The organism is Pseudarthrobacter sp. fls2-241-R2A-127, assembly GCF_030209355.1.
In the GTDB taxonomy this organism is placed as follows: domain Bacteria; phylum Actinomycetota; class Actinomycetes; order Actinomycetales; family Micrococcaceae; genus Arthrobacter.
In genome coordinates this window covers 1-56,086 of the sequence record NZ_JARVSF010000022.1, presented here as the reverse complement: position 1 = coordinate 56,086, position 56,086 = coordinate 1, and the positions used below count along the sequence as shown (strand labels likewise).

The 56,086-nt window shown below is 67.9% G+C and carries 58 protein-coding genes and 2 pseudogenes (1 of these 60 cut by a window edge); 43 read left to right on the top strand and 17 right to left on the bottom strand.

Features of this window, described 5'->3' with window-relative positions; all coding sequences use genetic code 11:
* The 4 genes from QRN53_RS15040 to QRN53_RS15025 form a co-directional block, all read left to right on the top strand.
* Positions 1-576: the 3' portion of an ABC transporter permease gene (locus tag QRN53_RS15040; protein ID WP_285244642.1), read on the top strand. Its footprint begins 171 nt before the window's first position; 576 of the gene's 747 nt are visible here — the last part of the coding sequence; the start codon falls outside the window, past its left edge; it ends in the stop codon at positions 574-576.
* 108 nt (positions 577-684) lie between these two features.
* The gene (locus tag QRN53_RS15035; protein ID WP_285244676.1) at positions 685-1,278 is read left to right on the top strand and encodes a hypothetical protein; all 594 of its coding nucleotides are present in this window, start codon (positions 685-687) and stop codon (positions 1,276-1,278) included.
* Positions 1,279-1,420: 142 nt separating this feature from the next.
* Positions 1,421-2,164 (top strand): YcnI family copper-binding membrane protein, encoded by a 744-nt coding sequence (locus QRN53_RS15030; protein ID WP_285244641.1) that lies wholly within the window; start codon positions 1,421-1,423, stop codon positions 2,162-2,164.
* A 10-nt stretch (positions 2,165-2,174) separates the two neighbouring features.
* Positions 2,175-2,723 (top strand): copper resistance CopC family protein, encoded by a 549-nt coding sequence (locus QRN53_RS15025; protein ID WP_285244640.1) that lies wholly within the window; start codon positions 2,175-2,177, stop codon positions 2,721-2,723.
* A gap of 97 nt (positions 2,724-2,820) precedes the next feature.
* On the opposite strand, the gene QRN53_RS15020 is transcribed toward QRN53_RS15025, so the two are convergent.
* Entirely contained in the window at positions 2,821-3,366 is a 546-nt protein-coding gene (locus tag QRN53_RS15020) for a YceI family protein (protein ID WP_285244639.1), read from the bottom strand.
* Positions 3,367-3,525: 159 nt separating this feature from the next.
* Between QRN53_RS15020 and QRN53_RS15015 the strand changes: the two genes are divergently transcribed.
* Together QRN53_RS15015 and QRN53_RS15010 are read left to right on the top strand one after the other, a co-directional pair.
* Positions 3,526-3,936 (top strand): hypothetical protein, encoded by a 411-nt coding sequence (locus QRN53_RS15015; protein WP_285244638.1) that lies wholly within the window; start codon positions 3,526-3,528, stop codon positions 3,934-3,936.
* The gene (locus QRN53_RS15010) at positions 3,933-4,718 is read left to right on the top strand and encodes a CDP-alcohol phosphatidyltransferase family protein (RefSeq protein WP_285244637.1); all 786 of its coding nucleotides are present in this window, start codon (positions 3,933-3,935) and stop codon (positions 4,716-4,718) included. Before QRN53_RS15015 ends, QRN53_RS15010 begins: the two co-directional genes overlap by 4 nt.
* Positions 4,719-4,721: 3 nt before the next feature.
* On the opposite strand, the gene QRN53_RS15005 is transcribed toward QRN53_RS15010, so the two are convergent.
* Both QRN53_RS15005 and QRN53_RS15000 read right to left on the bottom strand, forming a co-directional pair.
* The gene (locus QRN53_RS15005; RefSeq protein WP_285244636.1) at positions 4,722-5,138 is read right to left on the bottom strand and encodes a DUF302 domain-containing protein; all 417 of its coding nucleotides are present in this window, start codon (positions 5,136-5,138) and stop codon (positions 4,722-4,724) included.
* A gap of 56 nt (positions 5,139-5,194) precedes the next feature.
* Positions 5,195-5,452: a metal-sensitive transcriptional regulator gene (locus QRN53_RS15000; RefSeq protein WP_043452296.1), complete on the bottom strand. Its 258-nt coding sequence runs from the start codon at positions 5,450-5,452 to the stop codon at positions 5,195-5,197.
* Positions 5,453-5,575: 123 nt separating this feature from the next.
* Between QRN53_RS15000 and QRN53_RS14995 the strand changes: the two genes are divergently transcribed.
* The 5 genes and pseudogenes from QRN53_RS14995 (at position 5,576) to QRN53_RS14975 (ending at position 8,815) form a co-directional block, all read left to right on the top strand.
* A complete protein-coding gene (locus QRN53_RS14995) occupies positions 5,576-6,193 on the top strand; it encodes a rhodanese-like domain-containing protein (RefSeq protein WP_285244635.1) in 618 nt (205 codons plus the stop codon).
* On the top strand, positions 6,190-6,948 hold the full coding sequence (locus QRN53_RS14990; protein WP_285244634.1) for a sulfite exporter TauE/SafE family protein: 759 nt from the start codon (positions 6,190-6,192) through the stop codon (positions 6,946-6,948). The genes QRN53_RS14995 and QRN53_RS14990 overlap by 4 nt, the downstream gene beginning before the upstream one ends.
* 22 nt (positions 6,949-6,970) lie before the next feature.
* On the top strand, positions 6,971-7,312 hold the full coding sequence (locus tag QRN53_RS14985; protein WP_285244633.1) for a rhodanese-like domain-containing protein: 342 nt from the start codon (positions 6,971-6,973) through the stop codon (positions 7,310-7,312).
* Between the two features lie 44 nt (positions 7,313-7,356).
* Positions 7,357-7,479: pseudogene (locus QRN53_RS14980) on the top strand (rhodanese-like domain-containing protein); the annotation flags it as partial.
* A 274-nt stretch (positions 7,480-7,753) separates the two neighbouring features.
* Positions 7,754-8,815 carry an IS110 family RNA-guided transposase gene (locus QRN53_RS14975; protein WP_285244632.1) on the top strand — a complete coding sequence of 354 codons (1,062 nt, stop codon included), beginning with the start codon at positions 7,754-7,756 and terminating at the stop codon, positions 8,813-8,815.
* A 9-nt stretch (positions 8,816-8,824) separates the two neighbouring features.
* Here QRN53_RS14975 and QRN53_RS14970 read toward each other — a convergent pair whose 3' ends face one another.
* The gene (locus QRN53_RS14970; protein ID WP_285244631.1) at positions 8,825-9,388 is read right to left on the bottom strand and encodes a hypothetical protein; all 564 of its coding nucleotides are present in this window, start codon (positions 9,386-9,388) and stop codon (positions 8,825-8,827) included.
* Positions 9,389-9,879: 491 nt separating this feature from the next.
* On the opposite strand from QRN53_RS14970, the pseudogene QRN53_RS14965 reads away from it, so the two are divergent.
* The 4 genes and pseudogenes from QRN53_RS14965 to QRN53_RS14950 all read left to right on the top strand — a co-directional run.
* A pseudogene (locus tag QRN53_RS14965) lies at positions 9,880-10,053 on the top strand (rhodanese-like domain-containing protein); the annotation flags it as partial.
* 71 nt (positions 10,054-10,124) lie between these two features.
* Positions 10,125-10,487 carry a thioredoxin gene (gene trxA / locus QRN53_RS14960; RefSeq protein ID WP_285244630.1) on the top strand — a complete coding sequence of 121 codons (363 nt, stop codon included), beginning with the start codon at positions 10,125-10,127 and terminating at the stop codon, positions 10,485-10,487.
* Positions 10,488-10,597: 110 nt separating this feature from the next.
* On the top strand, positions 10,598-11,998 hold the full coding sequence (locus QRN53_RS14955) for an MBL fold metallo-hydrolase (protein WP_285244629.1): 1,401 nt from the start codon (positions 10,598-10,600) through the stop codon (positions 11,996-11,998).
* 111 nt (positions 11,999-12,109) lie between these two features.
* Positions 12,110-13,393 (top strand): MFS transporter, encoded by a 1,284-nt coding sequence (locus tag QRN53_RS14950; RefSeq protein WP_285244628.1) that lies wholly within the window; start codon positions 12,110-12,112, stop codon positions 13,391-13,393.
* Here the strand turns inward: QRN53_RS14950 and QRN53_RS14945 are convergent.
* The 7 genes from QRN53_RS14945 to QRN53_RS14915 form a co-directional block, all read right to left on the bottom strand.
* Positions 13,390-13,632 (bottom strand): acyl carrier protein, encoded by a 243-nt coding sequence (locus QRN53_RS14945; RefSeq protein ID WP_285244627.1) that lies wholly within the window; start codon positions 13,630-13,632, stop codon positions 13,390-13,392. The two genes, QRN53_RS14950 and QRN53_RS14945, sit on opposite strands and share 4 nt — an antisense overlap.
* Positions 13,633-13,651: 19 nt before the next feature.
* Positions 13,652-15,112, bottom strand: a complete 1,461-nt coding sequence (locus QRN53_RS14940; RefSeq protein ID WP_285244626.1) for a dihydrolipoamide acetyltransferase family protein — start codon at positions 15,110-15,112, stop codon at positions 13,652-13,654.
* The gene (locus QRN53_RS14935) at positions 15,105-16,085 is read right to left on the bottom strand and encodes an alpha-ketoacid dehydrogenase subunit beta (RefSeq protein ID WP_285244625.1); all 981 of its coding nucleotides are present in this window, start codon (positions 16,083-16,085) and stop codon (positions 15,105-15,107) included. The genes QRN53_RS14940 and QRN53_RS14935 overlap by 8 nt, the downstream gene beginning before the upstream one ends.
* Positions 16,082-17,128, bottom strand: a complete 1,047-nt coding sequence (gene pdhA, locus QRN53_RS14930) for a pyruvate dehydrogenase (acetyl-transferring) E1 component subunit alpha (RefSeq protein ID WP_285244624.1) — start codon at positions 17,126-17,128, stop codon at positions 16,082-16,084. The genes QRN53_RS14935 and pdhA overlap by 4 nt, the downstream gene beginning before the upstream one ends.
* On the bottom strand, positions 17,125-18,960 hold the full coding sequence (gene acsA, locus QRN53_RS14925) for an acetate--CoA ligase (protein WP_285244623.1): 1,836 nt from the start codon (positions 18,958-18,960) through the stop codon (positions 17,125-17,127). The genes pdhA and acsA overlap by 4 nt, the downstream gene beginning before the upstream one ends.
* Entirely contained in the window at positions 18,957-20,297 is a 1,341-nt protein-coding gene (locus tag QRN53_RS14920) for a phosphoribosyltransferase family protein (protein ID WP_285244622.1), read from the bottom strand. The genes acsA and QRN53_RS14920 overlap by 4 nt, the downstream gene beginning before the upstream one ends.
* A gap of 109 nt (positions 20,298-20,406) precedes the next feature.
* Entirely contained in the window at positions 20,407-20,763 is a 357-nt protein-coding gene (locus QRN53_RS14915) for an SPW repeat domain-containing protein (RefSeq protein WP_285244621.1), read from the bottom strand.
* A 193-nt stretch (positions 20,764-20,956) separates the two neighbouring features.
* Between QRN53_RS14915 and QRN53_RS14910 the strand changes: the two genes are divergently transcribed.
* The 11 genes from QRN53_RS14910 to QRN53_RS14860 all read left to right on the top strand — a co-directional run bounded on the left by QRN53_RS14910 (position 20,957) and on the right by QRN53_RS14860 (position 31,510).
* Complete coding sequence (locus tag QRN53_RS14910; RefSeq protein WP_285244620.1) at positions 20,957-21,304, top strand: PadR family transcriptional regulator; 348 nt, start codon at positions 20,957-20,959, stop codon at positions 21,302-21,304.
* 2 nt (positions 21,305-21,306) lie between these two features.
* On the top strand, positions 21,307-21,672 hold the full coding sequence (locus QRN53_RS14905) for a DUF1048 domain-containing protein (protein ID WP_285244675.1): 366 nt from the start codon (positions 21,307-21,309) through the stop codon (positions 21,670-21,672).
* Positions 21,673-21,699: 27 nt separating this feature from the next.
* A complete protein-coding gene (locus QRN53_RS14900; RefSeq protein ID WP_285244619.1) occupies positions 21,700-22,521 on the top strand; it encodes an ABC transporter ATP-binding protein in 822 nt (273 codons plus the stop codon).
* Positions 22,521-23,285 carry an ABC transporter permease gene (locus tag QRN53_RS14895; protein WP_285244618.1) on the top strand — a complete coding sequence of 255 codons (765 nt, stop codon included), beginning with the start codon at positions 22,521-22,523 and terminating at the stop codon, positions 23,283-23,285. The genes QRN53_RS14900 and QRN53_RS14895 overlap by 1 nt, the downstream gene beginning before the upstream one ends.
* A 166-nt stretch (positions 23,286-23,451) precedes the next feature.
* Positions 23,452-24,639, top strand: a complete 1,188-nt coding sequence (locus tag QRN53_RS14890; RefSeq protein WP_285244617.1) for an alkaline phosphatase family protein — start codon at positions 23,452-23,454, stop codon at positions 24,637-24,639.
* Between the two features lies 1 nt (position 24,640).
* Positions 24,641-26,350 (top strand): alkaline phosphatase family protein, encoded by a 1,710-nt coding sequence (locus QRN53_RS14885; RefSeq protein ID WP_285244616.1) that lies wholly within the window; start codon positions 24,641-24,643, stop codon positions 26,348-26,350.
* Between the two features lie 77 nt (positions 26,351-26,427).
* Entirely contained in the window at positions 26,428-27,150 is a 723-nt protein-coding gene (locus QRN53_RS14880; protein ID WP_285244615.1) for a VIT1/CCC1 transporter family protein, read from the top strand.
* Positions 27,151-27,353: 203 nt separating this feature from the next.
* Positions 27,354-28,403 carry an iron ABC transporter substrate-binding protein gene (locus QRN53_RS14875; protein ID WP_285244614.1) on the top strand — a complete coding sequence of 350 codons (1,050 nt, stop codon included), beginning with the start codon at positions 27,354-27,356 and terminating at the stop codon, positions 28,401-28,403.
* Between the two features lie 4 nt (positions 28,404-28,407).
* On the top strand, positions 28,408-29,997 hold the full coding sequence (locus QRN53_RS14870; protein WP_285244613.1) for an ABC transporter permease: 1,590 nt from the start codon (positions 28,408-28,410) through the stop codon (positions 29,995-29,997).
* On the top strand, positions 29,994-31,151 hold the full coding sequence (locus QRN53_RS14865) for an ABC transporter ATP-binding protein (protein WP_285244612.1): 1,158 nt from the start codon (positions 29,994-29,996) through the stop codon (positions 31,149-31,151). Before QRN53_RS14870 ends, QRN53_RS14865 begins: the two co-directional genes overlap by 4 nt.
* A gap of 116 nt (positions 31,152-31,267) precedes the next feature.
* Positions 31,268-31,510 carry a hypothetical protein gene (locus QRN53_RS14860; protein WP_285244611.1) on the top strand — a complete coding sequence of 81 codons (243 nt, stop codon included), beginning with the start codon at positions 31,268-31,270 and terminating at the stop codon, positions 31,508-31,510.
* 39 nt (positions 31,511-31,549) lie between these two features.
* On the opposite strand, the gene nhaA is transcribed toward QRN53_RS14860, so the two are convergent.
* Both nhaA and QRN53_RS14850 read right to left on the bottom strand, forming a co-directional pair.
* Entirely contained in the window at positions 31,550-32,902 is a 1,353-nt protein-coding gene (gene nhaA, locus QRN53_RS14855) for a Na+/H+ antiporter NhaA (RefSeq protein ID WP_285244610.1), read from the bottom strand.
* 86 nt (positions 32,903-32,988) lie between these two features.
* The gene (locus QRN53_RS14850) at positions 32,989-33,663 is read right to left on the bottom strand and encodes a PAS and ANTAR domain-containing protein (RefSeq protein WP_285244609.1); all 675 of its coding nucleotides are present in this window, start codon (positions 33,661-33,663) and stop codon (positions 32,989-32,991) included.
* A 270-nt stretch (positions 33,664-33,933) separates the two neighbouring features.
* On the opposite strand from QRN53_RS14850, the gene QRN53_RS14845 reads away from it, so the two are divergent.
* From QRN53_RS14845 to QRN53_RS14790, 12 genes are all read left to right on the top strand, one after another.
* Complete coding sequence (locus QRN53_RS14845; protein ID WP_285244608.1) at positions 33,934-34,290, top strand: heavy-metal-associated domain-containing protein; 357 nt, start codon at positions 33,934-33,936, stop codon at positions 34,288-34,290.
* An 81-nt stretch (positions 34,291-34,371) separates the two neighbouring features.
* Positions 34,372-36,516 carry a heavy metal translocating P-type ATPase gene (locus tag QRN53_RS14840; protein ID WP_285244607.1) on the top strand — a complete coding sequence of 715 codons (2,145 nt, stop codon included), beginning with the start codon at positions 34,372-34,374 and terminating at the stop codon, positions 36,514-36,516.
* Between the two features lie 5 nt (positions 36,517-36,521).
* Positions 36,522-36,974 carry a hypothetical protein gene (locus QRN53_RS14835; protein ID WP_285244606.1) on the top strand — a complete coding sequence of 151 codons (453 nt, stop codon included), beginning with the start codon at positions 36,522-36,524 and terminating at the stop codon, positions 36,972-36,974.
* Positions 36,975-37,029: 55 nt separating this feature from the next.
* A complete protein-coding gene (locus tag QRN53_RS14830; RefSeq protein ID WP_285244605.1) occupies positions 37,030-37,665 on the top strand; it encodes a DUF305 domain-containing protein in 636 nt (211 codons plus the stop codon).
* A 140-nt stretch (positions 37,666-37,805) separates the two neighbouring features.
* Complete coding sequence (locus QRN53_RS14825; protein ID WP_285244604.1) at positions 37,806-38,459, top strand: arsenate reductase/protein-tyrosine-phosphatase family protein; 654 nt, start codon at positions 37,806-37,808, stop codon at positions 38,457-38,459.
* A 123-nt stretch (positions 38,460-38,582) separates the two neighbouring features.
* On the top strand, positions 38,583-39,701 hold the full coding sequence (locus QRN53_RS14820) for an LCP family protein (protein ID WP_285244603.1): 1,119 nt from the start codon (positions 38,583-38,585) through the stop codon (positions 39,699-39,701).
* Between the two features lie 123 nt (positions 39,702-39,824).
* Complete coding sequence (locus QRN53_RS14815; protein WP_285244602.1) at positions 39,825-41,519, top strand: alkaline phosphatase D family protein; 1,695 nt, start codon at positions 39,825-39,827, stop codon at positions 41,517-41,519.
* Positions 41,520-41,668: 149 nt separating this feature from the next.
* Positions 41,669-42,478, top strand: coding sequence for a histidine phosphatase family protein (locus QRN53_RS14810; RefSeq protein WP_285244601.1), 810 nt, complete (start codon positions 41,669-41,671; stop codon positions 42,476-42,478).
* Positions 42,462-43,400, top strand: coding sequence for an ADP-dependent NAD(P)H-hydrate dehydratase (locus tag QRN53_RS14805; protein ID WP_285244600.1), 939 nt, complete (start codon positions 42,462-42,464; stop codon positions 43,398-43,400). The genes QRN53_RS14810 and QRN53_RS14805 overlap by 17 nt, the downstream gene beginning before the upstream one ends.
* A gap of 588 nt (positions 43,401-43,988) precedes the next feature.
* Entirely contained in the window at positions 43,989-46,205 is a 2,217-nt protein-coding gene (locus QRN53_RS14800) for a S9 family peptidase (RefSeq protein WP_285244599.1), read from the top strand.
* 148 nt (positions 46,206-46,353) lie between these two features.
* A complete protein-coding gene (locus QRN53_RS14795; RefSeq protein ID WP_285244598.1) occupies positions 46,354-46,560 on the top strand; it encodes a hypervirulence associated TUDOR domain-containing protein in 207 nt (68 codons plus the stop codon).
* Between the two features lie 4 nt (positions 46,561-46,564).
* Positions 46,565-47,761, top strand: coding sequence for an NAD(P)/FAD-dependent oxidoreductase (locus QRN53_RS14790; protein ID WP_285244597.1), 1,197 nt, complete (start codon positions 46,565-46,567; stop codon positions 47,759-47,761).
* On the opposite strand, the gene QRN53_RS14785 is transcribed toward QRN53_RS14790, so the two are convergent.
* Positions 47,745-48,317 carry a GNAT family N-acetyltransferase gene (locus QRN53_RS14785; RefSeq protein ID WP_285244596.1) on the bottom strand — a complete coding sequence of 191 codons (573 nt, stop codon included), beginning with the start codon at positions 48,315-48,317 and terminating at the stop codon, positions 47,745-47,747. The two genes, QRN53_RS14790 and QRN53_RS14785, sit on opposite strands and share 17 nt — an antisense overlap.
* 5 nt (positions 48,318-48,322) lie before the next feature.
* On the bottom strand, positions 48,323-49,483 hold the full coding sequence (locus QRN53_RS14780) for an acetate kinase (protein WP_285244595.1): 1,161 nt from the start codon (positions 49,481-49,483) through the stop codon (positions 48,323-48,325).
* Between the two features lie 169 nt (positions 49,484-49,652).
* On the opposite strand from QRN53_RS14780, the gene QRN53_RS14775 reads away from it, so the two are divergent.
* Entirely contained in the window at positions 49,653-49,919 is a 267-nt protein-coding gene (locus QRN53_RS14775) for a hypothetical protein (RefSeq protein ID WP_285244594.1), read from the top strand.
* 70 nt (positions 49,920-49,989) lie between these two features.
* On the opposite strand, the gene pta is transcribed toward QRN53_RS14775, so the two are convergent.
* A complete protein-coding gene (gene pta / locus QRN53_RS14770; protein WP_285244593.1) occupies positions 49,990-52,086 on the bottom strand; it encodes a phosphate acetyltransferase in 2,097 nt (698 codons plus the stop codon).
* A 282-nt stretch (positions 52,087-52,368) separates the two neighbouring features.
* Here pta and QRN53_RS14765 point away from each other — a divergent pair, with 282 nt between their 5' ends.
* From QRN53_RS14765 to QRN53_RS14750, 4 genes are all read left to right on the top strand, one after another.
* The gene (locus tag QRN53_RS14765) at positions 52,369-52,839 is read left to right on the top strand and encodes a hotdog fold thioesterase (RefSeq protein WP_285244592.1); all 471 of its coding nucleotides are present in this window, start codon (positions 52,369-52,371) and stop codon (positions 52,837-52,839) included.
* 7 nt (positions 52,840-52,846) lie between these two features.
* A complete protein-coding gene (gene paaK, locus QRN53_RS14760) occupies positions 52,847-54,220 on the top strand; it encodes a phenylacetate--CoA ligase PaaK (protein WP_285244591.1) in 1,374 nt (457 codons plus the stop codon).
* A 60-nt stretch (positions 54,221-54,280) separates the two neighbouring features.
* Positions 54,281-54,937: a TetR/AcrR family transcriptional regulator gene (locus tag QRN53_RS14755; RefSeq protein WP_285244590.1), complete on the top strand. Its 657-nt coding sequence runs from the start codon at positions 54,281-54,283 to the stop codon at positions 54,935-54,937.
* Positions 54,938-55,043: 106 nt separating this feature from the next.
* A complete protein-coding gene (locus tag QRN53_RS14750) occupies positions 55,044-55,349 on the top strand; it encodes a hypothetical protein (protein WP_285244589.1) in 306 nt (101 codons plus the stop codon).
* 198 nt (positions 55,350-55,547) lie between these two features.
* Here QRN53_RS14750 and QRN53_RS14745 read toward each other — a convergent pair whose 3' ends face one another.
* Entirely contained in the window at positions 55,548-55,943 is a 396-nt protein-coding gene (locus QRN53_RS14745; protein ID WP_285244588.1) for a VOC family protein, read from the bottom strand.
* Positions 55,944-56,086 lie beyond the last annotated feature (143 nt).

Below are 56,086 nucleotides of genomic sequence, written 5' to 3'. Positions count from 1 at the left end.
ATCACCAGCCCGCTATGGGTGGGCCTGGCTCTTCTGGTGATGTTCACCGTGGCGTCCGTGACGGCCGCGCGGCGGCTCACCTGGTCCTGGCGGCGGTTCGCCGTGGTGGCCGCGACCATGGCAGCCGGCATCCTGGTGACGGTGGCCATCGTGTTCGGTACCGGCGCCATCGAATTTTCACCGCGGTACGCGCTGGCCGTCGGCGGGATCGTGATCGGCAACTCCATGACCATCGCCACGCTGGCCGGCCGCCGGTTCGTCGAGGCCGTCCTGGAGCAGTGGGACCAGGTGGAGGGCTGGCTGGCGCTCGGCGCGACGCCCCGCCAGGCCACCCTCATCCAAGCCCGGCAGGCAGTGCATTCGGCACTGATCCCCTCAACCGACCAAACCAAGACCACCGGCCTGGTGACGCTCCCCGGCGCGTTCGTGGGCGCCATCTTCGGCGGCGCCTCGCCCCTGGAAGCCGGGCGGTTCCAGGTAGTGGTGCTGGCGTCCATCATGGCGGCCGGGTCCATTACCGCCGTGACGTTGATCCGGTCACTCGGCAACGTCACAGTGCGGCCCGACCCGCTCTAGGGCCGGGGCGCCGCCACGGCGCCGACAGCTGGGGGCGCTCCGATTACGCGCCACGGCGCCGCCTTCCCTAGAGTGGTACCCGGTAGAACATTGGAAGAAGGGGTGGCGATGGGTACGAGCGCGCCGTTCCGCTTCCCCCGCGCCTTCGCGTTCACGGTGGCAATGTTCGCCCTCGCCGCCGGAGCCCACGTGCTGGCCCGCGGCGTGATGCCCCAGCCGGCCATCGTGGCCGGGCTCTTTGCCCTGGTCCTGCTGCCCGTCATGGCGCTCGCCAAAACCCGGGTCAACTCCCCCGTGATGGCGGGCCTGCTCATCGGCGGCCAGCTCCTCCTCCATGAGGCTTTCACCACCCTCTCGGCGTCATCCGGCTTCACGCCGGTTCCGGGAACCCACCTCCACCCGGGTGGACCGCTTGGCGCCGAAGCAGTGGCCGCGGCACCGGAACACCTCCACGCAACGGACCCGCTGATGCTGGTCCTGCACGCCGTGGCAACCGTGGCCACCGCCCTGGTGCTGGCCCGCGGCGAAGCGGCCGTCTGGGCTTTTGCGGCATGGCTGCGGCCACTGATCCGCATCCTGACGCTGGTGCTCCTGCCTGACTGGCCGCAACTTCCAGCACCGCGCCGCCTCAATGTGGTGCTGCGCGCCGCTTTCCTCCGGCTCCCCGACCTGCGCGGTCCGCCGCGCGCTGCCGCCTCCTGAGCGGCACCTGACCCAACCCTGCTGATCCGGGCCCAAGGCGTTGCCCTTGGACAGCCGCCTTTGCGCCCCGGTCAGCCATGCCCCCGCGCCCGGCCGCATCCGCGGCTGCCCCGGCGCACCCACATCTTGTGAAAGCGACACCATGAACACCAAAATCCGCCACACCGCCAAGGCCTTCGCCGCCCTCACCGCAGCAGCCGGAATGCTCGCCGCCGGCGCCGCCGCCGCTTCCGCCCACGTCTCTGTGGACCCGGACGATACCGGTGCCAACGGCTACTCGCACCTGACCTTCAACGTCCCCAACGAGTCCCCCACCGCCAAGACGAACCGGCTAGAGGTCAAGCTGCCCACGGACACGCCCTTCACGTCCGTGTCCGTCAAGCCGGTGGAAGGCTGGACCGCGCAAGTGGTCACCGGAGATCTGCCCAAGCCCGTCACGGTGGCCGGCGCAACGGTCACCAAGGCGCCCACGTCGGTGGTCTGGACCGCCGACGAGGCACACCAGCTGGGCCAGAACCAGTACCAGGCGTTTTCGCTGTCAGTGGGCCGGCTGCCCGCCGCCGGGACCACGGTGGTGCTGGAGGCCGCCCAGAGCTACACCGACGGGACGGTGGTGAACTGGAACGAGCGGGCTGCCGACGGCCAGCCCGAGCCCAAGCACCCGGCCCCCTCCTTCACCACCACTGCCGAGGACGGCACGGCGGCAAACACCACCACCGCCTCGGCTGCGGCTTCTCCTGCTCCCGCCGCCTCCGAGGGCATGGAACGCACCTCCGATGCGGCTTCGATCTGGGGCGTGGTCCTGGGCGCGGCAGGCTTTGTCCTTGGCGCGACAGCCTTGGCCCTGGTGGTGGCCGGCCGCCGTGCCCGGTCCGCAGGATACTAGGAGACCTCACGTGCAGTCAACAATTCCGCGCCGCCTCCGGCGCTTCCTGCTGATTCTGGCCCTGGCGGCTTTTCCGCTCGCCCTGGCCGCACCCGCGCAGGCGCACGACGTGCTTGAATCCAGTGACCCTGCGAATGGATCCTCCGTGCCGGCGGTTCCCAGCCAGATCGGGCTGACGTTCGACCACACGCCAATGGGCATCGGATCGGTTGTACAGGTCCAGGACGCCAATGGAACGGACCAGGCCGACGGCGCCGTCACCATCGTGGACAACCACGTCACCCAGGCCGTGAAAGCCGGCGCCCCCGCAGGCAAATACACGGTCACTTGGCGGGTGGCCTCTTCCGATGGGCACCCCATTGAAGGAACGTTCACGTTCACGGCCGGCGCCGGCAGCTCCGGCGCGGCAGCGCCGGCCGCCGGTGCCGCGGCCGGCCCTGCGGGGCCCCAGTCAGGCGTGGTCATCGCCGGCGGGGCTGCCGCCGTCCTGGTGATCGGCCTGGCTATCGGTGCGGCCCTGGTGCGGCGGCGGCTCAAGAACCCGGACTCCGACGCCTGACCAGGCCGGATGGCCGGCCGGGCCGGAGGACTGGCAGGGGCGGGCGCTGCGCCACACGCGCAGTGTCCGCCCCGGCCGCCGTCGGGTGGGTCCCCGGTCAGCCCTGCTTTACCAGTGCGGCTTCGAGGTTGATCTTCACCTTGTCGCTGACCAGCAGGCCGCCGGTTTCCAGGGCTGCGTTCCAGGTCAGCCCGAATGCCTTGCGGCTGATCTCGGTCTCGGCGGAGAAGCCCGCCCGCGTGGCGCCGAACGGGTCCACGGCAACACCGGTGAACTCAACTTCGAGCTCTACCGGCTGGGTGACGCCCTTGATGGTCAGGTCCCCGGTCAGGGTGTAATCCTCCCCGTCACCTTCGATACGGGTGCCGCGGAAGGTCATCTCGGGAAACTTCTCGACGTCGAAGAAGTCCTCGCCCCGGACGTGCGCATCACGGTTGGCGTCGCCGGAGTCGAAGCTGGCCGTGGCCACGGTGGCGTGCAGGGTTGAGTCGGCCAGGGACTCCCCCACCCGGGCTTCGGCCGTGGCCTCGGTGAAGCGGCCACGGACCTTGCTGATGCCGGCATGCCGGACGCTGAAGCCGATCTCGCTGTGCGACATGTCCAGGGTCCAGGTTCCGGGGGTGAGTTGCTGGGGAAGGGTCATGGTGGTTCTCCTTGCTCGTAGGGCCGCAGGCCTCCTGCCCGCTATGGGCGCAAGGTTGCGGATGGTCCTAAATATTCCGCATTGAACCCGCATTTATAAGGGGGCAGGGTGAACCGGGAGGGAACTTCGGGCGTATACATAAGCGTGGCACTAAGACTATTGACCGCCCTTGCGTTGTTCATTGATGCCGGCGTACACCTCTTCCTGGCACCGGGCTACCAAAACGCGCAGCCGGGCACCGTCAGCCAGGGCACCCTCTTCCTGCTGGAGGCCGCCGTGGCTGCTGTGGCCGGGATCTTTGTCCTGCTCCGGGGCAGCCGGGCAGCCTACGCGGTGGCCTTGCTGGTGGCCCTGAGCGCCTTCGCTGCCGTGATGCTGTACCGGTACGTTGACATCCCGGCCATCGGACCGATCCCCGCCATGTACGATCCCGTCTGGTTCTTCTCGAAGACCCTCAGCGCCGTCGCCGAGGGAGCCGGGGCCCTCCTGGCCGCCGCGGGACTGGCCCGGGGGTCCGGGAAGCGGCGGTCCGCCGCGGTGAAACGCCCGACGACGCGTCCCGGCACGTGATTCCCCGTCCGGGTTCCGCGGAACGCCGGTGGGCCGGGTCCGCCGCCGTCGTCAGTGTGCGGGCGGAGGTGGCAGGGCCTCGCGGCGCGGCCGGGCGTGCCGTCCCCGACGCGCTGGCCGCCGTGGCCGCCTATGGTTTGGCGGCGTTGTGGCTGTCATCGTTGTCCGCCGAGGGGTTTCCCGTGCAACTGGCAGGCCTGTGCGCGGGCGCGCTGGTCTCAGGTGCCGCGGCCGCTTCAGTGCTGCGGCGGGTACCCCGTTTCTCCACTCCGGCCGACCGTGTGACGCTGCTGCGCGCCGTCCTCGCCGCCCTCTGTGCCGCGCTGGCGGTCCCCCAGCTGTTTACGGGCCCCCGGGCGGACCTTCTGGTTCCGGTCCTGGGCGGGCTGGCTTTCCTGTTGGACGGGGTGGACGGGGCCGTGGCGCGGCGGACCGGGCTGTCGTCCACGGCGGGGGCGCGCTTCGATGCGGCCACCGACGCCGGACTGGTCCTTGCGTTGTCCGTCGCGGCCGCTGCACGGGTGGGGCCGTGGGTGCTGGCGATAGGGGGCATGTACTACGTGTTCGTGGCCGCGGGAGTGTTCCGGCCACAGCTCCGGGGGCCACTGCCGCCAAGCCAGTCGCGGAAGGCGATCGGGGCGTTCCAGCCGTTGGCGCTGCTGGTTGCCCTGCTCCCCGGAGTACCCGGCCTTGCCGCGGTGTCCGTTCCGGCGGCGGCCCTGGCGCTGCTGGCGTTTTCCTTCACACGGGACGTGGTGCAGTTGGAGACCGGCCGCCGGTGACTCTTAAGCTCCTGCGCCGCCCAGGCTGGCGAGGGCCTTCCGGAGGCGCGTCCCGGCGTCGTCCGCCACGTCCTTGACGGACGGGGCTTCGCTGAGCTGGACCATGGTCTTCGGGTCGATCGCCTCAACGGTGGTCTCATGCGCATCGGCCGCGCGGCGCACCACCACGTTGCACGGCAACAGGGCGCCCATCTGCGGCTCGGCGGCGAGGGCCTTGCTGGCCAGGGACGGGTTGCAGGCGCCGAGAATCACGTAATCGCCGACGGCGGCCGCGGCTTCATCGCCCAGCTTGGCCTGGAAGGTGGAACGGATGTTGATTTCGGTAAGGATTCCGAAACCCTCGGCGGCAAGGGCGTCACGGGTGCGGTCCACTGCTTCCGCCCACGGGAGGGAAACGGTGGTGGCCAGGGTGTAGCTCATGATGCTCCTTAGGGTTGCCGAATGGTCTGCTGCCGTGGGACTGCCAGGGCGTCGAATTATGCCAGGGAGAGGAAGAGCTTCTCCAGGTCTTTCCGGTCCATGGTCTCGTCCTTCTGGACGATGCACTGCTCCAGTCCGGTGGCGATGATGGCGAAGCCGGCCCGGTCGAGGGCTTTGGAGACAGCTGCCAGCTGGGTGACGACGTCCTTGCAGTCCCGGCCTTCTTCAAGCATCCGGGTGACGGCGGCGAGCTGGCCCTGCGCGCGCTTGAGGCGGTTGATCACGGGTGTGAGTTCGGTGGGGTTCAGTTCCATAAGGGGTCTCCATCCATGGGGGGCTTGCCCTCAACTATATACCCCCATGGGTGTTTTGACTACCCCCGGGGGTATCTGTAATACTCGGTGGGGTATCCACCTGACCCTCCCGAGAGGCTACTTATGACTTCCCCTTCCAAAGCAGGCGCCGTGACCGCACTCGCTCCCGAGACCCTGCAGTCCTGGATCAAAGAGCACCAGGACCTCGTGGTGATTGACGTGCGCTCTGCCGCCGAATTCGAGTCCATGCACATCCGCGGCTCCTACAACGTGCCGCTGCCGCTGCTTTCCGAGCACACCGATGAACTCGCCGCCCGGCTGGGCTCACGGGTGGTCCTGGTCTGCCAGTCCGGCGTCCGCGCCGAGCAGGCCCGCCAGCGCATGACCACCGTCGGCCTGGACACCGCCTACGTCCTCACCGGCGGCGTCCCCGGCTTTGCCGCCGCCGGCGGCGACGTCGTCAAGGGCAAAGACCGCTGGGACCTGGAGCGCCAGGTCCGCCTGGCCGCAGGTTCCCTGGTGATGCTGGGCCTGGTGGGCGGCAAGTTCGTCTCGCCAAAGGTCCGTATGCTGGCCGGCGCCATCGGCACGGGCCTGACCTTCTCGGCCGCCACCAACACCTGCGCCATGGGCAAGGCCCTCTCGGCCATGCCGTGGAACAAGGCTGCCACGGAGCCCACCCGCGAAAGCGCCATCCTGCAGCTTCCCGTCCAGCCGGCCGAAGAGGGCGCGGCGGCATGATCGCGGCCCTGGGTTTGGGGCTCGTCGTCGGCGTCGTACTGGGCGTAGTAGGCGGCGGCGGGTCCATCATTGCCGTTCCAGCCCTGGTGTACGGCGTGGGCATGAGCCCCGCCCAGGCCATTCCCACCTCGCTGCTGGTGGTGGGAATCTCCTCGCTCGCGGCCCTGATCCCCCGCATCCGCGAGGGCTTGAACTGGCCTGTCATCGCCCTCGTCGGCGCGGCCGGCATCCCGGCAGCCTGGGCAGGCGCGGCCGTGGGAAAGCTGCTGGATCCGAACATTTTGATGCTGGCCTTTGCCGCGATCATGGTGATTGCCGGAATCCGAATGCTCAGCAAACCCCGCGAAACCGAGGGCTCCTGCAGCATCGGCCCGCACCGGGCCTTCCGCACCTGCGCGCCGAAGGCCGTGGGCGTGGGCCTGCTCGTCGGGTTCCTCACCGGACTGCTCGGCGTGGGCGGCGGCTTCCTGATCACTCCCGCGCTGACCATCTTCCTGGGCCTGCGCATGAAGCAGGCCGTGGGAACCTCACTGGCCATCATCGTGGTCAACTCGGCTGCCGGGTTCAGCGCCCACGCGGCCGGCTTCACCATTGACTGGGCCACCACCCTGGCGTTCGCCATCCCGGCGATCGTTGGATCACTGGTTGCCGCCCGGTTTGCCCGCCGCCTGAAGGACAAGCACATCCGCATCTCGTTCGCGGTACTCATCTTCGCCGTTGCGGCGTGGGTCACCGCCGGCACGGTCACCGCCTGACCCATCCACAAAGGAGAACACCATGGGACTTCTCGACTCCCTCAAGAAGGCCTTCAGCAAGCCCTACAAAACGATTTCCGTGGCCCAGGCCAAGGAACTCCTGGGTTCGGGTGCCACGCTGATCGACGTCAGGTCCGCGCAGGAATGGCGGACCGGCCGGGCACCACAGGCCAAGCACGTCCCCCTGGACCGGCTGCAGGCCAGCACTGCCGGCATCCAAAAGGCCAAGCCGGTGATCGCGGTCTGCGCCTCCGGCGTTCGCTCCGCCTCCGCAGCCCGGATGCTGGCCGCCAAGGGGTACGACGCCTACTCGGTGCGCGGCGGCATGGCCGCCTGGCGCCAGGCCGGCGAACCCGTCCGCTAGACACACCACCCCCAGCCAACAACCACTTCGAAGGAGAAACCACCATGGCTGAAATCACCATCACCGAAACCGACCAGCGCCGCTCCACCGCGCGCATCCTCGACGTCCGCGAGGACTTTGAGGTGGCCGAGGGCATGATCCCCGGCGCCCTGCACATCCCCATGGGCTGTAAGTCTTTACCTGGTTGCTCCGCGAGCAACTGGCAGTCTGATGCTGTGGCCTTGCTAGGGCGTGACTCACCCATGGGTTTGCCTTCGAATTGAGTCTTGCGGAGTGCGCTTTCTTGGATATGTCCGCCTTAGCCGGGCCCAGCATCGGTTCTGTCTACAGCGCTGGCCTGATTAGAAGCATGCCCATCCGTGCACTGGTGTGGCCCATTACAGACCTGCCACGCCGTAACCCACCGATGCGACTTCATTTCCGGTATTCAGGAGGAAAAAGATGATCGTTGCAGAACACTTCGGCTTCATCGTTGGCATTGATACCCATGCCAAAACCCACACCCTCGCCATCATCAACACCGCCAGCGGCGGAGAAGTCGCGAACGAAACATTCCCCGCCACCGCAGCTGGCGGGACCCGCGCCCTGTCCTGGATCCTGCGGCGCACCGGGGCTTCCGTGGAGACCGTCCTTCTCTCCATGGAAGGAACAGGATCGTACGGTGCGAAACTTAGGCAACAGGCTGCCGAGGCGGGCTTCCCCGTCACTGAAGCGCCAATCCCCAACCAGCGACTGGGCAGATACCAGGGCAAATCCGATTCCATCGACGCCGCCCGTGCAGCGCGAGCTGTTCTAAGCGTCTCAATGGACCGGCTGCGCGAACCTCGCTCGGGCCAAAACCACATGGCACTTCGCATCCTGTCCAACGCGCGACGCAGCATGGCACGGGAACGCACCGCTGCCATCAACGCCCTTACAGCCCTCCTGCGCGTGGTTGACCTGGGTCTTGATGCCCGAAAGCCGCTGACCGCCGCGCAAATCAAAACCATCGCCGCCTGGCGGGAACGGGACGAGGAATTCGGCATCCAGACCTGCCGCCGAGAAGCCACACGCCTTGCGAAGCAAATCCTGACCCTGCAAGAACAGATGGCACAGAACCACGCAGAACTGGAGAGCCTCGTGCGGCAAGTTCAGCCGGCTCTTCTGGAGATCTACGGCATTGGTCCGGTGTTGGCTGCAATCATCCTCACGGCCTGGTCACACGCAGGAAGAGTGCGCTCGGAGGCGGCTTTCGCGGCCTTAGCTGGCACTTGCCCCGTCCCTGCATCATCAGGGGGCACAACACGATTCCGACTGAACCGCGGCGGTGACCGCCAACTGAACAAAGCCCTTTACACAATCGCCCTCATCAGAATGAACCGGGATCCGGACACGAGAACCTACGTCGCGAAGCGAACAAGCCAAGGACGCACTAAAAAGGAAATCATCCGCAGCCTCAAGAGATACATCACCCGCCAGATCTACAGAACCCTCAACAACAGCGGCCCGGAGCCAGCGCGCTGAACAAGGAGTTCAGGAACGTCCGTCGGCAGCTGCTGACCGGCCGCCTAGAACTTCGCTCATCTTGTCTAATGATTCGGGGCGGGCGGCGACGTCCACCTTGCCCTCGTCCGTTAGGAGTGTCATGGCCTCGAGCCCTGGGACCTGAATGTACCTACCGTCCTTGCCTCTCAACTTTCGACGCTGCGGTAACAGCTCCTGGACTTTGATGGTTGTCGCCCGCCCTGACGGTTCTAGGGTGTCGTACACCGCAGGCTGGAAGTGGATGGACCCGGTGCTGGGTGTCGCTATGCCTTGGTTCCATATGCTCGTAAGCGAACCGGCCGGCGAGTCCGGGTAGCGGATGTAGGCCATGATCTGGCCATGTTCATCGAGGCGTGCCCTAGTTTTGCGTCTCCGCTTTGTTTCGAAGAAGGCAAGGAGCCCGTACGCCAAGGTCCACATGGCAGCGGTGATAATGGCGTTCTCTAGGTTCTGTTGCCCAAAAGCCCACCAAATAGCCGTAGCCAAGACAAAGAGAAGTACGTAACCCACGGTCAGGGTCAAATATGGGTGCGCTCGAACCCATTCCTTCATGGGGCAATACTAAGCAAGCTGTCTCACTGCGCAATACTTCCGCTTGACGAATATAGAAGCATCAAACGACTCAGGCCAGCGGCTCCTGCGGGCTGGCTGCCCGCCGGCGTCGACGGATTTCTCTCACTGCTAGACCAGATTGAACAAGCCATCCGATCCCAAGGAGCACAGCTAGGACTGCAGGCCATCCCGACCAGCCGAGGACGCCAATTAGGATCCAGCCAACACCGATCGTCATCCAGGCGTATTTCTGCCAGTTCAAATCGGAAATCGAACTTTTCCGAAACCGGATTGAAGCTTGCATCCTGGCCAGCAGCTTTTCCCACACGGAGCTTCCTTAGATCCTCGTCCCGCTCACCGCAACGTATCCGTGAGCATACGTTTCCTCGGCCCTATTGTCTCCTGCTCGTCCTTGGCTCGGAGTCCAATCCACTCTGTCTCCCATGACCTGCTCGGGATAATGAACCACGCTTGACGAATATAGAAGCATCCAGCTGCAGGTCCGGCTGGGCGAGCTTGACCCGGCCGTCCCCGTGATCGCCGTCTGCCGCAGCGGCAACCGCAGCGCCGCCGTCGCCGATGCCCTCAACGGCGCAGGTTACAAGGCGGACACCATGGCCGGCGGCATGACCGCCTGGACCCGCGCCGGACTTCCCACCACCTAACCCCGCCTCGCGTGGCGGAACAGCAAACCCAGGGCAACCAAACAACGTCGCCCGAAAGGACTCGACAGACCATGGCAACCATCGACATCACCCAGCAATCCTTCGCCCGGACCCTGGAGGACAACAACGTCGTCTTCGTTGACTTCTGGGCATCCTGGTGCGGACCCTGCCGCTTGTTCGCCCCGATTTTCGGCGCCGCCGCGGAACGCCACCCGGACATCACCTTCGCCAAGGTGGACACCGAAGCCGAGAAAGCGCTCGCCGCAGCAGCGAACATCACCGCCATTCCCACCCTCATGGCCTTCAAGGACAAGACCCTGGTGTTCTCCCAGCCCGGCGCCCTCAACGCCACCGGCCTGGAGGAAGTCATCCAGGCCGTCAAAGAGCTGGACGTGGACCAGGCCCGCGCCGAAGCCACCCAGCAGCACGCCTGAGCATTCGGTCCAACCAGCCGCATACCCCTCGTTGCGAGATACCCCCAGGGGTATCTATACTGGATGCAGGACACCCCCCAATCCCCTTTCAAACTGAAGGAGAGCACCACATGCTTATCGAGCGCATTTACGACGAAGACCTCGCCCAGGCCAGCTACCTGATCGGCTGCCAGGCCAAGGGTGAAGCCATTGTGGTGGACGGCCGCCGCGACATCGCCGTCTACCAGGACCTCGCCGCCAAGAACGGCATGAAGATCGTGGCCGTCACCGAGACCCACATCCACGCCGACTACCTCTCCGGCACCCGCGAGCTCGCAGCCGCCACCGGCGCCAAGATCTACGTCTCCGGCGAAGGCGGCCCGGACTGGCAGTACGAATTCGACGGCGAACGGCTCCACGACGGCGACACCATCGCCCTGGGCAACATCACCATCAAGGCGGTCCACACCCCGGGCCACACCCCCGAGCACCTGTCCTTCCTGGTCACCGACGGCGCCTTCAGCGACAAGCCCGGCTACCTGCTCTCCGGAGACTTCGTCTTCTCCGGCGACCTGGGCCGTCCGGACCTGCTGGATGAAGCCGCCGGCGGCATCGACACCCGCTTCGAGGGAGCCAAGCAGCTCTTCGCCAGCCTCCGTGACAAGTTCCTCCCCCTGCCGGACTACGTCCAGGTCCACCCGGGCCACGGCGCCGGCAGCGCCTGCGGCAAGGCCCTGGGCGCCATCCCGTCCTCAACGGTCGGGTACGAACGCCTCTACGCCTGGTGGGGCCCGTACCTGGCCGCCAACGACGAGCAGGGCTTCATCAACGAACTCCTCGACGGCCAGCCGGACGCACACGCCTACTTCGCCCGGATGAAGCGCGAAAACCGGGAAGGCCCCGCCGTCATGGGCGAACGGGCCCCGCTGCAGGAACTTGCCACGGACGCCGTCGCCGCGGGCCTGGCGGAGGACACCCTGACCTTCATCGACACCCGCTCCAACGGTGAGGTCCACGAAGGCACAGTGGTGCGCTCCCTGAACGTCCCGGCCGGCAAATCCGTGGCCAGCTACGGCGCCTGGGTGGTCAACCCCGAGACGGACAAGAACCCGCTGGTGCTCCTTGCCAAGGACCAGGACCAGGCCCAGGACATGTGGGACCACCTGGTCCGAGTGGGCATCGACAACGTGGCCGGCTACCTGACCAGCATCGAAGGCCTGCCCGCGTTCACCCCCAAGCTGATCCAGCCCGGAGAACTCGAGAACTTCGACGCCGCCATGGTCCTGGACGTCCGCAACAAGACCGAGTACAAGGCCGGTCACGTCCCGGGCTCCTACCAGCTCAGCGGCGGCCGCGTCATGTGGCACCTCGATGAGCTGCCGGCCGGCGGCACCATCGTGTCCTACTGCCAGTCCGGCGTCCGGAACTCCGTAGCCGCCAGCGCCCTGCGCCGGGCCGGGTACGACGTCGTCGAACTCGACGGCAGCTACGCCGCCTGGAACGCGTGGCAGAACAGCGTCCCCGCCGTCTGACCAGGACACCCCACAGACCGCCCGGGCAGGACCCCCCTCCCGCCCGGGCCCGGCCCGGACGCATCCCCCGCGCGTCCGGGCCACCTTTTGCCCTATCAGAACGGAGCCACCATGCAGGGCAACACCCTCCGCGGCACCAGCGGATCCACTCCGGCGGTGCTGGGCCTGCGGCAGAACCTGGCCCAGTTCATGCTGCTGGTAGCAGTCAACGCCCTGGTGGGCGGGACCCTGGGCCAGGAGCGCACGGTCCTGCCGCTGCTCGCGTCCCAGGAGTTCCACCTCGACCTGTACACGGGCGCACTGACCTACATCCTCGCCTTCGGCCTGTCCAAGGCCGCCATGAACTACTTCGCAGGCACGCTCTCCGACCGGTACGGCCGGAAGCCTGTCCTCATCGCCGGCTGGCTGGCAGCGGTCCCCGTCCCGGTGATGCTCATCGTCGGCCCGTCCTGGGGCTGGATCGTGGCGGCCAACGTGCTGCTCGGCGTCAGCCAGGGCCTCACCTGGTCCACCGCCGTCATCATGAAAATGGACCTCGTTGGCCCCAAGCAGCGCGGCCTGGCGATGGGCTTTAACGAGGCCGCGGGCTACCTGGGCGTCGCCGTGACGGCCCTGGCCACCGGATACCTCGCCACCGCCTACGGCCTGCGCCCTGCCCCGTTCCTGCTGGGTGCCGCCTACATCGCCCTCGGACTCGGGCTGACCGTCCTGGCCGTGCGGGAGACCCACCACCATGCCAGGACCGAGGCCGCAGGGCACGTCAGCGCCCAAGGCGGCGCCCATGCGGGCCTGACCACCGGCCAGGTGTTCACCCTCACCAGTTTCAAGGACCGTTCACTGTCCGCCGCCAGCCAGGCCGGGCTGGTCAACAACCTCAACGACGGCCTGGCGTGGGGCCTCTTCCCCGTCCTGTTCGCCGGTGCCGGGCTGGGCCTGGGCCAGATCGGCATTCTGGCCGCCGCCTACCCGGCAGCCTGGGGCGCGGCCCAGCTGGTGACCGGCGCAGCCTCGGACCGGTGGGGCCGCAAATGGTTCATCGCCGCCGGCATGCTGGTGCAGGCTGCCGCCCTGGCGGTCATTGCCTCAGCGCACGGCTTCGCACCCTGGCTCGCGGGCGCCGTCGTGCTGGGCCTGGGGACCGCCATGGTCTACCCCACGCTGCTGGCAGCCATCGGCGATGTGGCCCACCCGGCCTGGCGCGCCCGCTCCGTGGGCGTGTACCGGCTGTGGCGCGACGGCGGATTCGCCGTGGGTGCCCTGCTCTCCGGGGTGCTCGCGGACCTTTACGGCATCCCCGCCGCCATCGCCGCCGTCGCGGTCCTCACCGCTGTTTCGGGCCTGGTGGTTGCCGTGCGCATGCGCGGGAACGACCATGCGGCGGGGCAAACCCCCTAACCGTGTCCGGCCACGTAGGCCACCAGCCCGTCCACGGTGGCCACCGCCGGGTAGTCAGCCTCCGGAATATCCACGCCCGTGGACTCGGCAACCACCTCCACCAGGCGGAGGAAATCCAGCGAATCCAGTTCCAGGTCCTGGCGCAGCCTGGCGGCGCCGTCCAGGTCTCCGGGCTCAACGTCCGGCGCTACTTTGCCGATCGCCGTCTCCACGGCCCGGCGCGCGTCCTGTTGGTTCACGGCTCCTCCTCGATCAAGCTCACAGTTCCTCCGGCGTTTGCAGGAGTTCGTCGATCCGGGCCAGGAAGCGGCCGCCGCGCAGCCCGTCGCTGGCCCGGTGGTCAGCGGACAGCGTGGCGGTGGCGGCGTGCCGGATTCCCAGCATCCCGTTGTGCGCCCACGGCTGCTCCAGGATCTTTCCGAAGCCCACCATGGCCACCTGCGGCGGGTAGATGACCCCGTAGACGCTCTCGACGCCGAGGTCGCCCAGGTTGGTGACGGTGATGGTGGGATCGGCCATCTCGGCCCGCTGCAGCCGGCCCGCCCTGGCGCGGCCCACCAGGTCGCGCAGCTGGTCCATGAGTTCATCGAGCGTGAGGGTGTCGGCGTCGTGCAGGGCCGGGGCCACCAGGCCGCCGTGCCGCAAGGCCACCGCGACGCCCAGGTGCACTGCGCTGCCCGGGTGGAAGGCACCCTTGGTGAAGAAGCCGTTCATGTCCGGCACCTCCTTGGCCGCGAGCGCGGTTGCCTTGAGCAGCAGGGCCGACGGCACCAGGCGGGACGAAACCGGCCGCTGCTGGTTGACGGCCTGCATCCACGCCATCGCCGCCGCGAGATTCAGGGTGGTGGCGAGGTAGTAGTGCGGGATCTCCTTCTTGGACCGGGACATCAGCGCGCCGATAGCCTGCCGCAGGCTTTCCGCCTTGCCGCCGGCCGCGGGACGCTCCTGCCGGGGTGCGGGTGCCCGGACGGGTTCCGTTACCTGTGCGGGTGCCGTGGGGCGGGATACCGACGGCGGGGCGTCCGCCGGCTTTTCCGCGCCGGGTTCCCTGGCCGGCCGTCCCCGGGGCGGGACGGCGGACAGGACGTCATCCTCGGTGACGGCGCCGCCGGGTCCCGTGCCCGGGACGGCTGACAGGTCCACCCCCAGTTCGGCCGCCCGCCGGCGGGCCAGCGGCGAGGACCGCACGCGTCGGCCTTCGTCCGGCCCGCGGGGCGCTTCGGCCTGTTCGCCAGGTTGCCCGGCCTGCTCCGGAGGCACCTGGGTGCCGGACCCGGGCGCGGCGCGTTCGACGTCGGCCCTGGTCACCTCGCCGCCGGGACCGCTCCCGCTGAGGCGTCCGACGTCGACCCCCAGCGTGTGCGCCAGGTGCCGGACCGGCGGCGGGACCTTTGCGCCCGGCCCCGGAAGGCCGCCCGCGGCCCCCGGCTGTGTGGCGGGCGGCGGTTGGGCGGGCGCCGGTTGGGTGGGCGGGAGTTCGGCGGGGGTGGCCGTGATCCGGGCGATGGGGGTGCCCACGTCCACGGTGTCGCCGAGGTCCACCAGGAACTCAGCCACCACGCCTTCCTCGAACGATTCGATATCCATGACTGTTTTGTCCGTGTCCACGGCCGCCACGATATCGCCCTTGTGGATGTAGTCCCCGGGTTTGACCAGCCACTCCACCACCTTGCCGTGTTCCATGTCCGCGCCCAGGGACGGCATCCGGAACTCAGCCATGGGTCCCCACGGCCCTCCGCGCGGCGGTCATGACCCGCTCCACCGACGGCAGCGCCGCCTGTTCCAGGTGCTTGGCGTACGGGACGGGCACCTCCAGGCTGCACACCCGCTCCACCGGGGCGTCCAGGTCGAAGAAGGCCTGCTCGCAGATCCTCGCGGCGATCTCGGCCGAGATGCTGCCGCTGCGCCAGCCCTCGTCCACCACCACGGCCCGGTGGGTCCTGGCAATGCTGTGCATGATGGTCTGCCCGTCCAGCGGGCGGAGGGTCCGGAGGTCGATCACGTCTGCCTCGATGCCTTCGGCGGCGAGCAGGGCCGCGGCCTCCAGCACCAGGGGCAGCGTGCCGCCGTAGGTGATGAGCGTCAGGCCGCCCCCGTGGCGCACCACCGCTGCCTTGTCGATGTCCACGGCGCCGGCGTCGTCGTCGAGCTCCCCGGCCACGTTGTACAGCGAGCCGTGCTCAAAGATGAGCACGGGGTCCGGGTCCTGCAGCGCAGTCCAGAGCATGCCGCGGGCGTCCGCCAGGGTGGCGGGGGCCAGGATTCGCAGCCCCGGTATGTGCGCGTACCAGCCTTCCAGGCTGTGCGAATGCTGGGCCCCGAGCTGGCGGCCGGCACCGGTGGTCATCCGGATGACGATGGGCACGTTGAACTGGCCGCCGGACATGTGCAGCAAGGTGGCGGCGTTGTTGATGATCTGGTCCAGCGCCAGCAGGCTGAAGTTGACGGTCATGATCTCCACCACGGGCCGCATCCCGCCCAGCGCCGCACCGATTCCGGCCCCGACGAATCCGGACTCGGACAGCGGCGTATCGCGGATCCGCTCCGGCCCGAACTCCTCCAGCAGTCCCAGGCTCACGGCGAAACTGCCGCCGTAGCTGCCCACGTCCTCCCCCATGAGGAACACACGTTCGTCACGCTGCATCGCGTCGCGCAGTGCCGCCCGCATCGCTTCCCGGTAGGTGGTTTTCATCCTGCCGCCCCCTCTTTCCCGGCGCTGCCGCCGGGCGTGGCCGCGCCGCCGGCGTCCGGTGGGTCGCTGTACACAAACCGCAGAAGTTCGGACACCGGTGCCGGCGTGCCGTTCTCGGCGAACCCGACGGCGGCGCTGATCTCCGCATCCACGTCCGCCGTCAACCCCGCCCAGGTGTCCTCCGGCAGCTGCCCCGCAGCCTGCATGGTTCCCTGCAGCAGGGTGATGGGGTCCCGTTCCATCCAGCGCGTCACCTCGGTTTTCTCCCGGTACAGCTCGGGATCGAACATGGAGTGGGCGCGGAAGCGGTAGGTGCGCAGTTCCAGGAAGTGCGGGCCACCGCCGGACCGGACGGCGTCCACGGCACGCCGGGCGGCTTCCTCGACGGCGAGGACATCCATCCCGTCCACGGCCCACGCGGAGATTTCGTACCCGGCGGCCTTGAGCGCGATGTCCGTCTGGGATTCGGAGCGGCCCAGGGCGGTTCCCATGGCGTAGAGGTTGTTCTCGCAGCAGAACAGCACCGGGAGCTGCCATAGCGCGGCCAGGTTCATGCTTTCGTGGAACTCGCCCTCGGCCACGGCACCTTCGCCGAAGAAGCAGACGGTGACGCGCCGGCGCCCGGCCATCCGGTCCGCGAGCGCCAGGCCGACGGCGAGCGGCAGTCCGCCGGCCACGATCGCGTTTCCGCCGTAGAAGCGGGCGTCAGCGTCGAAGAGGTGCATTGAACCGCCACGGCCGCGGCAGCAGCCCTCGGCGTGGCCGTACATTTCGGCGAGGATGGCACCGGCGGAGACGCCGCGGAGCAGGGCGTGGCCGTGCTCGCGGTAGGTGGCCACCACCGCGTCGTCCGGTTCCAGGGCTTCCATGACCCCCGCGGCCACGGCTTCTTCGCCGATGTACACGTGCAGGAACCCGCGAATCTTGGCGGCGCTGTACAGTTCGATGCATTTTTCCTCGAGGCGCCGCACCCGCACCATCTGCCGCAACAGGTGGAGGGCGTGGTCCTGGTCCCGGATGACCTGGTTCCGCACTGTGCTCATGGCTGCTCCTTGCCGAGGCCCGGCGCCGGTCCGGCCGGGGACTCCAGGGTTGAGATGTCGCCTTCGGGAAGTCCCAGCTCGCGGGCTTTCAGGAGCCGGCGCAGGATCTTTCCGCTGCGGGTCTTGGGCAGCGTGCCGGTGAACTCCAGCAGCCTGGGCGCCACCGCGGCACCCAGCCGTTTCCGGGCGAAGCCGATGATCTCCAGTTGCAGCTCTTCGCCGGGCTGGATGCCCGGCTTGAGTTCCACGAAGGCTTTGACCACCTCGCCGGCCACGCGGTCCGGCACGCCTATCACTCCTGCTTCGGCCACCGCCGGGTGCTCCATCAGGCAGCTTTCCACCTCGAAGGGGCCGATCAGGTGGCCGGAGGACTTGATGACGTCGTCGCCGCGGCCGACGAACCAGAAGTAGCCGTCGGCGTCGCACTTTGCCAGGTCGCCGGTGAGGTACCAGCCGCCGGCGAAGCACCGGCGGTAGCGCTCCTCTTCGTTGAGGTAGCCGCGGAACATGGACGGCCAACCGGGGCGCAGTGCCAGCTCGCCCATGGTGTCCGGCTCGGTGACCAGGACCGCCTGGCCGTCCCGGATGATGGGTTTACCGTCGGCGTCCCGGGCCACCAGGGCCGCCTCGATGCCGGGGAGCGGCCGGCCCATGGAGCCGGGGCGGATGTCCATCGCCGGATAGTTGGCGATCATGATCCCGCCCGTCTCCGTTTGCCACCAGTTGTCATGCACCGGCAGGCCCAGGACGTCCTGGCCCCACACCACGGCTTCGGGGTTCAGCGGCTCCCCCACGCTGGCGATGAACCGCAGGGCGGAGAGGTCGTGGCCCGCGGCACGCCCCGCACCGGCCTTCATCAGCATCCGCAGTGCCGTGGGGGCGGTGTACCAGACGGTCACGTGCTGCTCCGCGAGGATCCGGTACCAGCGGTCGGCGTCCAGTTCTTCCTCGTCCACGATGGCGGTGACCCCGTGCACCAGCGGCGCGATGATGCCGTAGGACGTGCCCGTCACCCAGCCCGGATCCGCGGTGCACCAGTAGATGTCCTCCGCGTGCAGGTCCAGCGCGAAGCGGCCGGTGGCGTAATGCGCGGCGACGGCGTCGTGGACATGGATGGCGCCCTTGGGCGTGCCGGTGGTTCCGCTGGTGAAATGCAGCAGTGCCATGTCCTCCGGCCGGGTGTCGGCGATGTCCGCGCCGGGCTCACCCGCCGCCGGTTGGGGGGCCTGCGCCAGGAGGCCGGCCAGGTCCAGGGTTCCCGGTTCGGGGTTGCCGTCCGCGTCCACCAGCAGGATGAAGCGGAGTTCGGGAAGGCTGTCCCGCACCGGCGCCACCTTCTTGCGGTACAGGGCCCTGGTGGTCACCAGCACCCTGCCGGTCCCCAGGTGCAGCCGCTGCCGGACCGGTTCGGGACCAAAGGCGGAAAAGAGCGGACAGAAGACGCTGCCGTTCTTGAAGGTGCCCAGCACAGCGATATACAGCTCCGGGGTGCGGCCCAGGAGGGAGAAGACCCGCTCGCCGCGCCCCACTCCCAGCGTCCGGAGCACTGCCGCGAACCGGCCGGATTGCTCCGCGAGGCCACCGTAGTCCAGGGACCGGGTGCCGCCGTCGGCCCTGATGAAGCGCAGTGCCTCCTTGCCGCCGCGGCCCTCTGCCACGTGGCGGTCCACGGCCTCGTAGGCGATGTTCAGCCCGCGGCCGCCGGGCAGCCCGGCCAGTGCCTGCCGGGCCTGGTCCCAGCTGAAGCCGCGCCTGGCGGCCTCATAGTCCGGCATGTTGGGCGGCACCGGGAAGGTGGCAACGTCCTTGGCGATGGTGGGCCAGCGTGTCATTCCCCCGCCTCCGGCATGGCCCGCCCCACCCGCGACGGCAGGAGGTAGTGCTGGAACCAGTCGGCGGCCAGGGTGGCCGCCATGGCCAGGGTGCCGGGCTCCTCGAAGAGGTGGGTGGCGCCGGGGACGATCTCGAGACGGGTGGGTGCCTGCATGCGGGCCATGGCCTGGCGGTTGAGCGCCAGGACCTGGGTGTCGGCGCCGCCGACGATCAGCAGGGTAGGTGCCTTGACCGCGGCCAGCCGCGGACCGGCCAGGTCCGGGCGGCCGCCCCGGGACACCACAGCGGCAACCTCGGAGCCGGGTTCGGCGGCGGCCCAGAGCGCCGCGCCCGCTCCGGTGCTCGCCCCGAAGTAGCCGATCCGCCCGGCCGAGCCGTCATGCCGTGCTTCCAGCCAATGGGTTGCGGCGGTAAGGCGCCGGGCCAGCAGGGCGATGTCGAAGACGTTGGCGCGGTTGACTTCCTCTTCGGGCGTGAGCAGGTCAAGGAGCAAGGTGCCCAGCCCTGCCCCATGCAGGACCGAGGCCACATAACGGTTCCGGGGGCTGTGCCGGCTGCTGCCGCTGCCGTGGGCAAAGAGGACCGTGCCGTCGCACCTTCCCGGCAGGTGGAGGCTGCCGCGCAGGACAGCACGCCCGTCCGGGATCTCGACGTCGTCCTCCAGGGTGCCGTCGTCCCTTTCGTCGCCGCGGTGGCGGGTCGGGGAGGCCGCTGCGTCGAGGAGTTGCACCACCTCGCCATCCTCGGTGGGTGAGAAGTCATGGTAGTAGTAGCCCACAGCCTGGAAGTCCTGTGGCGAGAGCAGGCAGACCACGTCGTCCGGTTCCTTCAGCTCCACGATGGCGCGGGCGGGGGCAACCGGAACGGCCAGGATGATCGTTGCTGCGCCGAGCTGCCGGGCCACCTGGCAGGCGGCTTTGGCGGTGGAGCCGGTGGCGATCCCGTCATCCACGATCACCGCGGTGCGTCCGGTGAGGTCAAGCCGCGGGCGGCCCTGGCGGAAGCGTGCCACCCTGCTTTCGAGCAGCGCCCGCTCCTGCCGTTCCACCTGCTTCAGGTCTTCCTGGGAGACTCGGGCCATGGAGAGGGTGCGCCGGTCCAGGACCCGGACGTTGCCTTCCCCGATGGCTCCCATGGCCACCTCAGGCTGGAAGGGGACCCCCAGCTTCCGCACCACGATCACGTCCAGCGGCGCCTCAAGGGCCTTGGCCACCTCGAACGCGACCGGCACGCCGCCGCGGGGCAGGCCCAGCACCACCACGTCCCGTCCGCGCAGGCCGGCAAGCCGTTTGCCCAGCCGCCGCCCGGCGTCGGCCCTGTTCAGGAATGCAACCATCGCCCTCACCCGCCGTGTGGATACAGCTCCGCCATGGCTTCCGGTGCGGCATGGGCCGGAGTGGATCCTGCCTCATACCGCATCACGTCAGTCATGGCGGATGCTGCCGCTAATGCGAAATGCCCAGATTGTGATGGGCGTCAGTGCTGGGCTTAATGGCCACCGCGGTGACCACCAGCGCCACTGCCCCTGCAATCCACGACGTCCACGCTGCGCCGGTCGCGCCCGTGTAGGACCCCAGCCACGGCGAGATGATCAATACTGCGGCAAGGACAGCCTGGGCGTATTCCATGACCGGAGTTCCGGGCATTGCCAGGTTGACGATTCCGCTGACCACCAGGAGCCCGCCGAAGACGAGCATGAGGGTGGTGGACATGTTTTGCTGCCGCGTGAACAGGACCGCCACTGCGGTGAAGAGTCCGGCGGCACCTGCTGCATAGTCCTGCCACCGATACCACTTTTTCACTGTTTTTCCTTTCTGGTGTGGACGGTACGCCAGTACGTTTCCGCCCCATGAGCCAATGCTGCCCATGCTTCAAGTCAACGCCTGCGAGGATGCACCCAACAGGGCAGAAAGACCTGCCCGGGGGCCTTGCATACCAGCTACTCAGTGTTACTATCTACTAGTAGTCAGTAACACTAAGTACCAAAGGAATTCCATGGGCAAGCAAATGACCGAGATGCTCAAAGGCACGCTGGAGGGCATCGTCCTGGCAACCCTCGCGGCCCGGCCGGCGTACGGCTACGAAATCACCGCCCGGCTGCGCGACCAGGGCTTTTCGGACATCGTCGAAGGCACGGTGTACGCACTGCTGGTCCGCATCGAACAACGCGGCCTGGTTGACGTGGCCAAAGTCCCGTCCGAAAAAGGACCGCCCCGCAAGGTGTACACGCTGAACGCTTCCGGCAGCGCCTACCTGGACGAATTCTGGAGCACCTGGAGCTTCCTCGCCGCACGGATCGAGCAACTCCACCACACCAATCCCCCGCAGGAAAAAGGAGAATGACCATGCCCCAGGGATGGCTTGAGAAAGTCACCGGTTCCTTCGACGACAAGAAACGCTGGCGCCGGTACAAAGCCCGCAAGGAACAGCTGCCCGGCCCGTACCGGACCACCATCGACGCCTTGGAACGCTACTTCACCTACGCCGGCGCGATCGTCAAGGGCGATGTCCTCATGCAGATGCTGGAGGACCTGGCGGACCTGGTCGAAGGGGCTGCCGCGGATGGCACACCGGTCCGCAGCATCGTTGGTGAGGACCCGGTGGAATTTGCCGAAGCCTTCATCAGCAACTACTCCGACGGCCAGTGGATCAACAAGGAACGCAAGCGCCTGGCAGACTCCATCAACCAGGCCACCGCCGGCGACGCCTGAGAAACCACACACCGGAAAGGACCGGCCATGGGCACAGACCAGGCCCTGCAACCCGCCATCCGGGTCCAGGGCATCGAAAAGTCGTTCAAGGACCTGCATGTACTGCGGGGCGTCGACTTTGACGTGAGGCCGGGAAGCATCTTCGCGCTGCTCGGCTCCAACGGCGCGGGAAAGACCACGCTGATAAAAATCCTCTCCACCCTCCTGAAACCTTACAGCGGCAGGGCCTCAGTCAATGGTTTCGACGTCGTCACCCGGGCCGGGGACGTACGGGCCGCCATCAGCCTGACCGGCCAGTTCACCGCCGTGGACGACGTCCTGACCGGCCGGGAGAACCTGGTGCTGGTAGCCAGGCTGCGGCACCTGCCCAACCCGGCAGAAGTGGCCGGCAGCCTGCTCGCCCGGTTCGGACTGGCAGAGGCCGCCAACCGCAGGGCAGCCACCTACTCCGGCGGCATGCGGCGCCGGCTGGACATCGCCATGAGCCTGGCCGGGGATCCCCCGGTGGTCTTCCTCGACGAACCCACCACCGGGCTGGATCCACAGGGACGCCTCGAGGTGTGGCGGACCATCCGGCAGCTCGCGGGACAGGGCACCACCGTACTGCTAACCACCCAGTACCTTGACGAGGCAGAGCAGCTCGCCGACCGAATCGCCATCCTGCACCGGGGCACCATCATCCAGAACGGGACGCTCGCCGAACTCAAGCGGCTCCTCCCCGCGGCCACCGTGGAATACGTGGAGAAACAGCCTTCCCTCGAGGACGTCTTCCTCGCCCTGGTGGGTGATCCGCCCGGGGACCGGCAGGATCAGCCAACCGCCGATTCCGCGCCCGGAAAGGACCACTGATGAGCACCCACGCCCTCCGCGATACCGGCGTGCTGACGGGCCGCTCACTGCGGCACATCCTCCGCAGCCCGGACACCATCATCACCACCGCGGTGACACCCGTGGCCATGATGCTGCTGTTCGTCTACGTGTTCGGCGGCGCGATCACCACCGGTTCAGGCGGCTCCTACATCAACTACCTCCTCCCCGGCATCCTCCTGATCACCGTCGCCTCCGGCGTGGCCTACACCGCCTACCGGTTGTTCCTTGACGTCAAGGGCGGGATCGTCGAACGGCTGGGATCCATGCCGATCGCCAAGCCCAGCATCCTGTGGGCACACGTACTCACCTCCCTGACTGCCAACCTCGCAGCCGTCGCGATCGTGATCGCCGTAGCCCTGGCCATGGGGTTCCGCAGTGGAGCCTCCGTGGCATCATGGTTCGCCGCAGCCGGAATCCTGGTCCTGTTCACCCTGGCGCTGACCTGGATGGCGGTAGTTGCCGGCCTGACCGCCAAGACCGTGGATGGCGCCAGCGGCATGAGCTACCCGCTGATCTTCCTGCCCTTCATCAGTTCAGCGTTTGTTCCCACGGCCACCATGCCCGGCCCGGTTGCCTGGTTCGCCGAAAACCAGCCGGTGACGCCGATCGTGGACACCCTCCGGGCCCTCCTCGCGCAGGAACCCGTGGGCACCGGAATCTGGACGGCCCTCGCCTGGCTGGCCGGCATCCTGGCGGTGTCCTACGCCGCTGCAGCCGCCATCTACCGCCGGAAAGTGGGCTGAAACCCGAAACCTGAGCATATTCACTGCGAACTCACAGCGTTTGCCCGTGCTAATCCGGGCCGCGGTATGCAAGAGTGTCCGCAACGCTGGGGAGCCGAAACCTGCCGGCCGGGCAGCCACACCGCCCGGCCGGCAGGTCCACAGTTGCGAACAAGTGAGGCCGGGCGTGAAAAACAGCACTGTTCCCCGCACCAAGGCAAGCCGGTGGCGGACCCCCGGCCTGCTCCTGCTTCCGGCCCTCCTGCTGCCCGCACTGGCGGCCTGCACTACGGAGGGCCCCGGGCCCTCGCCAACCCCGTCCCTGTCCGGCGGCACAGCCGCGGCCGGCACCACACCGGCGCCGAGGGCCAGCGCCACCAGGGACCCGGCAAGCCATACCCGCACCCCCGGCCACGTATTCGTCATCAACCTGGAGAACAAGGGCTACGATTCCGTCTGGGGTGACAATTCCCCCGCACCCTACCTGGCCGGAACGCTCCGCAAGAAGGGCGTCCTGCTGAAGAACTACTACGGCATCGCCCACAACTCACTGCCCAACTACCTGGCCCAGATATCCGGCCAGCGGCCCAACGACAGCACCATGGCGGACTGCCACACCTACACCGAGTTCAACGCCACCGGCACCGACTCGGAAGGCGCCCTGCAGGGCGACGGCTGCGTCTACCCGCAGGACACCCAAACCCTCGCCGGGCAACTGACCTCCCAGGGCAAGACGTGGAAGGGCTATATGGAGGACATGCAGGAGCCGTGCGAACACCCGCCGCTGGGCGAGCCGGACAACCACATCAAAGCCACCATGGAGAGCCAGTACTCCACGCACCACAACCCCTTCGTGTACTTCCACGCCATCACCTCGTCCCCGGACTGCGCCGCGAACGTGGTCAACTTCGCGGCCCTCGCTGACGACCTGAAATCAGTGGGCACCACGCCCACCCTTTCCTACATCACCCCCAACCTGTGCCACGACGGCCATGACGCCACCTGCGCCGACGGCACCACCGGAGGCCTGACGGCGGTGGACGGGTGGCTGAAAGAACAGGTGCCGGCCATCCTGTCCTCACCGGCGTACCAACAGGACGGCATGCTGGTTATCACCTTCGACGAGGCCGAGGGCGACTCGTCCGGCCCCACGGGATCAGACGCGGCCAGCCCCGCCGGCGGAGCAGCCGGCGGCAGGGTGGGCGCGCTGGTGCTCTCACCGTTCAGCAACGCGGGCACATCCTCGGACCGGGCCTACAACCACTACAGCCTGCTGGCCACCATCGAAGACTTCTACTTCCTCCCCCGCCTCGGGCTCGCCGGCGATCCCGCGGTGGCCACCTTCGGCGACGACGTGTTCAGGAAGGAGTCCTAGGGTGAAGCTCCCAGGGAACGGCCGACGCCGGACAGTCCTGGCAGGTGCCGTGGCGCTGGCGGTTTTGGTGATCCTCGCCGTCGTCCTTCCCGCCGCCCTGCGCGCCGGCCCACAGGCACCCAACCCGCAGGCCTCCGCCCCGGCCCCGGATGCCGGGGCAGGGGCGGGCGTGGCCGCCGGCCAGGGCGCGTCCCCGGACACCGGGATCTCCAAGATCAAGCATGTAGTGATCATCACCCAGGAAAACAGGTCCTTCGACAGCTACTTCGGAACCTACCCCGGCGCGGACGGCATCCCCATGAAGGACGGCAAGCCCGCCGTGTGCCTTCCGGACCCGGCGAACGGCGGCTGCATCGCGCCGTTCTACAACTCCGCGGACAGCAATGCCGGCGGCCCGCACAGCCATGCCGACGCCACCGGGGACATCAACGGCGGGGCCATGGACGGGTTCGTGGCGCAGGCGGAGAAGGGCCTGTCCGGCTGCAGCGCCTCCAGCAGCAAATGCACGTACAGCACCTCCATGCCCACCGATGTGATGGGTTACCACGACGGGCGGGACCTGCCCAACTACTGGGCCTACGCCCAGAACTTCACGCTCCAGGACCACCTGTTCGCCTCTGCCGCCTCCTGGAGCCTGCCGGCCCACCTGTACCTGGTCTCGGAATGGTCCGCCAAGTGCAGCAAAGCCGGGGACCCGTCGTCGTGCGTTAACGCCCTGCAGGACCCAGACCCCGAACCTGAACCGCAGATCATCAAGGACACGCTGATTGGCAAATGCCAGGCCGGGATGGACCTTGACCCGTGCCGTGAGGCATTGGAATCCGCCGGGATCGATCCCGGCCTCGCAGCCCAGATCGACGATCTGATCGGCAACAGCTGCAAGCCCACCGACTCCTACGCCGTCTGCCAGGCAGCCGTGGATGCGGCCCCGGTGTCCGATGACCTGAAGAAGAAGCTCACCGACGCCGCCAAGAAGCTGGAGCTGCCTGACTACGCCTGGACGGACCTGACCTTCCTGCTCCACAAGCACCAGGTGCCCTGGGCCTACTACGTCTTCAACGGCACCGAACCGGACTGCCGGAACGACGCCGCCACCTGCGACCCCGTTAAACAGGACGCCAAAACCCCGGGCCTGTGGAACCCGTTGCTGTACTTCGACACCGTCAAGGAGGACGGCGAGCAGGGCAACATCAAACCGCTGAGCGGGTTCTACGACGCCGCGCGCCAGGGCACCCTGCCCGCCGTCACCTGGGTGGCGCCCACGGACAAGGTCAGCGAACACGCGCCGGCGAAGATCAGCACCGGGCAGCAGTATGTGGCCGGGCTCATCAACGCGGTGATGAGCGGTCCGGACTGGAACAGCACCGCCATCTTCCTCACCTGGGACGACTGGGGCGGGTTCTACGACCATGAAAACCCGCCGGTGGTGGACAACAACGGCTACGGCCTGCGCGTCCCCGGCCTGGTGATCAGCCCGTACGCACGCAAGGGATACATCGACCACCAGGTCCTCAGCCACGACGCCTACTTCAAGTTCATCGAGGACGATTTCCTGGGCGGCGAACGGCTCGATCCGGCCACGGACGGCCGGCCAGACGCCCGGCCCGATGTCCGTGAAAACAACCCGCAGCTGGGCGATCTTGCCAAGTCCTTCGACTTCAACCAGGCCCCGCTGCCGCCCCTGATCCTGCCCAACGCCAGCACCTACTGACGCCCCCGGGATTCCGCGGGTGTTAGGGGATGCAAACCTTTGTGGCAAAGGGGACCGGGCGGTGGTTAACTGCCAGCATGTCTGAAACCGTGAAGCTCAGCCACAACGAACCCCACGACAGCAGCGTGGCCGCCCGCCTGAACTGGCTGCGGGCCGGCGTCCTCGGCGCGAACGACGGCATCGTCTCCGTCGCCGCAACCGTGGTGGGCGTCGCTGGCGTGACCAACGACATCGCCCCCATCCTGGTGGCCGGGACGGCCGCCGTGGTGGGCGGCGCCGTCTCCATGGCCCTGGGCGAATACGTGTCCGTCAGCAGCCAGAGCGACAGCCAGCGGGCCTTGATCGAAAAGGAACGCCAGGAACTCCTGGACGACCCCGACGGCGAACTGGCCGAACTCGCGGAGATCTACCAAGCTAAGGGGCTCAGCGAAGCCACGGCCCGGAGCGTTGCCGAAGAGCTCACGGCAAAGGACGCCCTGAAGGCGCACCTGTCCGCCGAACTGAACATCGACGAAGAGGAGGTGGCCAGCCCCTGGCACGCCGCCTTCGCCTCCGCGATCGCGTTCACCATTGGCGCAGTGCTGCCCATGCTGGCCATCATCTTTCCGCCCGAGCCGGCACGCATCCCGGTCACATTTGTCGCCGTCATCCTCGCTCTCGCCCTCACCGGCACCGTCAGTGCCAGGATCGGCGGCAGTTCCAAGCGCAAGGCAACCCTGCGGCTGGTGGTGGGCGGGGCGCTGGCCATGGCCTTCACCTTCGCGGTGGGCAGCCTCCTGGGCACCACGGGCATCGCCTAGCGTCCCGCGGCGGCACCCCGCGTCTTTCGAGGCTAATTACGTCACGCCATGTTTGCGTAATTGATGTGAACCTCGTCACTTAAAGCGCTTTCCGGCTTGGAGCTTAGGTTTGCCTACCCTACAGTTTTTGAACATAGGCACCGTTTCCCGGTGCCCTTCAAGACTTAGGTTCACGCAGACTTTTCCCCACGAAAGCAGCCTCAATGAAGATCCGCAACAGCGCGCTGGCAGGCATCGCACTCGCCGCCACCGCAGCTCTCGGCCTGACCGCCTGCGGCGGCGGCACGCCCGCCGGTGACAGCTCCGCTTCCAACGGTGCACCCTCCGGCGAGATCACTGTCTACAACGCCCAGCACGAGAGCCTCACCAAGGAATGGGTGGACGCCTTCACCGCGGAAACCGGCATCAAGGTGACCCTCCGCCAGGGCGACGACACCGAGATGTCCAACCAGATCATCCAGGAAGGCCAGGCGTCCCCCGCGGACGTGTTCCTCACCGAGAACTCCCCCGCCATGACGCAGGTGGAGAACGCCGGCCTGTTCGCCGACGTCAACAAGGACACCCTGGCCCAGGTTCCCGCCGAATTCACGCCGTCCACCGGCAAGTGGACGGGCATCGCCGCCCGCTCCACCGTCCTGGTGTACAACAAGACCAAGCTCACCGAAGACCAGCTGCCCAAGTCCATGCTGGACCTGGCCAAGCCGGAGTGGAAGGGCCGCTGGGCCGCCTCGCCCACCGGCGCCGACTTCCAGGCCATCGTCTCGGCCCTGCTGGAACTCAAGGGCGAAAGCGCCACCGAGGACTGGCTCAAGGCCATGAAAGACAACTCCAAGGCCTACAAGGGCAACAGCACGGCCATGAAGGCCGTCAACGCCGGCGAAGTGGATGCCGCACTGATCTACCACTACTACTACTACGGCGACCAGGCCAAAACCGGCGAGAACTCCAACAACGTCACGCCGTACTACTTCAAGAACCAGGACCCGGGCGCCTTCCTGTCAGTCTCCGGCGGCGGGGTGCTCAAGTCCTCCAAGAACGCCGCCGCTGCGCAGGCGTTCCTGAAGTTCATCACCGGCAAGAAGGGCCAGGAAGTCCTGAAGAACGGAACGTCCTTCGAGTACGCCATCGGCTCCGACGTGCCTGCCAACGACAAGCTGGTTCCCATCAAGGACCTGCAGGCCCCCAAGGTGGACGCCGCCAAGCTCAACTCCCAGAAGGTCAGCGATCTGATGACCCAGGCCGGACTCCTCTAATTCCGTGACCAACGATCTATCGGCTCCCGCCAAGCGGGGCACGACGACGGCGGGCCGGGGCAACAGCCCCCGCCCGCCTTTCGGCGTTTCCGCAGTGTCCATCCTGGCGGTGCTGATCGCCCTGTTTTCCCTCGTCCCGCTGGGCTACGTGGTCTACATGACCGTGGCAACCGGCTGGGACACCGCCGTTGGCCTCATCCTGCGCCCGCGCGTGGGCGAACTGCTGGCCAACACCCTGCTCCTGATGGCCGCCACCATCCCGCTGTGCCTGCTGCTTGGCGTGGCGGGGGCATGGCTGGTGGAACGGACCAACCTCCGCGGCCGGCGGATCTGGGCTGTGCTGCTTGCCGCACCGCTGGCCATCCCGGCGTTCGTGAACAGCTACGCCTGGGTCTCCGCCATCCCGTCGCTGGGCGGCCTGGGCTCGGGAATCCTGATCGCCACCCTGTCCTACTTCCCGCTGGTCTACATTCCGGCGGCGGCCACCCTGAGCCGGCTGGACCCTGCCATCGAGCAGTCCGCCGCCGCGCTGGGGCTGGGCGCCTGGCGGGCCTTCTTCCGGGTGGTGCTTCCCCAGCTCCGGATCGCCCTCACAGGCGGCGGGCTCCTGGTGGGGCTGCACCTGCTCGCCGAATACGGCGCGTTCGCCATGATCCGGTTCGATACCTTCACCACCGCGATCATGACCCAGTACCGCTCCACCTTCAACGGGGCGGCGGGGAACATGCTGGCCAGCGTGCTGGTGTTCTTCTGCCTGCTGCTCCTGATGGCCGAGGTCCGCAGCCGCGGCACCGCCCGCTACGCCAGGGTCGGCTCAGGGGCGCAGGCACGGGCCCTCCGCCTGCCGCTGCACGCGTACCAAATCCCGGGCCAGGTCTTCCTGCTGGCGCTGACGGCCCTGGCGTTCGGCCTCCCGCTGTACTACGTGCTGAAGTGGATCGTGGCCGGGGGCGCCGACGTCTGGACCGCCACCGAATTCCTCCCGGCCCTCCTGGCCACGTTCGGGTACGGCCTGGCCGGCGCCGCGGCCACCATCGTGGTCGCGTTCCCCATGGCCTACCTTGCGGTCCGCAAGCCCGGCTGGTTCAGCAAGTCGCTGGAACTGTCCAACTACGTCACCAGCTCGATGCCCGGCATCGTGGTGGCCCTGGCATTCGTCACCGTCAGCATCCGCGTGGTGCCGGGCATCTACCAGACGGCCGGCGTCCTGGTGGCGGCGTACGTCCTGCTGTTCCTGCCCCGGGCCCTGGTGAACCTCCGGGCCGGGCTGGCGCAGGCTCCCAAGGAGCTTGACGAGGCCGCGCAGGCGCTGGGCAAGCCGCCGCTGCTCGCCTTCATCCGCGTCACGCTGCGCCTCACCGCCCCGGCCGCTGCCGGCGGTGCAGCCCTGGTGTTCCTGGCTATCGCCAACGAACTCACCGCCACCTTGCTGCTGTCCCCCAACGGCACCAAGACCCTGGCCACCGAGTTCTGGAGCAAGAGCAGCGAGATCGACTATGCGGGTGCCGCGCCCTATGCCCTGCTGATGATCCTGCTTTCCGCCCCGATGACCTATCTCCTCTTCCAACAGTCCAAGAAAGTAGCCGGACAGTGACAGCACCATCCACCCCTCGGCTGCCCGAACCACGGGTGTCCCCCTCCGTGGCGGCAACCACCAACAGCCACCTCCAGATCACCGACGTCACCAAGAACTTCGGATCCCAGGCGGTCCTCAGGGGCGTCAACCTGTCCGTGGCCAAGGGCGGCACCACCGCCATCGTGGGTCCCTCCGGCTCCGGCAAGACCACACTGCTGCGCCTGATCGCCGGGTTTGAGCACCCCGACACCGGCACCATCTCGCTCAACGGCACCACCGTGGCCGGCGACGGCGCGTGGCTGCCCGCGCACAAGCGCAAGATCGGCTACGTGGCCCAGGACGGCGCCCTGTTCCCGCACCTGACGGTGGGCCAGAACGTTGCCTTTGGCCTGGATCCGGCAAAGCTGGAAGGCGGCCGCCGGGCTGTTGCGGCCCGGGTAACGGAACTCCTGGAAATGGTGTCCCTCGATCCGGCCATGGCCAAGCGCCGCCCGCACCAGCTTTCCGGCGGCCAGCAGCAGCGCGTCGCACTGGCACGCGCCCTGGCCCGCGAACCCGAACTGATGCTCCTCGACGAGCCGTTCTCCGCCCTGGACGCCGGGCTCCGCGTGGCCACCCGCCGCGCCGTGGCCCGGGTCCTGGCCGAGACCGGGGTTACCACCATCCTGGTCACCCATGACCAGGCCGAGGCGTTGTCCTTCGCCGACCAGGTTGCAGTGATGCGCGGCGGCAAGCTGGCCCAGATCGGCAACCCGTTCGTTGTCTACACCCGCCCCGCGGACCGCGCCACCGCCGAGTTCCTGGGCGACGCCGTCATCCTGGACGCCTGGCTGGAAGGGTCACTGGCCACCTGCTCGCTGGGTGGCATCCCCGTGCGCCGCCCGCCCGCGCAGGGCAGGGTCCAGCTGATGCTGCGGCCCGAGCAGATCCGGATCGCCGAGGACGGCCCCATCCGCGGCGTAGTGGTGGACACCGACTACTTCGGCCCCGAAACCACGGTGCGGCTGAAGCTCAACGTGCCGCAGGAGGTGGCCGAGCACGCGGACCACCGGTACCCCGGCGGCGGCGAGGTAATCACCATCCGGCACTGGAACGCCTCGATCGCCCGGCCCGGGATGGAACTCTGCCTCCGTGTGGTGGGCGAAGCCGTCGCGTTCCCGATGGAGGACTAGCCTCCCTTCCACCAGGCGCCCCTCCTGACACAGAAAAAACACCGGGCCGAAACACTCCGGCAACCTCTTCACGGCAAGCTGTGATTACGGGGACACAACAGCAGGAGGCAGCCGGCATGGAGGCACAAGGAATACGCACCACCCAGCTCCGCATCGGCGACCAGATCGAAGCCTGGCACCGGGGCAAGCTTTTCCACAGCGGCCGGGTGACCGACGTCGTCCCGGCCCTTGAACTCTTCTGGATCCTGGATTCCCGGACCGGTGCGCGGAAGCTGCTTGACCCGGAGGCCCTGGAGATCCGGCACGTGGCGGCCCAGGCCGTTCCGCCCGCAGAGGCGAAGCCGCTCGCGACGGCCTGAGCAGGCTTTCCGGCCGCGGCGGCCGACCGGGCCTGCGGCTTAGGCGCGTTCCTGGTAAACGTCCGGGACGCCGTCGTGGTCCGAATCCACTTTCTCCAGCTCTTCGGCGAGCCGGTACTGGCGGTTCCGGGTGCGCAGCACCATCATCGCCAGCAGCGCGGCGATCAGTGATGCGGCCAGGATGCCCACCTTGGCATGGTCGTCATGCAGGCTGCCGTTGCCGAAGCTGAGCTCCGCCACCAACAGGGAAACGGTGAAACCGATGCCTGCCAGCAGGGCGACACCGAACACGTCGATCCACTTGAAGGAACTGTCCAGGGTGGCCCTGGTGGCTTTGGTCAGGACCCACGTGGTGGCCAGGATTCCCACCGGCTTGCCCAGCACCAGGCCCAGGATGATGCCCAGCGCCACGGGATCCGACAAGGCCGAGCCCAGCCCCTCCCAGCCGCCCACAGCCACGCCCGCGGAAAAGAACGCAAAAATTGGCACGGCCACGCCGGCGGAAATGGGCCGGAACCGGTGCTCGAAGATTTCTGCCAGCCCCGGGCCCGCTTCCGGCCCGCCCGAAGCCTGCGACCGGATCACGGGAATGGCAAAGCCCAACAGCACGCCGGCCACGGTGGCGTGGATGCCCGAGGCGTGGACCAGCGCCCAGGTGGCCACACCCAGCGGCAGCAGGATCAACCACGCCGCGGCGGCATGGCGGCCGAAGAACCGGCGGTACTTCTGCGCCAGGAACGCGTACGCCGCCAAAGGAACGAGCGCCAGGAGCAGCGGCAGGACCTGGATGTCACTGGAGTAGAAGAACGCGATGATGGTGATGGCGATCAGGTCGTCCACCACGGCCAGCGTCAGCAGGAAGATCCGCAGAGCGCTGGGCAGGTGGGAGCCGATGATGGCCAGGACGGCCACGGCAAAGGCGATGTCCGTTGCCGTGGGAATCGCCCAGCCGCGCAGGGTTTCCGGGCTGGAGAGGTTGACGACGGCGTAGATCACCGCCGGGACGGCCACACCGCCCACGGCGGCGGCCACGGGGACGATCGACTTGCTGATCTGCCGCAGGTCGCCCGCCACGAATTCCCGTTTGAGTTCCAGGCCCACCAGGAAGAAGAAAATGGCCAGCAGGCCGTCAGCGGCCCAGGCACCCAGGCTCAGTTCCAAATGCCACGGCGCGTAGCCCACCTTGAGGTCGCGGAGGGCAAAGTAGCTTTCCGATGCCGGGGAGTTGGCCCAGATGAGGGCGATGACCGCTGCAAGGACCAGGAGGGCACCGCCCACGGTTTCCTTGCGGAGGATTTCGCCGATCCTGAGGGCTTCGGCGTAGCTGCCGCGGGAGAAGACCGTGGAGCCCTGGGGTGTGGACTGGTTGGGCGCGGGTGGGGTGGAGGTCATGGAGGCATCCTTATTTCCGGGTTCGACAAAGCCATGCCGACCAGACTTCCCGGCGCACCTGGGTCCATTCTACCGGGGCTGACGGGTCACCCTGCGCGGCGTCCCCCGGCGTCCTTTGTCCGTCCGTGCAGCTGGATGGCACGCGCGGCACGGTCCAGGTAGGTCCGCCCGTCCACGGAATTGGCCAGCTGCACCAGTTCCGCGGCCACCACCACCAGTTTGACGTTCCGGTGGCTGCTGGTGGCCACCAGCAGCTGGAAGGACTCGTCCGAGCCAATCTTCAGCAAGCCCATGAGGATGCCGCGCGCCTGGTCGATCACCGTGCGGGTAGAGGTGGCGCCGGCCACGGCGTCCCGCGCCGTCTGTTCGGTTTCGCGCTGCAGGGTCCGGGTGAGGTCCACCGTCACGCCTTCGAGCGCCACCACTGATCCGTCGTCGCCGAGGATTGCTTCACCGGAGGTCATGACCCGGCGTGTGTGGCCCCTGGCGTCCTTGATGCGGTGGTACATGCAGAAGAAGCCGCCTGTTTCCGCCACCCGGGCAATGATGTCCTCGCATTTATCCCGGTCATCGGGGTGTTTGTGCGCAAAGACCAGCCCCAGGGTGGGCACCACTTCCCCGCGCTGGTACCCGTGGAGGCGGTACATGCCATCGGACCAGTGGAAGGTTCCTCCGTCCAGGTCCAGGCGGAAGACTCCGGCGTCGCACTGGTTGTCGTCGAGGACACTGGAGTAGGTGTACAAGTCTCTTAGCTCCGTCACACGCCCACTTCCCAGGTATGAGCGGGCCCCCAGCAGGCCGGCTCTGTACTCGCTCCTTCAATTATGACCACACGCCGCCACCGAAAGTAGTGCGGGAGGTCCTATGGAAGTGCCGGGCCAAATGCACTATGGGACTTGACCAATATACCCCCTAGGGGTATATTTGCCGTGTTGTCAGTGAAGTGGTATGTCCCGGCCGGTGCCTGCACCAGCCTTTTACAGCCGTTCAACCCCAGCACCCCTTGACTCCCTCAACGGATTGGAACTGACATGGACACCGGGAACCGCCCCCAACTCCCCCTCGCATCCTCCGGCTGCAGCTGCTGCGCCCCCGCCACTGCCGCGGAGCCGGCGTCCAACCTCTCCACGACCGGCCCGCATGAGGCGCCTGCCGCCGTCGTGCATGGGGGTGCCGATCCCTCCGGCCGACGGAACTTCGCCGTGCAGGGCATGACATGCGGGCACTGCGTCCGTTCCGTGGAACAGGCCGTCGCCGCACTGGCGGGCGTGACCTCGGCATCGGTGGACCTGGTGCCCGGCGGCCGTTCCCGGCTGGCCGTCACCGGCTCAGCGACCGACGCCGACGTCCGCCAGGCCGTCACGGACGCCGGCTACACCCTGGCCTGAGACGGGCCGCCCATGAGCGCGGCCCCACCCTTTCGGCAGCCCCGGGCAGTGCCGGGCAGCGACCACCTCCGAGGAGGAAAAATGCAGGACCATCAGCTCATGCACCACCCGGACGCCCCGCCCGGCGGGACACGCACAGAACCCCTGGAACACAGCGCGGCACACGGTGCCGGTCACGCAGGCCACGCCGGAGATGCCCAGCATGGCAACCATGACGACGACCACACCGTCCACACCCACGGGCAGCACGCCGGCCACAGCACCGCCATGTTCAAGAACAGGTTCTGGCTGACGCTTGCCCTGTCCGTGCCGGTGGTCTACTTCAGCCCCATGATGGCCCACCTGCTGGGGTACATGCCGCCGGAATTTCCCGGCGCCCCGTGGATCCCGCCGGTCCTGGGCACCGTGATCTTCCTCTACGGCGGCCAGCCGTTCCTCAAGGGCGGGCTGCAGGAACTCAAGGACCGCACGCCGGGAATGATGCTCCTGATCGCCATGGCCATCACCGTGGCGTTCGCCGCCTCCTGGGTCACCAGCCTGGGGATCGGTGGCTTCGACCTGGACTTCTGGTGGGAGCTGGCGCTCCTGGTGGCCATCATGCTGCTGGGCCACTGGATCGAAATGCGCGCCCTCGGATCTGCCCAAGGCGCCCTTGACGCGCTCGCCGCGCTGCTGCCGGATGAGGCCGAACGCATCACGGACGGTGGCACCGAAACCGTCCCGGTGTCCGAGCTCAGCCCCGGCGACCTGGTCCTGGTCCGCCCCGGCGCCCGCATGCCGGCCGACGGACCCGTGATGGACGGGCAGGCTGAATTCGACGAGTCCATGATCACCGGTGAATCCAAGACCGTGGCACGCGGCGCCGGAGACCCCGTGGTGGCCGGAACCGTAGCCACGGACAGCAGCGTGCGCGTCCGGGTCACGGCTGTGGGCGACCAGACCGCCCTGGCCGGGATCCAGCGGCTGGTGGAGGAGGCACAGGCGTCCTCGTCCCGCGCCCAGGCACTGGCGGACCGCGCCGCGGCGTTCCTCTTCTACTTTGCCGCCGGGGCCGGCGTCCTGACCTTCATCGCCTGGACCCTGCTGGGCAGTGTCCCCGACGCCGTCACCCGGACCGTCACCGTCCTGGTGATCGCCTGCCCGCACGCCCTTGGCCTGGCCATCCCGCTGGTGATCGCCATTTCCACGGAACAGGCCGCCCGGGCAGGGGTACTCATCAAGAACCGGATGGCTCTGGAGCGCATGCGCACCGTCGACGTCGTCCTGTTCGACAAGACCGGAACGCTGACCACCGGCGAACCTGAATTGAAGGACATCGCCGCGGCCGAAGGAGCCGAGGCCGATGCCGTGCTCGCCCTGGCCGCCGCCGTCGAATCCGACAGCGAGCACCCGGTGGCGCGTGCCATCGTCCGGGCCGCTGTGGCCCGGAACCTGGCACTCCCGGCGGCAACGGGCTTCACCGCCCTGACGGGCCGCGGCGTCCGGGCTACCGTGGACGGCCGGGCCGTGCACGTTGGCGGCCCGGCCCTCCTGCGCGAACTCGGCGTCGTCGAACCCGGCGCCCTGGCGGACAGCACCAAGGCCTGGATGGACCGCGGGGCGGCCGTGCTGCACGTGGTCGACGACGGCACCATCCTGGGTGCCGTGAGCATGGAAGACGCGGTGCGGCCGGAGTCGCGGCAGGCCGTGACAGCCCTCCAGCGCCGCGGCATCAAGGTGGCCATGGTCACCGGCGACGCGCGCCAGGTGGCGCAGGCCGTGGCCGCGGACCTGGGCATTGACGAGGTCTTCGCCGAGGTCCTGCCGGCGGACAAGGACAAGAAAGTGGCCGAGCTGCAAGGCCGCGGGATGAAGGTGGCCATGGTGGGCGACGGCGTCAACGACTCCCCCGCGCTTGCCCGGGCAGAGGTGGGCATCGCCATTGGTGCCGGTACCGACGTGGCCATGGAATCCGCCGGCGTGGTCCTGGCAGGGAACGATCCCCGGGCCGTGCTGTCCATGGTGGACCTGTCCCGGGCCAGCTACCGGAAGATGTGGCAGAACCTGGTGTGGGCCACCGGCTACAACATCCTGTCCGTGCCGCTGGCCGCCGGCGTCCTGGCGTTTGCCGGCGTGGTCCTCTCCCCCGCCGCAGGTGCCGTACTGATGTCCGCGTCCACCGTGGTGGTTGCCCTGAACGCCCAACTGCTCCGGCGCCTGAAACTGAACCCGTCCGAGGTGCGTTGAACACCGTGAACCGAGCGGAAGGAGGGACGGCCATCAGCTCCCAAGCCGTGGCGTCCCTCCTTCACAGGGCGTGGCTGTTCGCCGCCGCCCTGACCGTGATCGCCGGACTGCTGGGCATGCACGTCATGACCTCCGGCCACGCCTCGCACGGGGCACCTGCCGGGCATACCGTCGTCGCGAATTCTGCCGGTGCCGCCCCTACCGGGCACGCGCCGGGCGCCTCCGCCACGGACATGCACGAGCTTGCCCCTGCCACCTGTGGTGATTCGTGCCCCGGCGCGCAGGAATCGGGGGCGCCGTGCATCCCAACGGCACCCAGCGGTCCGGTCACCGTTGCCCCGCCGCAGGCAACGCAGGCCGCCCTGCCGCTGCTGCCTGCAGCCGGGCACGCCGGTTCCGCCTACGATTACCTGCCGCCCAGTCCAACACCCTGCGACCTGTCCATCAGCCGGACGTAAACCGGACTGCGCCACCCATCACGGCACAGTTCCATTACCTCCCTGAAGGACAATCATGAACACCACTTTTAGAACCCTGTCCATTGCTGCCGCCCTCGCCGCCTCGCTTGGCCTGGCCGGATGCGCAGCCAACGCCGTTTCCGGCAACAGCATGCCGATGGACCACGGCAGCGCCGGCGCCATGTCCACTGCCATGCCCAGCGCGGGCGGCATGTCGCCCGGCGCCAACGCTGACCACAACCAGGCGGACATCATGTTTGCCCAGATGATGATCCCGCACCACTCGCAGGCCGTGGAGATGAGCGACATCATGCTGGCCAAAGCCGGCATGCCGGCAGAGGTGACTGCGCTTGCCACCAAGATCAAGGCCGCCCAGGCACCGGAGATCGAGCAGATGACGGGTTGGCTCACCGGCTGGGGTGCCCCCACTGCGATGAGCGACCCCTCCGGCCACGGCATGACCGGCATGGTGGACGATGCCGGGATCGACAAGCTCAAGGCCGCCGCCGGGACCGACGCCGCGAAGCTGTTCCTCCAGCAGATGATCGGCCATCACGAGGGCGCCATCGACATGGCACAGCAGGAAATCAGCGCCGGCAAGTCCGCGGAGGCCGTCAAGCTGGGCCAGGACATCGTGGACGCACAGCAGGCGGAAATCACGCAGATGAAGCAACTGCTGACCACCCTCTAGCCGGCACCTTCCGCTGCATGGCAGCTGCGCACGGCGCGGCGGCGGCACCCCGCAAGGGAGCCCCCGCCGCGCCGTCGCGTGTTAAGTTGAAAAGCACGGGCCCACCGGTCCTGCCACCAGCTGGGAAAGAGAACATCTCCTTGGACACTTCCGCGCCAGTCAAGATCCTCACCGTCTGCACCGGGAACATCTGCCGCTCGCCGGTGGCCGAACGGCTGCTGCAGGCAGGGCTGGACCAAGCCGTGCCGGGCGGGTTCCACGTGGCGAGTGCCGGTACCCGGGCCATGGTGGGCGAGCCCATGCAACCCATCTCCGCGGACATCGTGCGGACCTACGGCGGCAACCCGGACGGCTTCGCTGCGCGGCAGCTCACGCCAAAGATCCTGCGCGGCGTGGACCTGGTGCTGACCATGACATCCGGGCACCGCGGCGAGGTCCTGCAGCTCGACGCCTCGCTCCTCAAGCGCACCTTCACCATCCGCGAGTTTGCCCGCATGCTCGACGTCCTGGACCAGCGGGAGGTGCCCGCGTCCGGTGACAGCACGGCCGACGACGACGACGGCTGGCTGGCCGCCCACACAGCGCGTTGGCGCGGGTTGCCGGCGCGGGCCGCCGGTGTGCGGCATCTCTCGCTCCCCGCCGATCGCGCCGAAAACGACATCGTGGACCCGTACCGCCGCCCGCCGGAGGTGTACCGGCAGATGGAGGACCAGCTGGCCCCCGCCATCGTGTCCATCCTGCGCCACGCCCGCCTCAATGCCCCGGTGCGCGGGGACGCAACCGGCACGCCTTAGCGAAACCGGGCCGGCGGACCTGGCGACACGCCGCAGGTGACAGTTTGGACAAGCCTGTAGCCAACCGGGGCATCGCTGGCGGACACTGATCCCACCCGCAACACGATGAGGTGGAGGCACCGCATGAGCACGCCTGATCCAACAGGACCCGCCGGTCCCCCCAACAGCCCGTCCGCGCCGCACCGGCCCGCCTGGATTGCGGCTCTGGGCCGCCGCCGCTGGATCGCCGCCCTGCTGGCACTGGTACTGGTGGCGGCCGCGGGGATCGCGGTGTTCAGCCTCAACCGGGCGGGCAGGGAATCCGCCCCGGCAGCCACGCAAACCCAGTCGCCGAGTGAAACCCCCACACCCACTCCCACGCCATCCCAAACGCCTCCGCCTGCACCCGCCCCGCCTCCCCCGCCGCAGCCGATTCCCGACCTGCCGGCCGCTGAGATGAACGTGCTGGTCATCGGCAGCGACAGCCGCGGGATTGCCCGGAACGAGGCAGACCACACCGCTCAGACCGGCGAACCCTCAGACCAGCGCTCGGATTCGCTGATGGTGGTCCACGTGCCTGCTGACCGGCACACCCTGTACGTCATTTCGATCATGCGCGACCTGTGGGTGGACGTCCCCGGCGTGGGCGGCTCGAAGATCAACGCAGCCCTGCAGTACGGCGGGATAGACCTGACCACCCAGACCGTGCAGCAGCTGCTGGGCATCACCATTGACCACACCCTGATGCTTGACTTCAACGGCTTCAAGGCGCTGACGGACGGCCTGGGCGGGATCGACGTCAATGTCCCGTTCGCTTTCCAGTCCACGATCGAAACCCAGCACTCCTTCACGCAGGGGATCAACCACCTTGACGGGCAGGCGGCCCTGGAGTTCAGCCGCGAGCGCTACGCGTTCACGGACGGCGACTTCCAGCGGGTCCAGAACCAGCGCACCATGCTGCGGGCCATCCTGGCACGGCTCACCGGTGGCGGCGCCCTGAACGACGTGAACGCGGTCCGGTCCATCGTGGACTTCGCCAGCTGCTGCCTCACGGTGGACAAGGGATTCGACCCCGTCCAGGCCGCCATCCTGGCCTACAGCCTGCGGAACCTGGACGTCAACGCGATCGGCACCATGACGCTGCCCACGGCCGGGACGGGAATGGTCGCGGGCCAGTCGGTGGTGTTCCCGGATTACGGCGGCATCGCCGCGGTGGGCGCCGCACTGCGGGAGGGCAGGATCGCGGACTTCGCGGTGCCGTAACCGGCAGTCCCTGCGCACCGGGCCCGGCTTCCGGTGCGAAGGTCTGCTCCTGTTCAGGACCGGCTCACCCCGGGTTCACCCGGGCGACAGAATCCGTGTGCCGGCCCGCGGAAACCTGAAGGCATGACCCAAAACTCCCGCGCCACAGTTTCCCGCCGCACCGTCGTCAAAGGCTCGGTCCTGGCCGCCGCCCTCGCATCCGTGCCCGCGGCCGCCCAGGCAACCGTGCCCGGCCAGTCTCCCGCCGGCGTCGCGCTGGTCCGCAACCGGCTCACGCTACCCAGCGGTATCGCCACCGGCGACGTCACCTCCGATTCGGCCGTGTTGTGGTCCCGGGCTTCGGGCGCCGGGCGGATGACGGCGGTCCTGCGTGCAGTGGACGACGCCGGCGAGGTCCTGCGCGGCCGCGGCGCCTTTGAGCGGGTCCTCCGCGGCCCCCGCGCCACCCAGGCGTCGGACTTCACCGCGAAAATCCATGCCGGAAACCTGCCGTCCAACACCAGGTTCGCCCTGGAGATCAGCTTCGAGGACGACGGCGGTGCGGCCGGTGAGACGGTCAGCGGCAGCTTCCGGACGGCCCCCGACGCCGGGACGGTCAACGGCAAGGGCCGCACCGGTGCCACGGGCAACGGAGGCGAGGTCCCGGCGTCGTCAGCGCAAAGCTTCGTGTGGACCGGGGACACGGCCGGCCAGGGGTGGGGCATCAACGAGGAGATCGGCGGCATGCGAGGCTACCGGGCCATGCACCAGACCCGTCCCGACTTCTTCATCCACTCCGGCGACACCATCTACGCCGACGGCCCCATCGCCGAAACTGTAGTGGAAAAAGACGGGCAGGTGTGGAAGAACCTGGTGACCCCCGAGGTGTCCAAGGTGGCCGAGACGCTCACCGAATTCCGCGGCCGGCACCGCTACAACTCGATGGACGCCAACATGCGGGCCCTGTTCGCGGACGTACCGGTGATCGCCCAATGGGACGACCACGAGACCCACAACAACTGGTACCCGGGCCAGATCCTGGACGACTCCCGCTACACCGTGCGGGACGTCAACACCCTCGCCGCCCGCGGCCGGCAGGCCTGGCAGGAAAACATGCCCATCGCGGACAGCTCCGCCCTCTGGCGCCCCGGGACGTTCGACGACGCCGGCACGTACCAGCCGGCCCGGATCTACCGGAAGATCTCCCGCGGGCCGCAGCTGGACATCTTCTGCCTGGACATGCGTACCTACAAGTCCCCCAACACTGACGGCAAGGAGCCTTACGCCACGGCCATCCTGGGCCAGGAGCAGGTGGACTGGCTCATCGGCGAGGTCTCCAAGTCGAAGGCGACGTGGAAGGTCATCGCCAACGACCTTCCATTGGGCGTGGTGGTCCCGGACGGCCCGGTGAACGAAGAGAGCGCTTCCAACCGCGATTCCGGCGCCCCCTTGGGCCGCGAGCTGGAACTCGCCGGGGTGCTGAGCGCCTTCAAGCGGAACGGCGTGAAGAACGCAGTTTGGCTGACCGCGGACGTGCACTATTGCGCCGCCCACCACTACTCCCCCGAACGCGCAGCCTTCACGGACTTCGACCCGTTCTGGGAGTTCGTGGCCGGCCCCATCGCTGCAGGCTCCTTCGGTCCCAACGCCATGGACGGCACGTTCGGCCCCGAGGTGGTGTTCTCCAAGTCCGGCCGCTTCGCCGGGGAGTCCCCGCGCGACGGTGAAAACCAGTTCTTCGGGCATGTCCAGCTGGGCGAAGACAACAGCTTCACGGTCAGCCTCCGGAACGCCAACGGCGCCACCGTGTTCTCCAAGATGCTTATGCCCGAGCGGTAGCTCCGGTCCTGGCCACTTCCTGCAGCCATCGCGACGGCGGCGCGCACCTGGGGTGTGCCGCCGCCGTCGCCCGTTATTTTCCGCCGTGCCGTGGGTACGCCGTGGGTAATGTTCCTGCATTTGGCACGGCGAGCGGACGGGGTGGTGTTGTGAAGGATGAGCGGACGAAGGGTACTGCTGCGGCGGACGAGGACGGCCTGACCCAGGCGGTCCAGGAGGCCGGGGCCGTGGAGCTGCTGTTGATCCGGCACGGGGAAAGCGAGGGCAACGTTGCGGCCACCGAGGCGCGGGAAGCCGGGGTGGAGGTCATCGAGGTTCCCGCCCGCGATGCGGACGTGAACCTGTCCGGGACGGGACGGGACCAAGCCAAAGCGCTGGGTAGCGCCCTGGGCCGGATCGCTGCTGAATTCCGGCCGGACGCTGTGGTGTCCTCCCCCTATGCTCGGGCCCGGCAGACGGCCGAGATCGCGGTGGAAACCGCCGGGTGGCCGGTGCAGGTGCGCATGGACGAGCGGCTCCGGGACCGTGAGCTGGGCATCCTGGACCGGCTCACCCGGCTGGGCGTGGAGAGCCGCTACCCGGAGGAATCCGAGCGCCGGGACTGGCTCGGCAAGCTGTACTACCGGCCGCCCGGAGGGGAATCCTGGGCCGACGTGGCGCTGCGGCTCCGGTCCGTCCTGTCGGAGTTGAACAACCTGGGCAACGGACACCGGGTGATGCTGGTGTGCCACGACGCCGTGATCATGCTGTTCCGCTACGTGCTCGAGGGGCTCAGTGAAGAAGAGCTGCTGGACCTTGCCGCCAGGGAAGCCATCCTCAACGCGTCGGTGACCCGGTTCGTCCGCCCGTCCGGCGCGGGCCCATGGACACTGGAGAGCTTCAATGTTGCCGACCACCTGGCCGAGCAGGGCGTCGCGGTCACCGAGCACGGAGGGGACACCAGTGTCCGGCCGCAGTGACTCCTCCCCCGTCCCCGTAACGCCCTCGCTCCTGCGGGACTGGCGGTTGCCGGCACCGGGCGCTGACAAGTATTCCCGCGGCTCGGTGCTGGTGGTGGGCGGCGCCCGCTCCACCCCCGGCGCGGCACTGCTGGCAGGCGTTTCGGCGCTGCGTGCGGGAGCGGGGAAACTTACGCTGGCCGTGGCGGAGTCGGTGGCCGTACAACTTGGGGTGGCGGTACCGGAATGCGGGGCCATCGCGATGCCGGAAACGTCCGGCGGCTCCATCAAGGCCGAACTCGATGGCATCTCCTCCTACCTGGACCGGGCGGACACCCTGCTGGTCGGGCCCGGGCTGGACGACCCCGACCTCGCCGGCGAACTGCTGCAGGCCATGCTTCGCCGTGAGGCTGGCCGTGGCGGGGACGGCACCTCCAGCGATCCCGACGGCAGCCGAGGAGGTCCCGCCGTCGTCCTCGATGCCTATGCACTGGCCGCTTTGGTGCACCTGGAGGACCAGCTGGACCCTTGGCGCGGCAGGTTGATCCTCACGCCGAATCCCACGGAGGCGGCGATCCTGCTGGGACGGGACGTAGCGGACTTAGAGAAGGACGTCGCCGAAATCTCTGAACGGTTTGGTGCCGTGGTCAGCTGCCAGGGTCTGATCAGCAAGCCAACGGGGCTCCATGCGGACGGCCCCGGCCTGTGGAAAATCACCACCGGGTACGGCGGTTTGGGCACGTCCGGCAGCGGCGACGTGCTGGCGGGGGGCATTTCCGGGCTCCGGGCGCGCGGCACCACCGCCGCGCAGGCAGCCTGTTGGGGTACGCACCTGCACGCGGCGGCCGCGGACCGGCTGGCCAGCAGGATGGGGCCGCTGGGATTCCTGGCCCGCGAGCTGGCCGATGAACTGCCCGCGCTGATGCTGGAACTCAGCGTCTGAACGCATGCTCCGCCGGCCGGCCGGATTCCGGTCTCGTGTCCCCGGGCACGCGGATGGCCCCCGGCCGAAGCCGGGGGCCACCGTGTCGGGAAGTACAGGCCTCAGCTGCCGATGCGCTGTCTGGCGCTGTGGCGTGCACAGAATGGCGATCCGCCCCATAAGGCAGTCAACAGGTTTGCCCGCCTCCCGAGCCTTTGTTGTCGATACGAATTTTCTAGCACTTGGAACGCCGGCCTTCAAGGGCCCTCGCGGTCAGTCCCTGGTGGGGTCGGGACGGAGCGGTGCCGGGCCCGGATCAGGGACCGGCAACGGTCCCGGCGCAGGCGGCGCGGGGAACGGATTGGGTGACGGCGGCCCCGGCGGACGGGGCTGGGTGGGATCCGGGGATGTGGGCTGCGGCCCGGGTTCGGGCGGAAACGGCTCGGGTTCGTGCACTGGCGGGATGGTCATGGAGCTCCCCTCTCAGGCTGGGCGGACGTGCCTTGAACTGAACAGGATACGCCGGAGATCCCCGGGCAACCACCCAACCGGCTCCCCCGGTAGCGAACGCCCTGCGGACTTGCCCGGGCAGGTCTATATATTGAAACCATGACCTCCACCCCGCTGCAGGATTCCGCCGGCACCACCGTCCCGGCGCCCCCGGTTGCCAAGAAGATCCCCACCGAACGCACCCACCACGGGGAGACTTTCGTGGACAACTACGAGTGGCTCAGGGACAAGGAATCGCCGGAGGTGGTGGCCCACCTGCGGGCCGAAAACGAGTACCAGGAGGCGGTCACGGCCGGCCAGGAGCCGCTCCGCGAGGCCATCTTCCAGGAGATCAAGGGCCGCACGCAGGAAACCGACCTTTCGGTCCCGCACCGGAAGGACGGCTGGTGGTACTTCAGCCGCTCGGCCGAGGGCAAGGAATACGGCATCCACTGCCGGGTGAAGGCGCAGGACACCGGGAACAAGGTGGCCGACTGGACTCCGCCGGCCGTGGAGGCCGGCGTGGGCATCCCGGGTGAAGAGGTCCTCCTCGACGGCAACGTGGAGGCCGAAGGCAAGCCGTTCTTCTCCATAGGCGGCACCGCCGTCACCGTGGACGGCCACCTGTACGCCTACGCCGTGGACAACGCCGGCGATGAACGCTTCACCCTGCGGATCAAGGACCTGCGCACCGGTGAACTGCTGCCGGACGCCATCGAGAACATCTTCTACGGGGTTGCCTTCTCCCCGGACGGCACCCGGCTCTTCTACACAGTGGTGGACGAGTCCTGGCGCCCCTACCAGGTCAAGGCGCACGTCCTGGGAACGCCGGTGGCCGACGACACCGTGGTGTACCAGGAAGACGACGCAGCCATGTGGCTGGGCTTCGAACTCTCCGCGGACCGGCGCTACCTGGTGCTCGGCATTGGCTGCTCGGAGTATAGCGAGACCCGGCTGCTACGTTTCGATGACCCCGCGCAGGAGGTCACCACCGTGATTTCCCGCGACGAGCGGGTCCTGTATGAGGCAGAGCCTTTCCTGCTGGACGGCGCAGAGAAGATCCTGCTCACCCATAACCGCGGCGCCATCAACTCCATGGTCTCCCTGGCTGACCCGGCCGAGCTCCACAAGCCGCTGGCGGAGCAGACCTGGCAGACCGTCGTCGAGCATTCCGACGACGTCCGCGTCAACGGCGCGGGCGTCACGTCCACGCACCTCATCGTCTCCATCCGGAAGGACACCATCGAGCGGGTCCAGGTGATGGGGCTGGCAGGGCTCGGCACGCCCGGGCAGCAGGCCCCGGTGGAGCCTGCCTTCGATGAGGAGCTGTACACCGCCGGCGTGGGCGGCTCGGACTACGATGCTCCCGTGATCCGGCTCGGCTATACGTCCTACTTCACGCCGTCGCGCATCTACGACTTCGTGCTTCCCACCCCGGAGCAGCCGGCCGGCGAACTGCTGCTGCGCAAGGAAAGTCCCGTCCTGGGCGGCTACGACGGCAGCGACTACGTTGCCACCCGCGAATGGGCCACCGCCGGCGATGGCACCCGCATCCCGCTGTCCGTCCTGCGGCACAAGAGCGTCAAGCAGGACTCCACGGCGGCGGGCCTGGTGTACGGGTACGGCTCCTACGAGATGAGCATGGACCCCGGATTCGGCATCGCCCGGCTCTCGCTGCTGGACCGCGGCGTGGTGTTCGTGATCGCCCACATCCGTGGCGGCGGCGAGCTGGGCCGGCACTGGTACGAGGACGGCAAGAAGCTCACCAAGAAGAACACCTTCACCGATTTCATTGACGCTACGGACTGGCTGGCCCGCTCCGGCTGGGTGGACCCGGCACGGATCGCTGCCTTGGGCGGTTCCGCCGGCGGCCTGCTGATGGGCGCCGTGGCCAACATGGCTCCCGAGAAGTACGCGGCGATCGTGGCACAGGTGCCCTTCGTGGATCCGCTCACCAGCATCCTGGACCCGGACCTGCCGCTGTCCGCGCTGGAGTGGGAGGAATGGGGCAACCCCATCACAGACCCCGAGGCCTACGCGTACATGAAGTCCTACTCCCCGTACGAGAACGTGCGCGCGGTGGCCTACCCCAAGATCGCCGCCGTGACGTCCTTCAACGACACCCGGGTCCTCTACGTGGAGCCGGCCAAGTGGGTGCAGGAACTGCGGAACAAGACCACGGGTTCCGAGCCGATTCTCATGAAGATCGAGATGGACGGCGGCCACGGCGGCGCCTCCGGACGCTATGTGCAATGGCGTGAGCGGGCCTGGGACTACGCCTTCCTCGCCGACGCCCTGGGCGCCACCGAGCTGCTTCCGGGTGCCGGGCTGAAGTAACCCATCGGTTGCTCCCTAAACGTCGTTTTCAGGCCTCAAAACGGCAGTTACGGAGCAATCGATGCGAATCGCCATACCTCGAAAAAGCTAATCATGCTTACTATTGTTGGGCACTTGTTTTCCGGCACGGGTTACCAGAGGAGCAGGCATGTCACTGAGCAAGGGAACGCACGTGGAGTGGAACACTTCACAGGGCAAGACCCACGGCAAGGTCGTGGAAAAGAAGACCAGCGACTTCGAACTCGACGGCAACACGCACCGCGCCAGCGAGGATGAGCCGCAGTACGTGGTGGAATCGGCCAAGACCGGTGCCCGCGCGGCGCACAAGGCATCCGCCCTGACCGAAAAGAAGTAGACCCGTGGCTGCCCGCCACGAGGTAGTAATTATTGGTGGCGGCAACGCCGGCATCTCGCTGGCGGCCAAGTTGCGGCGCTACGGCGTCCAGGACATTGCGGTGATCGAGCCCAGGGACCACCACCTCTACCAGCCGCTGTTCTCGCACATCGCCGGCGGCCGGGCGCAGGCCCGGGAAGCCATCCGGACCCAGGAATCGGTGATTCCGCGGGGCGTCACCTGGATCAGGGAAGCGGCGGTGGGCGTCGAGGCCAAGGACAACACGGTTACCCTGGCATCCGGGGCGGCCGTTGGCTACGGACAGCTGGTGGCATGCCCGGGACTGCAGTATGACTGGGACGCCATTCCGGGCCTTGCCGAGGCCGTGCACTCGCCGAACGGCGCATCCCACTACGAGTTCGACCTCGCCCCCAAGGCCTGGACCCTGCTGAGCCGCCTGACCTCCGGCACCGCCGTTTTCACCATGCCCGCCGGGCCCGTCAAGTGTGGCGGCGCCAGCCAGAAGCCCATGTACCTTGCCTGCGACTACTGGCGGGAACAGGGCGTCCTGGACAAGATCCGGGTGGTCATGGTCCAGCCCTGCCCCACCGTCTTCGGGGTGCCGGAGGTGGACCGGGAGCTGGACCGGAAGATCGCCGAGTACGGGATCGAGCTGCGGACCAACAGCGAACTGGTTGCCGTCAACGCAGGCGGGCGCAGGGCAACCATCCGCGACCACGCCTCAAACACCTCGGAGGAGCTGGCCTACGACGTCCTCAATGCCGTCCCGCCCCAGTCCGCCCCGGACTGGCTCAAGGCCACCGACCTGCCCGCTGCCGGCAGCTCCGGCGGCTTCGTGGAGGTGGACCGCCAGACACTGCGGCACCCGCGGTATCCCAACGTGTGGTCCCTGGGCGACGCCGCTGGCACCACCAACTCCAAGTCCGGCGGCGCCCTGCGGAAACAGGCAAAGGTCCTGGGAAAGAACCTCGTGGCCGCCCGCAAGGGCAAGCCGCTACGGGCAAAATATGACGGCTACTCGGTGTGCCCGTTCACGGTGTCGCGGGACACCGTGGTCTTCGCCGAATTCGACGACCAATACCGGGTCAAGCCCACCATCCCGCACGTCCCCACCTGGAACGAAAGCAGGCTGTCCTGGTGGGTGGACCGGGACCTGTTTCCCAAGATCTACTGGAACCTGATACTCAAGGGCCGGGCGTAAGGTTCCCCGCGCGGTTCCACTCGCCGGACAGGACGGCATAGACCAACTCGGTGGCCCATTGGCCTTTATAGAACCATTTGTCCACGTGCCGCGCTTCCAGCCGCATCCCCAGCCGCTGGCAGAGCGCGGCGGAGGCGGTGTTCAGTTCGTCCAGCCGGGCCTCCACCCGGCGCAGGCCGAGTTCCCCGAAGCAAAGGTCCAGGACCGCCGCTGCCGCCTCGGTGGCGTACCCCTTGCCGCGCGCCTGCGGTGCCATGGACCAGCCCACCTCTGCCTGCCCGCGGCCCGGGAGCCATTTGAGCACCACTTCGCCCAGGAGACCCGGCTCCTCCTTGGCCTCGATGGCCAGGGACAGCCAGTCGCCTTCCTTCTCGTACACGAAGTTGGCGTACTTGCCCACGTACTCCATGGACTTGGTGTAGCTTTTGGCCGGCCCCGGCAAGAACCGGGCGGTTTCCGCGAGGGAATGGTAGGCGTGGAAGGCGTCCAGGTCACCGCCTTCGAAGCGCCGCAGGAGCAGCCTGTCGGTGCGGATCGGCAGCAGGATGTCCGGCATGCCGGCTACCGGCTTGAACCCACGACGGCGGCCGTCGCCTCCGCGATGGCGCGTTCCTCGTCCGTGGGAACCACCAGGACGGGGATGGCGGACTGCGGCGTGGAAATGACGCGCGGTTCCTTGGACCTTTGGGCGTTCAGGCCGGCGTCGAGCTCTATGCCCAGGGCACCCAGCCGGTCCGCCACCAGCACCCGGAACTGGGAGGAATTCTCGCCAATCCCGGCGGTGAACACCAGCGCCTTGGCCCCGCCGACGGCCACATGGTAGCCGCCGATGTACTTGGCAAGCCGGTAGGACGCTACCGCCAGCGCCGTGGAGGCCTTTGGGTCCCCCGATTCGGCGGCTTCCACCACGGTACGCATGTCATTGTTGCCGGCCAGGCCCTTGAGCCCGGATTCCCGGTTAAGCATGGAGTCGAGGTCCTCCGGCGTCCACCCGGCGCGGCCCAGGAACACCAGGATGGAGGGGTCAAGATCACCCGAGCGGGTGCCCATCACCAGGCCTTCGAGCGGGGTGAAGCCCATGGAGGTGTCAACGGAGTGTCCGCCGCGGATGGCCGTGACGGAGGCGCCGTTGCCCAGGTGGGCGATGACGCCGTCGAACTCCTCGATGGGGAGGTCCAGCAGGGCGGCTGACCGGCGGGCAACGTACTCGTGGGAGGTGCCGTGGAAGCCGTACCGGCGGATCCCGTGGTTGGTGTAGAGCTCATCGGGGACGGCGTAGCGCCAGGCGTGCTCGGGCAGGGTGCGGTGGAAGGCGGTGTCGAAGACGGCCACCTGCGGCATCGTGGGCCACTTCCTGGTGATGGCGCGGATGCCCAGGACGTTGGCCGGGTTGTGCAGCGGCGCCAGCGGGTTGAGGCGTTCGATGGCGCGGGTGATCTCGTTGTCGATCAGCACGGGCTCGGCGAACCGCTCGCCGCCGTGGACAACCCGGTGGCCCACCGCCCCCAGCTCGAGGCCGCCCAGTTCCTGGTGGATCGCCGCGTCCACCTGCTCCAAGGCCTCCGCATGGTCCCGCGGGCCCTCAATCTCGCCGTCGCCGCCGCCGCCGTTGCCCATGCCGATCTTCTCGATCAGCCCCTCGGTGAGGACGGTCCCGGCGGCCACATCACGGACCTGGTACTTCAGCGACGACGAGCCGGAGTTGATGACGAGCACGAGCATGCGGGGCCTCCTCAGCCTGGCGTCAGCAGTTCAATCCCCACTATAGGTGGCGCCGCCGACGGTCGGTCAGCAGGAGTGTGTTCCCGTCCGGGCGGTTTCCTTGCGGATCGGGGCCTGCTGTGCCTATGGTCGGCGGACAAGGCTGGCCCACGTCGAGAGGATTTTCCGAATGACGAACGAACCCACTTCGGGCGAAGAGAACGACCCCACCAACGCAGGATCCAGCAGCACCGGGTCCGGTTCCAAGGACCCCACCGGCGTGGAAGGCGCCAATCCTGCGCTGGACGACACCGGCCACCTGAAGGCGGCCGAAACCGGCGAATCCCCCGAGGCCCCGGAGAACACCGAAGACCTGGACCTCACCCCGCAGGGCCTCTCGGACGAGCCTGCCAAGGAGGAGGACCCGGAGAGCCCCGCCAAGCCGGACAACAGCTGACTGTTCCCGCAACACAATGACGACGCCGGCACCCACCAGGGTGCCGGCGTCGTCCTTTGTTCGTGGCGTCCTAGTACGCCGGCTGCTGCACCGGGACTTGGGCCTGCGCCTGGATGGCGGTGATGGCCACGGTGTTGACGATGTCCTCCACCGTGCAGCCGCGGGAGAGGTCGTTGACCGGTTTCCGCAGCCCTTGCAGGACCGGCCCCACGGCGACGGCGCCGGAGCTTTGCTGGACGGCCTTGTAGGTGTTGTTGCCGGTGTTCAGGTCCGGGAAGATGAACACGGTGGCCTGCCCGGCCACGGAGGAGCCGGGCATCTTGGACGCGGCGATGGAAGCGTCCACGGCGGCGTCGTACTGGATGGGGCCTTCGACGGCGAGGTCCGGACGGCGCTCGCGCACCAGCTCGGTGGCCTGCCGCACCTCGTCCACGGCCTCGCCCGCACCGGAGCCGCCGGTGGAGTAGGAGAGCATGGCCACCCGCGGCTCCACCCCGAACTGGGCGGCGGTCTCGGCCGAGGCCAGGGCAATGTCCGCCAGCTGCTCCACGTTCGGGTCCGGGTTCACGGCGCAGTCCCCGTACACCAGCACCCGGTCCGGCATGAGCATCAGGAACACCGAGGACACGATCTTCACGCCCTCACGGGTCTTCACGAATTCCAGGGCCGGCCGGATGGTGTGCGCGGTGGTGTGCGCGGCGCCGGACACCATGCCGTCCACCACGCCCAGCTGGACCATCATGGTGCCGAAATAGCTGACGTCCTGCATGATCTCCAGGGCCTTGGCCAGGTCCACGCCCTTGTGGGCGCGGAGTTCGGCGTACTTCTCCGCGAACTTCTGCCGCAGCTCCGAGGTGGCGGGATCAATGACGGTGATCCCGGACAGGTCGATGCCGTTGGATGCGGCAAGCTCGCGGACGTCGGACTCGGGCCCCAGGAGGGTGAGGTCGCAGACGTCCCGCCGGTGCAGGATCTCCGCCGCGCGCAGGATCCGGACATCGGTGCCCTCCGGCAGGACCACGTGCCGGCGCTGGGCCCGCGCGCGTTCGATGAGGTCATGCAGGAACCGGAGCGGAGTCATCCGTTCCGCACGCGGAAGGTGCAGCCGCTCCACCAGTTCGGTTTCGTCCACCCTGCGGGACCACAGGCCCAACGCGGAGGCCACCTTGCGGCGGTGCCCGGACCAGATCTCGCTGCGGACTTCGGAGACCCGGCGCGCCGTCTGGTAGGTGTCCTCGTCCGCCGCGAACACCGGGAACGGCGCCTGGGCCAAAAGGGGGTAGATGTTGGCGTCCGGTGCCAGGCCGCCGGTGAGGATCAGCGCAGAGGCCACGGGAAACTCGGGTGAGAAGGAGGAGGCCAGGCAGGCCACCATCACATCCGCCCGGTCCCCTGGCACGATCACCAGGGCGCCCTCGTCCAGGACGTTCAGGAAGTTGCCCACGTTCATGGCGGCAACCTTGATGTCCTTGACGTCGCGTTCCATGTCCGGGGTGCCCGCGATCTGCCGGACCCGCAGGGCCGCTGCCACCTCTCCCGTGGTGGGCCGGGCAATCTCTTCGAGTTCGGGCAGGATATACACAGGCCGCCCGGAGGCGCCGGGCTTCAGCGCCGCCGCGATGGCGTCCAGGTCTGCGGCGTCCGCCCTGTTGACCATGATGGCCAGCAGCGAGCACCGTTCGGCGGCAAGCTCCTTGCGGGCAACTTCGACGGCGGCAGCAGTTTCGGCGACAGTCCGCCCCTTGGCCCCCACCACGGCCACCACCGGCGTGGCGAGGTTGTTGGCCAGCCGGGCGTTGAGGTCGAACTCGACGGCGGAGTCCTGGCCCACCAGGTCCGTCCCCTCCACTATCACCACATCGCAGTGCCGGGCGATGTCCGCGAAGATCTCCACGCACCGGGCATCGATTTCCGCACGGTTTCCCTCCGCGAGCAGTTCGCGGACCTCCGCATAGGTCAGGCCGCCGCGGCACCGCTCGTCCTCGAGCGCGAACCGGGCCTTCATCAGGGCCACCATGGGGTCATCCGCGGCGGAGGGGCCGTGGACCACAGGCTTGAAGAAGCCAATCCTGTCCGCGTGCCGGTGCAGGGTGTCCGCCAGGCCCAAGGCCACCAGGGACTTGCCTGACCCCGGGGTGGTTGCGCTGACGTAGATGCCTTTGGCCATGGTCCGCCCTTTGCTGTGCTTGCTGGTGCCGGTCCTCCCATCCTTGCACTTCCGGCGCCCCGCGGGCACAACTGGGGGACGTCGTCGTGCGTTCCCGCCCGGTTGCCTTTCCTGAATTCCGCGGCGCGCCGCACACGGCGGCGTGTCCCCCGGTTTCAGGGCCTTCCGCGGCCCGGTAACTGGGCCGGAGCGTCCGCGCCGACGCCGCGACCCCTTGACACCGGACCCCCTCATGGGATTACCTAATGAACATTCGGTAAATAAAGCTGGAGGCAATGACGCATGGCTGAAACAACACTTTCCGGGGCCACCCACCCCATCCTGGAGAACGACTACGCCTCCGAGTGGATGGGAATCGAGGTCCTCGCCCTCCGCGACGGCCACGCCACCATCCGGATGACGCTCCGGCAGGAAATGTTCAACGGCTTCGGCATGGCCCACGGCGGAATGATCTTCGCCTTCGGCGACACCGCGTTCGCCCTCGCGTGCAACCCCATCCAGCCTGCACCGGGCGAGGAAAACACCATCACCGTCGCGTCCGGCGTCGATATCAATTTCCTCAAGCCGGCATTCCGCGGCCAGGTGCTCACCGCCGTCGCGGACCGCCGCTCCAGCGCCGGGCGCAGTGGCCTGTACGACATCCAGATCTTTGCCGCCGACGCCGCCGCCCCGGCTTCCGAAACCCAGCCCAGCTCCCCGGGCGAGCTCATCGCCGAGTTCCGTGGACGCAGCCGCACCATCCCCAAGAAGTAGGAAAACCATGACCCTGCATGCCCCCGAAACCCCCGCCGCTGCCGTTTCCACCCAGGACACCGCCGGCACCGACGCTGTGTTGGACCGCGAGGAAACCATCTCCCGCGACGAGCTCGAGGCCCTCCAGCTCAGCCGCCTGCAGCACACGGTCCAGTACGCCTACGACCGCGTCCCGCTGTACAAGCGCAAGTTCGACGACGCCGGCATCCACCCCAGCGACCTGCGCGAGCTTGAAGACCTGGGCAACTTCCCCTTCACCACCAAGGACGACCTGCGCCAGGAGTACCCGTTCGGCATGTTCGCGGTGCCGCAGCATGAAGTAGCCCGGATCCACGCCAGCTCCGGCACCACCGGCCGGCCCACCGTCGTCGGCTACACCAAGCAGGACCTGGCCGACTGGGCCAAGCTCGTGGCCCGCAGCTTCCGCGCCTCCGGCATCCGCCCGGGCATGAAGGTCCACAACGCCTACGGCTACGGCCTGTTCACCGGCGGATTGGGCGCCCACGCCGGCGCCGAAGCCCTCGGCTGCACGGTCATCCCGATGTCCGGCGGCCAGACCGAACGCCAGATCCAGCTGATCCAGGACTTCAAGCCGGACGCCATCCTGGCCACCCCCACCTACCTGCTGACCATCGCGGATGCCATGGCGCACATGGGCATCGACCCCGCCTCCACGTCGCTGAAGTTCGCTGTGCTGGGCGCCGAGCCGTGGACGCAGGAAATGCGGCACGAGCTCGAGGTCATGATGAACATCAAGGCCTGCGACATCTACGGCCTGTCCGAGGTCATGGGCCCGGGTGTCGCCGGCGAGGCCGTGGAGACCCAGGACGGCAGCCACATCTGGGAGGACCACTTCCGCCCCGAGATCATCGACGCCTTCAACCCCGTAGCCGGCAAGGAAAACGTCCTGCGCGACGGCGAACACGGCGAACTCGTCTTCACGTCGCTGACCAAGGAAGCGCTGCCGATCATCCGCTACCGCACCAAGGACCTCACGCGCCTGCTGCCGGGCACAGCCCGGCCGGCCCACCGCCGCATGGGCCGCATCACTGGCCGCAGCGACGACATGATCATCCTGCGCGGCGTGAACCTCTTCCCGTCCCAGATCGAGGAAATCGCCCTCCGCATCCCCGAGCTCAGCCCGCACTTCCAGCTTGAGCTCACCCGTCCCGAGGGCCAGCGGATGGACCAGTTGACCGTGCGGATCGAGCGCCGGGACGCCGTCACCATCGAACAGAGCACGACGGCGGCCCGCACCTTGAAAGAGCAGATCAAGATCCACGTGGGTTCTTCATGCACCGTGGACGTGGTGGAGCCGGGCGCGCTGGAGCGGTCCAACGGCAAGCTGCGCCGCATCTACGACCTCCGGCCCAAGGGCTGAGGCTTCGGTGGTGCTGCGCCGTACCCGGACTTACCGACCGTTCGTGAGAAACTAGCGGTTATGCCCAGCGCCAGCAGAACTGCCAGCACCACCGACAACCCAGCCGCCAACGGGACTTCCCTTAACGGCACAGCCAAGCGCGGCCGCCCCGGCTACGACCAGCAGTCAGTGCTGCGCATCGCCGTCGACGTCTTCAACCGGCACGGCTACGACGCCACCTCCATGGGCATCCTGGCCGAGAACCTGGGCATCTCCAAGTCCGCCATCTACCACCACGTGCCGTCCAAGGGTGACCTCCTAAAGCTCGCCCTGGACCACGCCCTGGGCGGACTCGAAGCCATCCTGGAACAGCCCGAGGCCACCTCCGGGGCCGCTGACGCCCGGCTCGAGTTCGTGCTCCGGCAAACGGTGGCAGTGCTCGTGGAGCGCCTGCCGTTCGTCACCCTTCTATTGCGCCTGCGCGGCAACACCGAGATCGAACGGGACGCCCTGGAACGCCGCCGGACCTTCGATCACAAGGTGGCCGGCCTGATTTCGGCCGCCCGCGACGAAGGATCGCTGCGCGCGGACATCGATCCCCGCACCGTCTCGCGCCTGCTGTTCGGCATGATCAACTCCATCGTGGAGTGGTACAAGCCGGGCGGCTCCCTCTCCCCCCAAAAGCTTGCCGACGACGTCATCACCGTGGCGTTCGACGGCCTGCACAACGAAGGATAGGAGGCTGGTCAGGCACGCATCGCCGTCGATAATAAGCGTGCTTGGTATTATCCCGGCTCCCCCGCTACGGTGGTAGGAAGCCACCACCCGCTGGAAGGAAATGAACATGAGCCACTCCAAGGAAGAGCCGGAAGCCGGATACATCATTCCGGACCCCTCAAAGCTCCGCGAAGACATTGCCGGCGACTCCGGCGACGAGGCCAACGCAATCCGCTTCAGCGAGGAGCAGGCCCTGATCGAGGAACAGTCGCACGGCATCCGCCCGGACACCTACAGCGTCCCGCCGGGAGGGCCCACCATGGAGGAGGCCCGCGGCAACATGGACCTGTCCGACCGCAGCGAAGAAGGCCACGGTACCGGCCGCGAGGATGACAGCAGCGACGACGGCCTGCACGGCGGCGCCGAGAACTGACCGCCAGGCTCCACAACCGTTCCACCACAGCAGCAGGGATGCCCCGATCCGATCGGAGCACCCCTGCTGCTGTTTTGTATCCGGGCCCTTGGATCCGGCCTGGTACTCGGAAGTCAGCTGAAACCGTGCCCGGCAGGGACAGGACCCAGTGGCTGTTGCGCCCCGGAAGTGTGGGAGATCCGCACCGGGCCCGGGTACCTAGACCTGGTATTCCGGATTGGCGGCGAGGTTTTGGTGGACGCAGAGGATGTTGTGCTCGGTGTCCATGAACCACGCACACTTCTCCGACTCCGTGGTGCAGATGTGGTTTTCGGTCTTCAGCGTGGGCAGGTCGTAGTCCTGGAACATCACGCCCCGGGACTCCATATCGCGGACAGTTGCTTCGATGTCCGTAACCTCGAAACTGAGCGCCGTGTGTTCGGAGTGCTTGCCGTCGAAGACCGGCATCAGCTGCAGCATGGGGCCGCCGTCGGTGCCGAGTAATTCGCTTCCATCGTCTGTCATTCCGCGGTGCGGGAGTCCGAGCTTTTCGGTGTAGAAGCTGCGGGCGCGGGCTGCGTCGTCGACTGGCAGGATGGTTGTGGCTGTGCTCATTCTAAGGTTCATGTGGCCACCTCCTACGGGCAGAATCTTACGCCCGGCGGCCACAAAAAGAACCGGCCCAACGCGCCATCACTTCCCGCCCCCCCCCCCCCCCCCCCCCCCCCCCCCCCCCCCCCCCCCCCCCCCCCCCCCCC

Coding starts and splice junctions, on each gene's coding strand:
- QRN53_RS15035 (WP_285244676.1), top strand. CDS start 685: ATGGGTACGAGCGCGCCGTTCCGCTTCCCCCGCGCCTTCGCGTTCACG.
- QRN53_RS15030 (WP_285244641.1), top strand. CDS start 1,421: ATGAACACCAAAATCCGCCACACCGCCAAGGCCTTCGCCGCCCTCACC.
- QRN53_RS15020 (WP_285244639.1), bottom strand. CDS start 3,366: ATGACCCTTCCCCAGCAACTCACCCCCGGAACCTGGACCCTGGACATG.
- QRN53_RS15005 (WP_285244636.1), bottom strand. CDS start 5,138: ATGAGCTACACCCTGGCCACCACCGTTTCCCTCCCGTGGGCGGAAGCA.
- QRN53_RS15000 (WP_043452296.1), bottom strand. CDS start 5,452: ATGGAACTGAACCCCACCGAACTCACACCCGTGATCAACCGCCTCAAG.
- QRN53_RS14995 (WP_285244635.1), top strand. CDS start 5,576: ATGACTTCCCCTTCCAAAGCAGGCGCCGTGACCGCACTCGCTCCCGAG.
- QRN53_RS14990 (WP_285244634.1), top strand. CDS start 6,190: ATGATCGCGGCCCTGGGTTTGGGGCTCGTCGTCGGCGTCGTACTGGGC.
- QRN53_RS14985 (WP_285244633.1), top strand. CDS start 6,971: ATGGGACTTCTCGACTCCCTCAAGAAGGCCTTCAGCAAGCCCTACAAA.
- QRN53_RS14975 (WP_285244632.1), top strand. CDS start 7,754: ATGATCGTTGCAGAACACTTCGGCTTCATCGTTGGCATTGATACCCAT.
- QRN53_RS14970 (WP_285244631.1), bottom strand. CDS start 9,388: ATGAAGGAATGGGTTCGAGCGCACCCATATTTGACCCTGACCGTGGGT.
- trxA (WP_285244630.1), top strand. CDS start 10,125: ATGGCAACCATCGACATCACCCAGCAATCCTTCGCCCGGACCCTGGAG.
- QRN53_RS14955 (WP_285244629.1), top strand. CDS start 10,598: ATGCTTATCGAGCGCATTTACGACGAAGACCTCGCCCAGGCCAGCTAC.
- QRN53_RS14950 (WP_285244628.1), top strand. CDS start 12,110: ATGCAGGGCAACACCCTCCGCGGCACCAGCGGATCCACTCCGGCGGTG.
- QRN53_RS14940 (WP_285244626.1), bottom strand. CDS start 15,112: ATGGCTGAGTTCCGGATGCCGTCCCTGGGCGCGGACATGGAACACGGC.
- QRN53_RS14935 (WP_285244625.1), bottom strand. CDS start 16,085: ATGAAAACCACCTACCGGGAAGCGATGCGGGCGGCACTGCGCGACGCG.
- pdhA (WP_285244624.1), bottom strand. CDS start 17,128: ATGAGCACAGTGCGGAACCAGGTCATCCGGGACCAGGACCACGCCCTC.
- acsA (WP_285244623.1), bottom strand. CDS start 18,960: ATGACACGCTGGCCCACCATCGCCAAGGACGTTGCCACCTTCCCGGTG.
- QRN53_RS14920 (WP_285244622.1), bottom strand. CDS start 20,297: ATGGTTGCATTCCTGAACAGGGCCGACGCCGGGCGGCGGCTGGGCAAA.
- QRN53_RS14910 (WP_285244620.1), top strand. CDS start 20,957: ATGGGCAAGCAAATGACCGAGATGCTCAAAGGCACGCTGGAGGGCATC.
- QRN53_RS14905 (WP_285244675.1), top strand. CDS start 21,307: ATGCCCCAGGGATGGCTTGAGAAAGTCACCGGTTCCTTCGACGACAAG.
- QRN53_RS14900 (WP_285244619.1), top strand. CDS start 21,700: ATGGGCACAGACCAGGCCCTGCAACCCGCCATCCGGGTCCAGGGCATC.
- QRN53_RS14895 (WP_285244618.1), top strand. CDS start 22,521: ATGAGCACCCACGCCCTCCGCGATACCGGCGTGCTGACGGGCCGCTCA.
- QRN53_RS14880 (WP_285244615.1), top strand. CDS start 26,428: ATGTCTGAAACCGTGAAGCTCAGCCACAACGAACCCCACGACAGCAGC.
- QRN53_RS14875 (WP_285244614.1), top strand. CDS start 27,354: ATGAAGATCCGCAACAGCGCGCTGGCAGGCATCGCACTCGCCGCCACC.
- QRN53_RS14860 (WP_285244611.1), top strand. CDS start 31,268: ATGGAGGCACAAGGAATACGCACCACCCAGCTCCGCATCGGCGACCAG.
- nhaA (WP_285244610.1), bottom strand. CDS start 32,902: ATGACCTCCACCCCACCCGCGCCCAACCAGTCCACACCCCAGGGCTCC.
- QRN53_RS14845 (WP_285244608.1), top strand. CDS start 33,934: ATGGACACCGGGAACCGCCCCCAACTCCCCCTCGCATCCTCCGGCTGC.
- QRN53_RS14840 (WP_285244607.1), top strand. CDS start 34,372: ATGCAGGACCATCAGCTCATGCACCACCCGGACGCCCCGCCCGGCGGG.
- QRN53_RS14830 (WP_285244605.1), top strand. CDS start 37,030: ATGAACACCACTTTTAGAACCCTGTCCATTGCTGCCGCCCTCGCCGCC.
- QRN53_RS14820 (WP_285244603.1), top strand. CDS start 38,583: ATGAGCACGCCTGATCCAACAGGACCCGCCGGTCCCCCCAACAGCCCG.
- QRN53_RS14815 (WP_285244602.1), top strand. CDS start 39,825: ATGACCCAAAACTCCCGCGCCACAGTTTCCCGCCGCACCGTCGTCAAA.
- QRN53_RS14800 (WP_285244599.1), top strand. CDS start 43,989: ATGACCTCCACCCCGCTGCAGGATTCCGCCGGCACCACCGTCCCGGCG.
- QRN53_RS14795 (WP_285244598.1), top strand. CDS start 46,354: ATGTCACTGAGCAAGGGAACGCACGTGGAGTGGAACACTTCACAGGGC.
- QRN53_RS14785 (WP_285244596.1), bottom strand. CDS start 48,317: ATGCCGGACATCCTGCTGCCGATCCGCACCGACAGGCTGCTCCTGCGG.
- QRN53_RS14780 (WP_285244595.1), bottom strand. CDS start 49,483: ATGCTCGTGCTCGTCATCAACTCCGGCTCGTCGTCGCTGAAGTACCAG.
- QRN53_RS14775 (WP_285244594.1), top strand. CDS start 49,653: ATGACGAACGAACCCACTTCGGGCGAAGAGAACGACCCCACCAACGCA.
- pta (WP_285244593.1), bottom strand. CDS start 52,086: ATGGCCAAAGGCATCTACGTCAGCGCAACCACCCCGGGGTCAGGCAAG.
- QRN53_RS14765 (WP_285244592.1), top strand. CDS start 52,369: ATGGCTGAAACAACACTTTCCGGGGCCACCCACCCCATCCTGGAGAAC.
- paaK (WP_285244591.1), top strand. CDS start 52,847: ATGACCCTGCATGCCCCCGAAACCCCCGCCGCTGCCGTTTCCACCCAG.
- QRN53_RS14755 (WP_285244590.1), top strand. CDS start 54,281: ATGCCCAGCGCCAGCAGAACTGCCAGCACCACCGACAACCCAGCCGCC.
- QRN53_RS14750 (WP_285244589.1), top strand. CDS start 55,044: ATGAGCCACTCCAAGGAAGAGCCGGAAGCCGGATACATCATTCCGGAC.
- QRN53_RS14745 (WP_285244588.1), bottom strand. CDS start 55,943: ATGAGCACAGCCACAACCATCCTGCCAGTCGACGACGCAGCCCGCGCC.